Below are 41,374 nucleotides of genomic sequence, written 5' to 3' on the forward strand. Positions count from 1 at the left end.
TGCAGCCTAAGCAAATCTCAGGATTTTTCATCCACAACATTTGACAATTTCTCTTGACAACATAATAATCCACCTTGTCGTTTAATAATAACCCTCTTGAAAATGCCCATCCAGGAGGAACAATACCTGTACTATTCGCTCCACATCGAAAACCGAAAGCTTTGTTTTCCCAAAGCTTTTGGCTTTGTCCCAAGCCCCCTCCTTAAGTTTATATCAAAGAACGTTGATGTATCTAAATAGAAGATTTTCGTTTTTTTCTGAACCGCCTAAAGAAAGAAGTGGAACAAAAACGAAACATTCGTCATACATTAGAGAACCAATTTCAAGCAACAAATTCCGTGCGCGGGATTCAAATTGTTGAGTAAATTCACAACTTCGTTTATAGTTGTTTTTAACTTAAAGTTTGCGGCGCAAGCTTTGTTTATCTGGCTGTCTGTTCGCGTGGACGGATTACGCGGATTATTTGGAGGAAAATGTTATGAAAAAAATTTCAAAGGTTCTGGCGGTACTCTGCCTGGCAATTCTTGTGGCGGGTCTGTTCTGCTCTGCGGCAAAAAACAAGGTTCTGAAAATCGGCGTGGTTCAGCTTGTTGAGCATCCGGCTCTTGACGCTTCGTACAAGGGATTTGTTGACGGACTGAAAGAATTAGGCTACGAAGACAAAGCCAACATTAAAATTTACTACGAAAATGCACAGGGCGAGCAGGCAAACTGTCTTACAATCGCGGACAAGCTTGTTTCAAAACGCTGCGACTTGATTTTTGCGATTGCAACTCAAGCCGCACAGACTGTAGCAAGCAAGACAAGCACAATTCCTGTTCTTGTTACTGCCGTTACCGATCCAAAAACCGCCGGTCTTGTTGAATCAAACGAGCACCCCGGAACAAACATAAGCGGAACTTCTGATCTTACTCCGGTTGCGGCGCAGATCGACCTTCTGAAGAAAATTGTTCCAGACGCAAAAAAAGTCGGACTTCTGTACTGCTCAAGCGAGGAAAATTCAAAATTCCAGATTAACATCGCAAAGGAGGCATGCAAAAAATCCGGCCTTGCATTTGTGGATGCGACTGTTTCAAACACAAACGAAGTCCAGCAGGTTGTCCAGAGCCTTGTCGGAAAAGTTGATGCAATCTATGCTCCCACTGACAACATGATTGCAAGCTCCATGGCGGCTGTTTCACTTGTTGCAACAGAGGCGAAAATTCCTGTAATCTGCGGCGAAAGCGGAATGTGCCAGTCCGGCGGTCTTGCAACCTACGGCATAAACTACTACGAGCTTGGAAAGCAGACTGCTAAAATGGCAGATGAAATTTTCAAGAAAGGAAAAAAGCCTGCCGAAATGCCGATCCAGTATCTGGACACCTGCGACTTTATGTACAACAAGGAAGTTGCCGAGGCTATAGGAATTTCTATTCCTGCTGAACTGATAAAAGGCTCCCGTTAAAAATTCTTCTTGAATGATTTTTTTTAGCCTATGCGAGTTTTAAGCTGTTCCAGCAGCACAGCTTAGAACATCGCATTTTCAGAACTGGGGCTGTTCCCGAACATACGGCGGCTGAACCTTCCAAAGTGAGCCACCGCAGTTTGCGCACACAGCCCCATCCAAAGCAACCCCCTGTTATTCCACGTCCGCCTTATTTGCTGTCAGCCCAAAAATAAAATTCAAAAAATCCATTCTTTCCACAGAAAAAAAAATGACAGGCTGCAAAAAGTCTGATATAATTTTTACCTATGTTTGAAACTTTTTTAGATTTTTTAATGCCTTTTTCCGGCGCAATGCTGGGAGCTGTTTCTCAGGGTGTGCTCTGGGGAATAATGGCGCTCGGCGTTTACATCACATTTAAAATCCTTGATTTTGCTGATATGACTGTGGACGGAAGCTTTGCCCTCGGAGGCTGTATCTGCGCCCTTTTTGTAATGCGCGGCATGAATCCTCTTCTGGCGGTTCTTGCGGCTACTGCGGCAGGAAGCATCGCAGGTCTTATAACAGGTTTCCTTGCGACAAAATTCAAGATACCGGGAATTCTCGCTGGAATTCTTGTGCAGCTGGCATTGTATTCTATAAACCTTCATATTCTGGGCGGCCCGAACCAGTCCCTGGGAAGAGCACCCTGCACAATAATGGACTGGATAAGCAGAACCTTCAAGCTCGCAGAAGCCTTTCCGTTCAGCGCAAGTTCTGTTTCAAGCTTTATAACAGGAATTATTTTTACCGCAGCAGTGATAGCCATTTTGTACTGGTTTTTCGGCACGGAAATCGGAAGCGCAATCCGCTCAACCGGTGACAACGCCGCAATGAGCCGCGCGCAGGGAATAAACACCGATTCAATGCAGATTCTTGCGCTCATGATTGCAAATGCGCTTGTTGCAATGAGCGGCTCGCTGGTTATGCAGCAGCAGAGGTTCGGCGATGTGAGCATGGGAATCGGCGCTATCGTAATCGGGCTTGCTTCAATAATAATCGGCGAAGTTATCTTCGGAAAGCGATTCGGTTTCTGGTGGAGCCTGCTCGCAGTTATATTCGGCTCTGTTATTTACCGCCTTATCATCGCATTGGTTCTTCAGCTTGGAATGAAGAGCCAGGACTTGAAGCTGCTTTCTGCAGTGGTGCTTGCGGTTGCTCTTGCAGTTCCTGTTATCAAGCAGAAGGCTGTGCGCTACAGAAAAAATTTTGCGGAGGAAAACAATGCTTGAGGTGAGGCATGTTTCAAAGACATTCAATCCGGGAACAATAACAGAGCGCAAGGCGTTAAAGGACATCAGCCTTACTTTAAATGACGGGGACTTTGTTACAGTTATCGGCGGAAACGGAGCAGGAAAATCAACACTGCTGAATCTGATTGCCGGCGTGCATGAATGTGATTCCGGCTCTATAATACTTGACGGCAAGGACATTACAAATCTGAAGGAACATGTCCGCGCAAAGTACCTTGGCCGTGTGTTCCAAGACCCGATGATGGGTTCTGCCGCTTCAATGGAAATTCAGGAAAACCTTGCGCTCGCATTCCGCCGCGGAAAAAAAAGAGGTCTGAGATGGGGCATTACAGCTTCTGAGCAGGAGGAATTCAAAAAGCAGCTTTCGCTTCTGGAGCTGGGGCTTGAGGAGCGCATGAGCTCAAAGGTCGGGCTGCTTTCAGGCGGACAGAGGCAGGCTCTTACACTTTTGATGGCAACACTCTGCAAGCCGCGGCTTCTGCTGCTTGACGAACACACAGCTGCCCTTGACCCAAAAACAGCGCACAAGGTTCTTGAGCTTACCCAGCATTTTGTGGAGCGCGACCACCTTACAACTTTTATGGTGACACACAACATGAAGCACGCCATTCACTACGGGAACCGCCTGATTATGATGCTTGACGGACATATCGTGTATGATGTTTCCGGCGAAGAAAAAAAGAACCTTCAGGTTTCCGACCTGCTCTTGAAATTTCAGACTGCAAGCGGCGGCGACACAGATTCTATTTCAGACAGAATGATTTTAAGCCAGTAACGGAGGAAATATGACATACGAATTTAAACCAAAGGGAGTCTGCGCGTCCAATATAAAATTTGACTTTGACAATGGCATTGTGCGCAACATTGAATTCACAGGCGGCTGCAACGGAAATCTAAAGGCAATCTCAAAAATTCTTGACGGCGCAAACGCTTCGTTTATCCTGGAAAAATGCCGCGGAAACACCTGCGGCGCAAAGTCAACCTCATGCGCTGACCAGCTTGCCGCAGCCGTTCAAAAAGCCATTGATTCCGCCGCGGAAAAGTAAGGCTCCCCTTCTTTCTCATTTTTCCCTGCATTTTTTTGCAGGGCTTTTTTTTGCACATATTGACATTTATAATTAAACAGTGTTAAATAATCTCATAAGTAAACATTGTTTAATTATATTTTTTCAGAGCAAATCGCCATAGCCTGAGTTATTAATTGTTTGCTCCCGAAGCCTGAAGCGCGTTTTTCGCCTTTGAACAGGGAAGACAAAACAATTTTATTTCAGCATGGAATTTGCATTGGAGGTTATATGAAAAAATTTGCACTTGTTCTTGCTGTTCTTCTTTCTGCTTTTGGAGTGGCGGCTGAAAGCAAAAAATCACCGTCTGTTCTTGTGGTTTATTTTTCGCACCGGGGAAGCACAAAAACTGTCGGGAACTGGATTGCCGACTGCGCAGATGCTGACATTTTTGAAATTGAGCCGCAGAAAGCATATCCTTCAACCTACGAGGAAACGCTTCCCATAGCGCGCTCGGAGCAGGATGAAACTATGCGCCCCCTGATAAAAAAACGCCTTCAGAATCTTGAAAGCTATGATGTAGTTTTTATCGGATATCCCCTTTGGTTCGGAAAAATGCCGATGATTCTCTACACTTTCTTTGACGAATACGATTTTTCAGGAAAGAAGATTGTGCCTTTTGTAACTTACGGCGGAAGCCCTGTCGCCCGCGGCTGGGATGAAATTCCACAGCTTGAGCCGGAAGCACAGATAATAGGAAAACTCGCAGTAAAAAACGGCAAAGTAAAAAAATCAAAGTCCACTGTTGAAAAATTCGTAAAGTCGCTGAATTTAAAGGACTTCGCAAATCAAAACTAAAAAAAAGGGAAAGCAAAAAAACTGCGAATGTTTTTAGCTTCCCGAACAAGAGGAAAAAATGAGAATAAAAATTCTTGCACTTGTGATGGCATTATCCGCACTGGGAAAATTCTGCGCTTTTGCAGAAGCGGAAGAATCTCAAAATTCTCCGCTGAGTTTTTACACTGTAACCGATTTTGCATATTACCCCGAGACCGACTACAAAAGCGGCGGCACACATTTTTCCGGCGTAGATGGAATTTACGATAAAATTGAATGTCGGATCACAGGCTTTGCCGAATACAAAATTCCCACACCGCTTGGAGAGCATTGGCTTGTAAAAAATTCAAACATTGTGCTTTGCGGCGGACTTGAGCTTACTCCGGTTTCGCTTCGGCCGATGATGTCGCTCCGCTTTACACCAGTTCCATTTGCAGCGCTGAGCACAGGCTCTTCAGTTGGAATAGCATGGAACCAGGGTGATTTGAACGGAATGAAAAAGCTCGACGATTCTTCCATGGAATTAAAAAGCCTTTCGTTCACAGAGCATGTGTATTACGACTTCTGGGGAAAAGGAACGCTCATGTTCGACACCGGCGAAATCATAAAGGGAGACTGGACACACATAGTTCTTCTTGCAGAATTCCAGCTGATTTACAAAGGGCTTTCTGGAATTTCAGATGGAACAGTGTGGACATGGCAGACAGAAAACAATCTTGCAAACGGATGGCAGTATGAGCTTTCGTGCATTGTAGGCTACCAGATGCCGCTTGCTCTCAGAATGGCCGGAGTGATGGCGAACTGCCATGCGCACCTTGATTCTGATGACTACGGAAAATACAGCAGCCCTGGAAAGTATGACGGAGACTTTGTCTACTCAAATATAAGCGGCTTCTTCGAAATTGATTTCGGGAAAAAAGATTTTGCTTATTTCCTAGTGGGCTTTTCTTCTCGCCAGAGCTTCCGCGAAGACCATGATGATTCCGAGCTTGAACCGTATCTTACTTCCTGCGGAACTGAATGGTTTTTCAACAGAATCGCTGTAAGCTGGACTCATAGATTCTAACGAATTCCGGCAGAAATTTTGAGTGTGACACTCAAGACTTCTGCCGTTTTTTTTATCCAAATCCTTTATTTTACAGCACCAAGAATTCCAGAGACAAACCTCTTTTGCTGTGTAAAGAAAAGCACAACTGTTGGAATCGTCATAATGCAAAGGCTCAGCATTAAAAGTCCATAGTCAGTTGTATATCCTGCTGTAAGTCCTGAAACCAAAAGCGGCAGGGTCTGCATTTCCTGGCTCTGCATGACAATCAAAGGCCACATATAGTTGTTCCAGTTGTTCATGAAAGTTACAATCGCCGCGGCTGCAAAAGTGGGAGCCATTATCGGAAGATAAATTTTCAGATAAATTGAAAATTCCCCAAGCCCGTCAACTCTTGCTGCCTGAATTGTTTCAAGCGGAAATGTCACCGAATTTTGCCTGAAAAAGAAAATCAGGAATGCAGTTGAAACTGTCGGCAAAATAAATCCGAGCGTGGAATTCATAAGATGCATGACACTGAACATCTTGAACAACGGAACCATAATCGAGGCGAAAGGAATCATCATTGAAATCAGCAAAATATTCATGAGCATATCTTTTCCTTTGTCTCTGAAAATTTGAAATCCATATCCTGCAAGCGAGCAGACAAAAATGCTAAGAACAGTTCCGCAGACAGTCGTACGCAATGAATTCCAGAATGCGCGTCCGATTTTTACAGTTGAAAGCATTGTCTTTATGTTGGCAAAAAGATTTGTTCCCGGAACAACTCTTCCTGTTACTACATCTGCGCTTGTGTTTGTTGCGCCGCAAAGCATCCAGTAAAATGGAAATATTGAAAAGAAGCAAACTATTATTATAAAAATATATTTTAATACTTCTGTTATGTGTCTTGATTTTTTCATTTTTCCCTCCTGTCGGCAATAGTAATCTGAATAAATGAAAGCAGAGCGACAATTATAAGAATCGCATAAGAAACAGAAGCAGCATATCCAAACTGAGGATTGTATTTAAATGATAAATCGTAAATATACTGCGAGATTGTAATTGTAGCATTTCCAGGTCCGCCGCCTGTCAGATTTTTTACTTCATCAAAAAGCTGCAAGGTTCCATTCGTTGACATGATTGCCGTAAGAAGAACAACAGGCTTTAACTGCGGAAGTGTTATTTTAAAGAATGTCTGAACCGCAGAGGCTCCGTCAATTCTCGCAGCCTCATAAATGCTGTATTCAATTCCCTGAAGTCCAGCAAGAAAAAACACAGTATTGTATCCTGTCCATCTCCAAGTGATGGTAAAAATTACAATGACTTTTGCCCACACAGGATGAGTGAGCCAGTTGATTGGCTGTGAAATAAAATGATGTTTTAAAAGCAGAACGTTTACAAGTCCGTCTAATGAAAAAAGCGATTTAAATATAAGGGCTGAAGCCACAAGCGAAGTTGCGCATGGAAGAAAAATAATAGTCCGGAAAAGTCCCTTGTATTTTAGTTTTTTGTCATTGAGAATACAAGCCAGAATAATGGCAATAAAAAGCATTACTGGAACTTGAAAAGCAAAGTATATAATTACATTTTTCAGAGAAGCGATAAATTTCTCATCCTGAAAAAGCCTGATATAGTTTTTAATTCCGCAGAATCTTAAATTGTTTCCAACTCCAGACTGAAGCGAAAGCATAAAGGCTCTGACCATCGGAATAAAGCTAAAAAGAAAAATCAAAAGCGAAGCGGGTATTACAAAATACCAGCCGGCAATTTTGTATTTACGCTCAAGCGATTTAGTTTTCATATTGCACCTCTGAAAAAAAATAAAGCCGCAGGATATTTGCACTTCATTTTATCCTACGGCCTTTTTTTCGATTAAAGTCCCATAAGGAACTTGACCTGCTTTTCAGCCTCTTCTATTCCCTGATCAACAGTTTTCTTTCCTGTGATGATGTCGCTTACAACAACGCCAATAGCATCTCTTGCTTCATAGTTGTAAACTCCATATTTTACCTGCGGAATTTTTCCAGCATAGTCAACAATGTCCCTGTAGATTTTCTGTCCTGCAAAGAAATCGTTTGGCTGGTCATAAACAGAAGTCTTTGAAGCAGGAAGCCATGTTGCGATTGCGCCGGAAGTCGGAAGAATTGTTTCGTAAAGCTCTGTGCTTCCTGCGAAAGTCTTGTTCAGGAAGTCGCAGGCAATGTCCGCATTCTTTGAGCTTTTCATAACCATCCAGCTTGAGCCGCCCTGATTTGAATAATTTGTTGCTCCTGGAATTCCTTCAAGCCTTGGTGTATTTACAACTGCCCATTTTCCTTTCTGTGCCGGCTGGCTTGTGATTGAGCCTGCAATCCAGCATCCGTTGATTGTTGCCGCGACAGAGCTGTTCTGGATACTTGCGATGTATGCGTTCCAGTCAGAAACTGTAATGCAGACACCTTCCTTTATCATTTCTGCGTAAACAGAAACTGCCTCTTTAAGCGCTTCGTTTCCAATCATAGAAGGATTTCCGTTTTCATCAAAAACCCATTTTCCTGCGCTCTGGAGCATAAGAAAAATACAGTCAGGCTCTGTTCCAACATAGGAAAGAAGAGGAACACCGGCTTTTGCCTTGACAACTTTTCCAAGCTCAAGAAACTGTCTCCATGTTATATCGTTGAAGTCTGAAGGCTCGAGTCCGGCTTTTTCAAGAATGTCAGTTCTGATAAATGTAGCTGTGGCTCCGTTATCAAAAGGAACTGAATAATGCTTGCCTTTAAATTCACCGTAGCCAACCTTGAACTGCGCGAACTGGCTCAAGTCAACTTTTCCGTCCAGAGGATAAAATGCGTTCGGATAATTTGTTATGTTCTTCTGCATTGCTGTGTCCTGGCAAAGAATAATGTCAGGAAGCGATTTTGTATCATTTGCAGAAAGTGAAGTAATCAGCTTCTGCTGCAAGTCAGCCCAAGGTGTTTCAACAACATTGATTTTTACATCCGGATGCTCACGCTGATAAATTTGCGCCGCTGTGTTCATTGCGTAAATATTGAACTGCGGATCCCAGCACCAAACTGTAATCTGCTTTTCCTGCTCAGCCTTGCTGCATCCTCCCATGAAAAACAAGCCCATTGAAACCACTGCCGCGGTCATAACTTTTAAAAGCAATTTCATAAAAATTCCTCCTAGAAATAAAATAAAATTCACCGTGTTAACGTTAACGATTAATTATAAATTATAGTAACACAAAATTTTATCTGTCAAATTTTTTAATATCAAGATGAGCAACAGTTGCGCAAAGTCCGTTCTGACAAGTTGCATTTATAGAATTCTGATTTACAATCAATGCTGTTACCAAAAAAAACACTTTTAACTTGAGGTGGACAATGAAACGAGTTTGGGAAAATCCAGAAATACAGTCCATAAACAGGCTGCCGATGAGAAGCTCTCTTGTTCCTTATGAGTCAGCACAAAAATCACAGATTGATGCCGCCGCAGGTCCTGAATCCTGTGAAGTTCCGCAGAGCGCATTTTTTAAGAGCCTGGACGGAGAATGGGATTTCTGCTTTTTTGAGTCCCCTGAATATTCGCCGGACGAAAAGACACTGTGGAAAAAAATAAAAGTTCCGCTTTCATGGACAATGCAAGGTTTCTCTTCTCCGCATTATACAAACATTCAGATGCCGTTTGACTATGTTCCTCCGTTTGTGCCGGAAAAAAATCCTACTGGCTATTACAGGCTTAATGTGAGCCTGCCGGAAGAATGGAACGGCCGCCGCATAGTTCTGCATATCGGCTCTGCGGAAAGTGTTGCCATTGTATACATAAACGGAGAAGAAGCTGGCGTTTCAAAAGACACAAGGCTTCCCTGTGAATTCGACATCACTGATTTTATAAAAGGCTCGGCTGCTGAAATAATCATAAAAGTTGTAAGATGGTCGGATGCCTCCTATGTTGAAGACCAGGATCAGTGGTGGTTCGGCGGAATCCACAGAAGTGTCTATCTTTATTCAACTGAAAAAGTTTTTATTCAGGATGCGAAGGCTTTGACGTACATTGATTTTTCAAGCGAAATTCCCAAGGGCATAATTCCGCTTGAAATTTCCCTTGCGGCATCGGATTTAAAATGCAAGGCGCAAACCCAAGCAGACCAGATGCTCTTTGATGTGGAATACAAAGTCTGCCGGCTTGAAGGAACTCCGTCAAAAGGAATTCCCGGAAATGAAATTGCATCCGGGTTAATTCCTTGCAGCCTTGACTTGCGCAATACACTTTCACTTGCAAAGAAAGACATTGAAATTGAAAATCCAGCTCTTTGGTCCAGCGAAACACCATCACTCTATCTTGTAACCGTAAGCCTTCTTGAAAAGGACAAAAGGCATATTGAAAGCTCCTCGTTTATAGTTGGATTTAAGTCTGTGGAAATAAAGAACCGCGAACTGTTGTTCAATTCAAAGAAAGTCTACATTCATGGAGTAAACCGACATGAACACAGCGAGTTTAACGCAAAGACACTTTCCACTGCTGAGATGGTAAGGGACATAAAGACACTTAAAAAGTACAACTTCAATTCCGTGCGCACCTGCCATTATCCGGACGACGAGCGTTGGTATGAGCTTTGCGACCGCTATGGAATATATATTCTTGACGAAGCTAATATTGAAAACCATGCCTACTATGATGTCATGAGCCGCAGCGAGGAATGGCTCAATTCATACATTCAAAGAGTACAGCGAATGGCAATCCGAGACAAGAACCACGTCTGCATTTTCGGATGGTCTTTGGGAAACGAAAGCGGCAACGGACAAAATCACCATGCAACAGCGGCCTGGCTTCGCGGATATGACAGCACACGCATCGTGCACTACGAGGGCTTTGTGCGCCCAAAAATTCATCAGGGTGATTTTACCCTTGAGTCCCTCTCTTATGGAAAAGAGCTTACCGACCTGATAGCTCCGATGTACCCCAGCATCGATCTGATTGTAGAGTACGCCACAAAGTGTGACGACTGGCGCCCTTTAATAATGTGCGAATATTCACACGCAATGGGCAATGCAAACGGAAGCCTTGCGGACTATTGGAAAGCAATCGAATCAACACATGGACTTCAGGGAGGCTTTATTTGGGACTGGATTGATCAGGGAATCGCCGCACATATTCCAGAGGACAAGCTAGGAGATGAAGACGGCGGAAAATACTGGAAGTACGGAGGCGACTTTGGAGATTCCCCCTGCGACTATGATTTCTGCCTGAACGGACTGAACTTTCCAGATCAGACTCCCAAACCTGCAATGGAAGAATGTCGCCGCCTTTTTGCCCCGGTGCGCCTTGCCGCTATTCATGCCGCGCAGGGAATCTTTGAAGTTAAAAGCAGAGCTTGTTTTGTTCCGCTGGATTTTTTAAGTTTAAAGTGGTCATGCCTAGTAGATGGAACAGTAAAAGCATCAGGAGAATTTCCACTGGACAAGGTGCTGCCTGAAAATTCAATTCGCATTGAAATTCCACAAGTAACCGAGTGTGTCCAGAATGCAGATAGCCATGCTGAAATAATGTTCCATGCTGACTTTATTTATTCACGGCAGACACCCTGGGCTGAAAAAGGAGAGCTTTGCAGTGCGGACGAAGAACTGATTTCCGCCGGACAGACCTGCTTTATAGACAGCGCGGATTCAGTTTCTCCAGAAGCAGAGCAGCTTGCATTGACTCTTGTACCTACTGTGTTTCATGCCTATACTGAAAATGAAGGAATAAAAGCTCTTTACGATAAAGTTGATGACAAAGACATTCCCGGCTGCTTCATCGGAAAGCCTACAAAACTTTGGATGGACTGCGCGCTTGAATATTCCCATTGTAAAAAAGATCAGCATGGAGTGTTCCATATTGTTTCAGAAAAAAACGGAAAGATGTTTGACTTTGGAACTTGCTCTTGCGATGTAAAAAAAGCATGGCATGAAAAATCTTCGTTCATGGAAATATGCGCAGGGTTCAAACTGAACAACACAGTACCTGAATATCCTCGTGTCGGACTTGAATCTTCAGTGAGCAGCATATTTTCAAAAATAAAATGGTACGGCTGCGGACCTCATGAATGTTACAGCGACAGAAAATACACAGCGCTCAAAGGCTTGCACGAAATGGCTATAAAGGATCTTGGAGTGCCTTACATTGTTCCTCAGGAAAACGGACTTAGGTGCGGTGTAAAGTATCTGGAACTTTCAGGGGAAGGAAAGACACTTCATATACAGTCAGACAGTGAATTCAGTTTTAGTCTTTTGCCATACACAGCGCACGACTTGTACAAGTGCCGCCATACCAGCGAACTTGTTGACCTGTCTAAAGGCAATGAGGGCAAGTGGATTCTAATAATAGATGCCGCCCACCGTGGAGTAGGAACAGGAGCCTGCGGTCCAGACACTCTTGAGCAGTACCGGCTGAGACCTGGAGCCTACAAACTGAACTTAAGAATCTGGTGAATACCAAGTCCGTTTGAATCACAAATTTTCAGCAGGGAGGCAGTCAAAATGCCAAAACATTTTTTGTCTGTCTGCTCATTTCTGTGCAGAAATAAAAATCCATTGTCCTGCATTTTGGTAAAAAACAAAATTTGTTTTACGCAAGCTTTATGATTATATTGTTAAGGATGCCTTAAAAAGTTTCGGCTTCAAGGTATCCTTGACATCAGTTTTTCCTGCCGATGATACTTCAGCTTTTCGAGGTTTCCACACTGAACAAGCCACATTAGGATTATTCAGCGTTTTTCCAATTTTTTTTACAGGATGCAATAAGAATTTTGTCTGAAACAGCGACAGGGTTTTTATTCACAGGTTTGCGTTGCAAACTTCCTTAATTAATTTTTTATGGGAGCTTTCTTATGAAGAAATCAGTAATCTGCATGGCTGCTGTTTTTATGGCAGCAGGGGCATTTGCACAGGAATATCCGGATGCAAATGCGACAAATCCAGAGAAAATGCAGTGGCAGCAGGGCTTTCCGCCGCCAAAGGAAAAAACACTGCACGCGGCAGACGGTTCGTATTTTAATTTTCCGGGACTTCGATACAGCGTAAATCATATGCAGGAATTTTCCGTTACGCGCACAGTTCCTGCCGCAAAGGAAAAGCTGTACTCCGTAAAGACAAAATATGATGAAAACATCGATTCAATCACCTTTACGCCGTGGGATTCAGACAAGGAAATGACGTTTGCAGAGTCGCTTGATGCAAACTACACGGACGGCATAATCATTATGCACAAGGGAAAAATCATCTACGAAAAATATCCGGCAGGACTCAAGCCGGACGGCGTTCACGCGGCAATGTCTGTAAGCAAGTCGTTCACCGGAACAATCGCTTCCATTCTTGTGGCAGAAGGCGTGCTTGATCCGTCAAAGACTGTTGCAGAATACATACCGGAACTCAAGGACAGCGGATTTGCAGATGCAACCGTCCGTCAGGTAATGGATATGACGACTGCAATCCAGTACAGCGAAGACTACAACGATCCGAATGCCGAAGTGTGGAAATATTCCGCAGCAGGAAACGTTTTCCGTCCGGCAGACTACAAAGGACCTCAGAACTACTACGAGTACCTTGCAACCGTTAAAAAAATTGACGGACAGGAACACGGAGAAGAGTTCGGCTACCGCACGGTGAACACGGAACTTCTAGCCTGGATAAACTCGCGCGTAACAGGCAAAGGACTGACAGAGCTTATCTCCGAAAAAATCTGGAAGCCGCTCGGCGCGCACTATGACGGCTACTATCAGGTTGACCCGTCGGGAATTGCGTTTGCAGGAGGCGGATTCAGCCTGAACCTGCGTGATATGGCAATGTTCGGAGAAATGATGCGGAACGGAGGAAAGCTGAACGGAAAGCAGATAATTCCTGCGGAAGCCGTAAAAGACATTGCAACCGGCGGTTCAGACGCAGAATACAAGGCTGTATTTGCAAAAGGCGGCGAATATCCTAAACTTGACGGCTGGAGCTACCATAATATGTGGTGGATTACGAACAATCCGCACGGAGCGTATATGGCACGCGGCGTTCACGGACAGGCAATTTACATAGACCCGGCTGCCGAAATGGTAATAGCGCGGTTTGCATCAACGTATCTTGCTTCGAACAAGTACATCGATCCGCTTTCAATACCGGCGTATGAAGCAGTTGCAGACTATCTGATGAAAAAATAAAAGATAAAGGCTGTCTGTGAAATTCAAAAAACGTTTTTCACCGGCAGCCTTTTTTTTATCCGTTTATATTTTTTGACCAATATCCGTTATACGCATAGCCGTCATTTGTTCCAACCAATAAAAATTCAGATTTTGTAAAACCGAATTCACTTGCGGCGGCAATCCGTTCTATCGCATAAATAGGAATTTTTGTAATAATCTGGCTGCACTCAAAAAGCTCATAAGCCGGCGGAACTATTGCTGAAAAAACAGAAAAAAGAGCATCGCGGTTTTCGTAGCTGCTTTTTACATCAATGCGCAAAACTCCGGCATCATTAAATTTATCTGTTGAAGCACGGTGAAATAATTCAACAGTTCCAACTGCCTTGCCATTTTCTTTGTCAATAATCGAAAACCGCACAAACCATTTGTTTTTATATGATTCCAGCCAAAACGATATCGCCTGCTCCATTCTTTGTATTGTCGGATAGTAAAAATTATCTCCGTGGCAGTTATCGCTGTTAAAAAACGGAAGTGCATTTTTGTCGCTGTAAACTTCCAGCAAATCCGGCGCATCAGATTTTTTTACAAAACGAAATTCAAATTTTTCATTTTCAAAAAAAGGACAATTCTCATAAACACTGGTCATAATTTTTCTCCCAAATTAATTTTGTTTCAGTATGGAATGTCTATAAATCAGTGTCAATCACAGAAAAAAATTTTCCATGCGAAAAAAAAGACGGGCAGAAAATTGACTTATATTGTATAATGAAATATCTTTTTAAAAACGGAAATGAAAAAATGCAGGATATTATTGCGGAAACACAGCGGATGATTTTACGGCGTTACAGAAAAGATGACCTTGACGATTTGTTTGAATATCTTTCGGATAGTGAAGTCGTAAAATATGAACCATACAAGCCGATGTCAAAATCTGAAACAGAGCAAAATCTTGAGTGGCGCATTTCAACGGAAGAAATGATTGCGGTTGAATTAAAAGAAAATCACAAAATGATAGGCAATGTATATCTTGGAAAGCGTGATTTTAATTCGCTTGAAATCGGATATGTGTTCAATAAAAAATACTGGGGCAAAGGCTATGCAAAAGAAAGCTGCGCCAGACTGATTGAAAACGCCTTTGCAAATGGAACTCACAGAATCTTTGCAGAGTGCGACCCTCAAAACCAGAATTCCTGCAAGCTTCTTGAGTCGCTTAATTTTTTGCGTGAAGCACATCTAAAGCAGAACGTCTATTTCTGGAAAGACGAAAACAATAATCCGCTCTGGAAAGACACTTACATTTATTCCAGATTAAACTGAAAATCAAAATACAAAGGGGAAAAGAAAATGCAAAAATTGAATTCTGAAACAGAAAAAATAATTCTTGAAAGATTCGGCAAAGACAGCCTGATTGCGCTTGCAACTGTCAGCGATGGTATGCCGAACGTCCGCACAGTCAATTCGTATTACGACGGCAAAGCCTTTTATGTTTTGACATATTCACTTTCAAATAAAATGCAGCAGATTAAAAAAAATCCTGTCGTTGCAATTTCAGGCGAATGGTTCACTGCGCACGGAACAGGAAAAAATCTCGGCTGGTTCTGTAAAAAAGAAAATGCCGGCATTGCAGAAAAAATGAAAAAAGTTTTTTCCGAATGGATAGATAACGGTCACAACAATTTTGACGATGAGAACACTTGCATCCTCTGCATCGAACTGACAGACGGAATTTTGTTTTCAAACGGAAATCGATACGAAATTGATTTTACAAAATAAAAAAAATACAGGGGAAAAATATGAAAACACTTATTGTTTACGCTTCACATCATCACGGGAACACAAAAAAACTTGTTGATGCTATCAGCCAGAAATTTCAGATTGATGCAGTTGATGCAGAACAGACTTCTGCGGTCAATCTTGAAAATTACGATTTGATAGGTTTTGCTTCGGGCATCGACTTCGGCAAATTTTATGAGCCTGTCGTGAACATTGCAAAGACACTTCCAGCGGGAAAAAAAGTTTTTGCTATGTTCACCTGCGGAAAAATCAACAGCAACACTGCCAATGATATAAAAAAAATTGCCATCGAGCGCAAGTGCACTTTTGAAGGAAAATATGGCTGCAAAGGCTACGATACCTACGGGCCGTTCAAATTGCTTGGAGGATTAAATAAAAATCATCCCGACGATGACGAAATTAAAAATGCCGTTTTGTTTTGCGAAGGCTTGATTTCAAAATGAACGAAAACGAATTGATTGAATCGTTCAGAAAAATCGGACTCTGCGAAGGAATGATTCTCGAAGTCCACAGTTCGCTCAGCAGTTTTGGCTATGTCGAAGGCGGTGCAGAAACCGTAATCAGTTCACTGATGAAATGTGTCGGAAAATCAGGAAGCATTTTTATGCCGGCGCTCAGATTAAGCCCCGAACTTCCCCTCACACAGGACGACACGGAACTTGGCATAACTGTAAAAATAAAAGTGCTCGAAGAAAACGCGCCGAAAACTGCGATGGGAATTATTGCCGACACGTTCCGCAAAAGAGATGACGTTGTAACAGGCAAAGGAATTATCAGGACTTCCGGCTGGGGAGCGCACGCACAGGAAGCTGCAAAAGGCGGACTTGACTATGCAATTCACAACGGCGGAAAAGCGCTTCTTCTTGGCGTTGACATTTATAAGCTTACGGCAATGCACTATATGGAGGACATTCTGCCGGAAAAAATCAGCGCCATTTTTGCGCCCGGCGAAGAGGTCTGCAAAAAATATCCGCAAGACCAGTGGTTCATCGAAACCGGCGCACCGCCTGTAAAACCCTGGTACACGATTTATGATATGGCGCGTGAAAAAGGTCTGGTTCAGGAAGGCTTTATCGGAAAATGCCGCTATATGTTTTTTGACATCTGGGACGTTGTAAGCATTTACAGACGCGAGCTTGAAAACAATCCGTTCAAATTGTACGGATTGGAGTAATCGTGCGCGGGGAACTTTGAGGCATGGCAACACTCACCAGACTGTGCGAACTTAAAAGCAAGATGAGAAAAACTCATACCGCCGCAAAATTTCTTGAAAAATAAATTTCTTGAAAAATAAATTTCTAAAAAAATAATTCTAAAAAAAGATTGATAAATGTTTTAAAATTTTAAATATAAGTGCTAAAATAATCATAAAGAACTTTGAAAATTTTTTTCTTCAATCTTAAAAATAACGACTTAAAAATAACGGAGAATTTTATGAAGAAGGCAGTTGAATTTTTTTTCCTTTTATTTAACTTTTCTATTTTGGCGTGTCAAAATTCAAAAGATTTAAAACTTGTACAGATTCCTTCTGGAAAATGCACAATTCTTGAAACCGAAGTTACGCAGGAAGTTTATAAATCTGTTATGGGTGAAAATCCGAGTTTTTTTAAAGGCGAAAATCTCCCGGTTGAAAACGTAAGCTGGTATGATGCGATTTATTTCTGCAATGCGTTAAGCAAAATGCACGGCTTAAATGAGGTTTATTCTGTAAACGGCAAAAAAAATGTTTCTGAATGGAATTATGTTCCGCACAAAGGAGAAAAAATTGAAGGCGCAATTTGCGAAGATTTTTTTTCAGATGGGTTCAGGCTTCCGCATTATGAAGAATGGTTTTATGCCTGTTGTGGAAAAAACTGAAACATATAATTCAGATTATATTCAAGAAAATATTGAAAATTCCTGGTTAGAAGAAAACAGCGGAAAGACAACTCATTCGGTTGCAACAAAAAAGCCGAATCAGTTTGGGTTGTATGATATGACTGGAAATGTAGGCGAGTGGTGTTCAGATTACAATTATTCTCGCAGTTATAACATCGATGATGATAATTATGAAAATTTCAGATATTGCATTCCTTCGTCATGGAAAGATTCGTTCAGTTCTGTCAATTCGTTTTATCCGTGGGAAAAATATAACTCTGTTGGTTTCCGAATTTGCAGAACCGATGCAAAAGAATTAAACCGCCGAAAAAATAAATTTGAAGCCATTTTAAAAGACGGTTTTTCAAAAATTGAAAAGGACGGAAAACAATTCCTTGTTCTTAAAACTGAAGTTACTGAATTTTTTTACAATTCGGTTATGCAGGATGCAAAATGTACTGTTGAAAGAGAAGATTTCCCTGCTGTAAATGTCAGCTGGTATGATAGGATTTATTTCTGCAACGCTTTAAGCAAAAGTCAGGGATTTAAAGAAGTCTATTCTGTGAACGGCAAAAAAAATGTTTCAGAGTGGAATTATGTTCCTTTGAAACGAAATAAAATTGCCGGTAAAATTTCAAAAGATGATTCTGCAGACGGTTTCAGGCTTTTAATTTGCGAGGAGTGGATTTATTTTGCAAAGGCAAACGAAAATTATAAGTATCCCGGAAGTGATGATTTAAAAGAAGTTGCCTGGTTCTGTGAAAATTCAAATTCCCTTAAACCTGTTTCCCAGAAAAAGCCGAATTCTTTTAATCTTTTTGACATGAGCGGAAACTGTGCCGAATGGTGTTTTGACGAATACATCGTTTTGCGCGAAAATGGATATAATGACGATGAGGAATATGTACCTTCAAGGTTTGTCAAGGGCGGTTGTTTTTTAGATGTTTCTGAAAGCTGTTCACCTGATTTTTCATACGTGTTTATTCCGTCACAGGAGTTTTCTTCTGTCGGTTTTAGAATCATAAGGAACTGCGAAGAAAAAAAATGATATTGGAAACAGAGCGTTTATTTTTGAGGGAACTTGAACAAGGCGATTTGTCCGCCTTAAAAAGAATTCTTCAGGACGAAGAAACGATGTACGCTTACAACGGAGCGTTTTCTGACGAGGAAGTTCAGCAGTGGCTTGACAGGCAGTTTGAACGATACGAAAAATACGGCTTTGGTTTGTGGGCGGTCGTCTTGAAAGAAAACGGCAGAATGATAGGTCAGTGCGGTCTTACGATGCAGACTTGGAATGGCGATGAAGTTCTCGAAGTCGGATATTTATTTGAACGGAACTTCTGGCACAAAGGATACGCAACGGAAGCCGCGATTGCCTGCAAAGAATACGCGTTTAATAAACTCGGTGCCAGTGAAGTATGTTCGATAATCCGCGATACAAATCAGGCATCGCAAAATGTAGCACTCCGCAACGGAATGAAAATCAAGGATGCCGGAATAAAACATTACCGTGGCGAAGATATGAAACATTTTAGATATGTGGCAGGGAAGTGATTTACCACCACGCATATCCGGCATCGTTTTCACCTGCAGGATACGCTTTTAGTTTTACAAGCATCAGTAAGAATGTTTTGTCCGGCTGCCATACAACCCCATTATTTTTTACAGTGAAATTAATGTCGTTAATTTTATATGAGTTTCCTTCTATAAGTTTGTTGCTTTCAAAAATAGAAAGTGCTGCACGAAGTTCAACTCCCATTCGGCTGGACGGATTCATAAAATTAAAATCGGATATTTTAAAACTTCCATCGCCTGCCATTTTTTTAGGGTCAACAAAACCTATTACATCTTTCCACGAAGTATTGCGCCAAATCCATTCAAAAGTGTAAGGGTCGCTGTCATCTTCAACAGGAATAAGAATAAGCTGATACCATACATCTTTGTCATGTTCTATTTTTTCCTGCGCAAAAACATTAATACTGATAATAAAAAGCAAAGAAAGTGCTATACGCAACTTCAATCTCATTTTGTGTTTCTCCTTCAATGAAATTGTCTTGAAAAATTCAGGACAATATAAGCAGAAATTTTGCGCGGAGTTTTCCGTTTTAAATTTCTGCTTGTTGATTTATTTTGATAACACTTTGTAAGAAAGTTCTACGGCAGCGCGTTCAGAGCCTTCTTTGGCAAGAATAAATGCTCGTGTTCCGATTATTTTGCCCGGTTTTGGAAGATCACTTTTTTCTGTGCAGGCAAACACTTTAATCTGTTCGCTTCCAAAAATTCCCTCCTGTACTCTTAGAACTGCTCCAGGGATGTCAGGGAAAATTCTTGTTTCGCCGGAACGAATGTAATTTTCTTCTAACGGCAGCCATTCTTCGTTGTTTTTTGCATCGACACATAAAATTGCAAGATACGCATTTTTATTAGAAAAAACTTTAAATCGAATTAAGTCGCCCGGATGCACAACCGAAATACTTTCGCCATCTTCATTTATCATGCTTACTTCTATAGATAATTCAGACTTCTTTGCTGTCTGTTTTGAAGATGAATTTGAAATTTGTATTTTCGGTCGCGAAGATTTTTTTGATTTTTCAATCTGAAACCGGACTTCTTTATCGTTTTTGTCAATTTTCCCTTTCCACGAAGAAATCTGTTTTTTTGTTTCAACATGGATTGCCTTTACAAAAAGATTCCAGCCTGACGAAACTTCTACGAATTCACAGATAATAATACCGTCAACTCCAAGTTCCCGTCCAATCTGCTGAATTGTGTCATCACTGACCGCCCCTGACTGCTGATATTCAAATTCATTTTCAATCAGGGTTCGGGTAAATTCATCATGCGCGATAATGTTCCCTGAGCCGAACCGACGGGTAAAGTAATGCACGAGTTCATCAACGATGTAATCAGAAATTGCCCAGTATTCTGTTTTTACATCGAGAATTGCCAGCGATTCTACTTTTCCGTCAATGTCAGCTGAAATTTCTGTTGCCGCATTGTTCAGTAAATCTTCGAACATCAAAGTTTTTGCAAAAGTAGAAAATACTACGAACAGGGCGAGTATTACTGTTAAGGTTGTTTTTTTCATTTATGGTCTCCTAAATTATTTTTTTATCAAAGGGAAATTTGCAGTCTTCAGGTCTGACTGAGGATTCTGCATATAGCCCCACTTTTCAAAACTGTATTCAGGAACTTTGTCTTCTACATAAGTACTCAGTTCCAGAAGCGAGATATAGCCGTCCCTGTTTGAATCGGCTTTTCCTGAAAGTCCTTCGAGGATTACATAGGTAAAGATTCCGTGACCTTCAAAGCCTTCCATTGCGCTCTGGTCATTTGACGATGCAGAAATTATTGCCTGCCCCGTCGCACGGCTGAGCCTGTCTATTGCCATTTTCTCTTCGATTCCCCTTGTCGCCGCAGAAACGAATGCTCCTGAATTGCATGTGTCAAGCATAATGAGCGTTTTCTGTGCCCTGATTTTTGAAAGGTTTTCAGTGATGAAAGTTTTTGAAAGTCCGTTCAGGCGGATGGATTCCTCATTTTTCCACCTGAAGTCAACAGGAAGGAAATAGTAATCTCCGTCGTTTTTATGTGTCGTTCCGTGTCCTGAAATGTAGAATACAAAAACATCGTCGGCAGAAATTTTGTTTTTTAAAGAGTCAAAGGCGCGCGAAATTCCTTCTGCGGTTGCTTCTCCGTCTATGACCGTAGAAACGTTTACGCTCCGGTAAAGGCTTCCGCCTGATTTTTCAAAGAACGAGGCAATCGAAGTTGCATCGGGGACTGCGTAATTAAGCCTGAAGGCGATGTCGTTGTACTTGTTTACGCCGACTGCAAGTACATAGAGGCTAGGCTTTTCGGCAGTTCCCTGCCAGCTGATTTTTGCAGAAGCGTGCCGGCTCTCTATTTTCCCTGCGGAATTTGTAGCGTATGCCTCGATTGTGTTTTCGCCGTTCTGGAGGGTTACGAGATGAGAGAATGTCTTTGTATTTTTGCCTGTTTCTTTTTTCTTTTTTGAAGTGCCGCCGACGAGTTCAAGCTTTCTTTCGCTTCCTGCAAGGCGGATTACCTTGCCGTTGAGCTTGAGGAAAACCGAACCGATGCCGCCGCCTTTGTCCTCAACGGAAATGTTTATGGTAACGTCGCGCGTTTTTGCTGACGAAGGGATGTCATCGAATTTTACGGCAGGTGCGTTTCCTGTTGCAAGAACGTCAGAGAATGAAGAAAGGTTGAGTTTTTCGATGTTTTCTCCGCGGATTTTTGCTGCGACGATGTCCGGGCGGAAAAATGTTTCTGCAAGCTGTCCGAGTTCCGTAGCTTCCATGCCGTCAACTACATGCACGAATTTATTTATGCCGCCTTCCGTTCCCGTAAAATATCCGTCCGGAGTACAGACAAGGTAATCGCCGGTTTCATCGACATACAGTTCTGCAAGCAGTTCTCCAGTCTTGACTGAATAGCACTGGAGTTTTCCGTTGCCCGTTACATAAAGCTGCGTATCATCGGCACTGAAACAAAAATTATAGTCAAAACCATTTGTTTTGAATGTCCTGATTTTGTTTCCTGTGGATATTTCAAACATATTGAGGTTGACATTATCATCTAGTACGATATATTTGTTGTCATTTGAAAAACAGGCATCTCCAAGACAGTGCTCAAAAGTCCTTACGGCTTTCCATGACTTTGAATCAGATGTGTCGTATATAATCTTATCACCACCTTTTTCTGCACTTACGGCGACATAATGCTCATCAGGGGAAAAATTGACATTTGCAAAATCACCGAAAGAAAATACTGTATAAGAGTAATCATTCTTTTTGTCGGGTTTTGTATAGACTTTTGTTTTGCAACCCCAGTTCCTGCTGATAATATAGTTACCTGAAGGACTGATTTTTCTCTTTAAATATTTTTCATCTATTTCTATATAACAGTAATACTCCCTGTCATTCAAATCATAAAGATGAAGGCGTGTCTTGCCATCTGCGATTTCTTCTGCTATGACAAACAAAGATAGAGAAGGGTTTTCCACGATACGATAATTATTTTCAATCTTTTTCTGTAACGGAAATTCTGCATATTTATTGTCAGGTGACCTGTATTTTATTAAGTTGTTTTTTTCATCAATTTCAAAATAACCTGAATCAGAAATGTCAGTATATTGCTGATAAAAATCGTCAGTACTTAAACATCTGTATTTTTTCGTACCTGCAAAGTTTAGGTCATCCGTAAAAAGGAAATATTCATTAGAATTTTGACAAGCAGCCAGTTTGGATTTAGGAAAAAAATGAAAATAACCTGCAGAGTCAGGTATCATGTTTCTTTTCAGTTTCAAAGTATATGAATCATAAATTTTTGCACTTTGAAAGTCGCCCAAAACCAGTTCTCCTGTTTTAGGTGAAAAAGCAAATGAAGCATGATAGCGATCAAGTTTTTTTATGTTTTTGGCATTTGTCTTTATATCGTATTGAATAATACTATATGGAACTGTAATAGCATATATTTTTTTGCCGTCTGGAGAAAATTTTATCAGTTCAATATGCTTATCATCATATTTTAAATTTAAATCAATACTCTGCATTCTACCAGTGCTGTTATTGATTAAAACGGCATTACCATTCGAATCAGAACAGGCAATATATTCTCCGTTTTTTGAAACATCAAGAGATTGCACAAATTTAAATTTTGTATTATAAATGCTGGAAATTGATTTTTTCTGAATGTCAATGACAAGAATAGTACGTTCTTCTGATTTTTTATTCTCTGCTGAAACTGCAAGTAAATTGGAATTCGGAAAAAAAACATAAGTTAATAAATAAAAATTTTCAAATGTATCAATCAATAATGTTTTTTTTAAATTTTGCGTATCATACATTGAAATGTTACTTAAATCGTCTATAACAGTAAAAAACTTTCCGTTCGGTGCAAATTTTATATCATACGAAATGCCATAATCTTCTTTACAAGTTTCCAGCAAAACTCTTTTGTCTGTTTTTAAGTCATGAAACATAAGATTATTGTTTTCATCTATATAGACACATGACATTCCGTCTGGAGAAAAATCTGCACGAGCAGAGTCTTGCTTTATGATGGTTTTAAGCAGCATCCCGGATTTGTATTCCCAGATTTTTATCTGCGTATAATCCGCACTTAAAAGGTATTTTCCGTCAGCGCTGAACTTTAAATAATTTACCATGCTAGGATGTTGATCCTGTACGACAATCCCAGGTTTTGCAAAAGTAGAAAATACTGCGAGCAGGGCAAGTATTACTGTTAAGGCTGTTTTTTTCATTTATGGTCTCCTGATTTTGGTGTGTTTAAGGAATTAATTACAAGGGATTTCCCACTTTTGTATCTATCAAGGATTTTTTATTTCTAGTACTTGACTTTGGATCCCGCTCCATAATACCTAATTTTCGTGTTTCTAAATTGTTTTTTTCCCCTTCTGTTTTTGATACAGTTCCTGCCAAAGGATAATTTTTTATTTCTCCATCAACTACAGTTGCGATGATTTGACCATTAAAACGAATTTCTCCATTGATTAAACCTGTAATATCAACAGAAACTTCATTATTATTTTTCTTTTTTTTATTAAGCTTTACACTATTTTTCATGATTAAACTCCTGATAAAATTTCAAAAAATACAATGCTTACAAAGATGAAAGCAATAATTTGACAAATTAATCCTATTGAAACAACAATATATCCTATCCTCATAGAATTTATTACTTTTTTATTTTTATATATTATTGCTTCATTTATACTTAATAATTTATCATCTATTTCTTCTTTATCGATATACGATAAATATAAACTTGTTGAATCAAAGGCACTGAATAATTTAGGCATCAAAGTTATTATGCAAACCAATAAATTAAATAAGCCAATAAAGACTACTATTCCATCCAAAAATAAAAAATTCTTTAAACATTTTGCTTCTTTTAAAATTGCAATATAAGAAACTGCTGTTGCCAAAATTAACGCTTCAGTAGTTAAATAAGATGCAATTTTACTTTCAAGCCTGTCTTTTGAACCCAGCATGTCATCATACTGTTTCAATAAAAACTCTTTAAAATTAATCTTCTCTTCCAATTTCTTCTCTTCCTCCCCTCTACTCCGATAAAAAATTTTCTTCCAAATCATTTTTAATATTGTTTATTGCAAGGATGTATGCCTGTTCCAGTGTTTTTCCGCCGGTGCGACCGAAGGCTTTTGAGTATGTATAAACGCCGTTTCCTGAATCGTTTAAAATAAGAACGTCAATAGAGAGGCGGACAAATTCTCCGGCTTTATAAGATTCTTCTGTGCCTGAAATATTTATAAGAATTTTGTATTTAGAATTTTCCAGGGAATAAGAATATCCGTTTTTTTCGAGAACAGAAGCAACAGTCGTAAAAACCGGTGAATATTTTTTTTCTGAAGTGTTCATATTTATTGAAAAAGTAAGGGATTTTTTTAATTCAGTTCTCTCGCGTGCAATTTCTGAAATCATCTTTAATTCGGGTTTATATTTTATCAGGTTATCTGGAATAATCGTCGTTTCGCATTTTATGTAATTTTCTGCGATTTTTCCGAGTTCCTCTGCTTTACGGAGCGTTTCTGCGGCAAAAAAAGGTTCGCTTTCTGTTTTTGCCGAGGACTTTAATTCTCTGATAGAATTTAAAAGCCCTTCTATTCGCATGGAATAAATTTGAGCTGCTTCCGTTCTGTTTATGTACGCAAGAATTGAAAATGTATCTGTCTTTTTGTCATAATAAGATTCCGTAAACTTTACAAGAAAAAAATCTGCAGAAGACGAAATATTATTGATTTGAAAATAAGATTCAGAATCAACTGAATGTATTTCTCTGTCAGATTGAAAGTCGCCAAGTTCTTTTACAGAACGCATGACGATATCTGTTTTTACATCAAAATAAAGCGAAATATTTGCAAGGGCAGAATTTTGTGCAGATTTTTCGGAATTGCCTTTGCCAGTTGCATAAATGAATTTTTCTTCAGGGAATTCTTTTTCAGGATTTTTTAGCCAGTCTGGAATATTTTTTGCAGAAACGGAAAAAAGAAAAAAAATTGAAATATGTAAAAATAAAAGAAATTGTTTCATTATTTCTCCCATAAAAAAGTTTGCAATAAGAACTTTGAAATAAATGAAAGCCACGCCGTTTTAGCGGTCTTTATCGTTCTCTCACTCAGAAAAGCGAACCGCTAAAAATTAAAGGAAGTGCTGACTAACATTTTAATCATTTCCAGCACTTCCATGCGTTAAGTTTTCAGCAACAACTTTTATCAACTGAGAGAATAAGTCGTTATTTTAATTTGAGCTGATACGTCCCGGCTTTATAGATGCAGCAATATCATCTGCCATTGCTGCGGCTTTTTTCATGTCGTCACTGTCAGGATTTTTATTTGCAAATTCTCTGATGTAGTTTGCAGCCTGTTCCTGCCACAATGCCTGATCGCATGCGTAAATCTGAACTATAGTATATGTGTCTGTAACCTGGTTTGTTTTAGAATCAGTAACTCTTTGCAAAACCCATGTATCTGCAATTCGGCTGAATCCAGAAAATCTTGCATTTGCAGCAGTTGCAACAAGCGTTTTTTGAGTATCTTCATTTGCAGAAAGAACTCCGCTAAAGCGTGCATCAACTGCAGCATTTAAAGAGCGTGCAATAGTTACCATATAATTTGCAGCGGCAGCTTCCTGTGCCATTTTTAAATCTTTAGTAGAATCTGTATTTTTTCTTACGCGTTCTGTACTTATAAAGATGTAAAATTTTCCGTCTAATCTTTTTCTTAAATCTGCAGACAGTCCTTCAAAATCGTCTTCTGTTGCAGCGACAGCCCAGCCGGGAATTTCAGCCCCAAGACCTGCTCCTTTCCAGTCAATTGTTTCTCTTGAAACAGTTTTTTGAACAGGCACTTTTGACTGTTGCGGTGCAGCTTCTGTTTTAGAAGTCGAAGCACAGCCTGCCACAAACATAGCTAAAGATAAACCAACGATACAGTTTAATAAAACAGTTTTTTTCATAAAAATCTCCATAAAATAAAAAGTTTAAAAGTCTGGATAATATTTTATCCTTTTTTAAAATTGTAAGATAATATTTTACTAAACGCAAGCAAAAAAAAATAAAATATTACTATTATGACTATATGAGTTTTAAGGATAATGTCCGTTATCTTATGGAATGTAAAAATATTCAGATAAAAGAACTTTCAGCAAAAACAGGAATCAGCGAAAATACAATAAAATCCTATCTAAAAGAAAATTCAGCAGAACCAACCTTGACAAAAGCAGTCAAAATTGCAAAAGCACTCGATGTAAATCTTTCATTTCTGACGGATGAAAAAAAAGACAATCAGAACAGAGCACATATTACGCTTCTTTCACTAATAAAAAATTTTTCTGATACTGAAATAAATATTCTGATTGGAACTGCACAGGCAATCAAAAAAAATCGATTGAACAAACAATAAAACAAATCCGAAAGCGTTTTTCTGACGATGTAATTTCAAGGCTCCGTTCACTTGAATGGTGGAACTGGAGCGAAGAAAAAATCAGGCAGAACATTGGCGCAATTCAAAGCGGTGATATTGACGCACTGAATTAATTTTTATCCGCGCAGCTGTGTGTTCCGCAGGAATGACCCGGTTCGTGCGAATGTCCATGGTGGCTGCATTTTACATCAGGATTAAATGCAAGCTCGCCTTTTAAATAAGCCTGGACAGCGGCATCTGCATTCCCTGCGGCTCCTCCGTACAATTTTATTCCTGCATTTGTCAGCGCAGTTTTTGCACCTTCGCCGATTCCACCGCAAATTAAAATATCCGCCCCGGCTTCTTTTAAAAAACCCGCCAGTGCGCCGTGCCCCTGTCCGTTTGTTCCGACAACTTCCGCATTTGTAATTTTTCCATCTTCAACATCATAAAGCTTGAACTGTTCTGTGTGTCCAAAATGCTGAAAAATATTTTCTTTATCATAAGTCACTGCAATTCTCATAAAGCTTCCTTTTTTATTTTGATTTTTACAGCGGAAGTATAGCATTTATAAATTTATAAAACAATCGCAAAAAAGCCGGAATGTTTCCAAAGCCGTCACCAAAGTCATTTACGGTTTTTGAAAAAACATTCCGGTTTTTTTTTGTTCACTTTACTGGCGGACTACGGAAATGCGCTCGCGGATATGATTTCCGCTGGTGATTTCGTCTACCATTGCGATGGCGTAATCTGCGTAGCTTATGATGCTTTCGCCTTTTGAGTTTGGCGTAAGTTCTTCGCCTGCAAGAATATATTTTCCCGTGCGTTCAGCGTCTGCCTGAAAATCTGCCGCAGGACTGATGTATGTCCAGTTTACGTCGTTCCTCTGGCGCAGTTGTGAAAGTGCCTGTCCCTGTGTCGAAGCAAGGAGCTTGAACATTTCCGGGAAGGCAGGCGTGTCCACAAGCTGAACAGTATGCTCCGGGTTTACGTAGAGGCTTCCTGCTCCGCCGACAACAAGAAGTCGAACTTTTGTTCCTGCAAGTATATCGCACAGATGTTTAAGCGATGTCGAATGCTGCGAAATTGTGTCAGGTGTCCAGGCACCGAACGCATCTACAACTACGTCAAAGCCTGCCAAATCTTCCGAAGTCAGGTCGAAGAGATTTTTTGAAACGAACTTTGGCGCAAGAGATTTGTTTTCTCCGCGAACAAAAGCCGTAACGTCAAGACCGCGTTCTACAGCCTCTTTTACAATAAGCCTTCCGGCTTTTCCGTTTGCACATACAACAGCAATTTTCATATATACCTCCAAAATGGTATCTTGTTTTTTTTGTTGTAACTACCGGTATTACATCACTAATAAAAGAATATGTCAGTTTCGTTGTAATGTCAATAGTTACAATGAAAAAATTTATTATTTTTTTTCAGGCAGCAAAGCATAAAAACCGGAAGATAAATTATTCCGTTTTTATTTTCAATTCGCCTTCATAAAAAACGGTTCGCTTTCCTAGCATGAATTTTTTGATGGAACTTGCAGTGTAATTTTTCCAATTTTATTTGTTTGCGAAATTCAAATTTTACAGGCAGGAAGATTCAATTTATAGAAATTCCCGCATATTTTGTTTAGAATAGAAGCATGAGAAAATTTCATGTAGTTTCTACATTCGAGCCGTCAGGAGATCAGCCTCAGGCTATACAAAAACTGGCGCAGGGATTTTTCCGCGGCGACAAATACCAGACATTAAAAGGTGTCACAGGAAGCGGCAAGACATTTACCATGGCAAAAATTATAGAGGCGGTTCAGCGGCCAACTCTGATTATAAGCCACAACAAAACGCTTTCTGCCCAGCTCTACAGAGAATTCAAGACATTTTTTCCAGACAACGCCGTGGAATATTTTGTAAGCTACTACGACTATTATCAGCCGGAAGCCTATGTTCCAGCGCGCGACCTTTATATAGAAAAAGATGCTTCTATAAATAAGGAAATTGACAAGCTCAGACTGGCAGCAACCTATGCGCTTATGGAGCGGCGCGATGTAATAATCGTTGCTACAGTCAGCTGCATCTACGGTCTTGGCATGCCTGACCTGTACAAGGAAATGCGGATTCACGTTGAAAAGGGAAACGACCTTGACACTCACAAAATCGCCGGGCAGCTCATTTCAATTCAGTACGAAAGAAACGACATGATTCTTGAGCGCGGAAAATTCCGCATAAAGGGCGACACAATAGAAATTTTTCCGCCCTACATGGAAACAGACGAAGCCTACAGAATCGAGCTTGACTTCGACCAGATTTCACGCATAAAAAGATTCAATGCAGTTTCAGGCGAAACAATAGAAGACCTGGACGAGCTTCAGCTTTATCCTGCAAAGCATTTCGTTGTTCCAAAAGAGCAGATGGCAAACGTCACAGAAAAAATACAGTCGGAGCTTGAGGCGCGCCTTGAAGAACTGAGAGCCTCGGGAAAAATTCTTGAGGCAGAGCGGCTAAAAACCAGGACAACATACGACCTTGAGATGATGAAGGAAATGGGCTACTGCTCTGGAATTGAAAATTACTCCGGGCCGATTTCAGGAAGAAACCCGGGCGATCCTCCTGCAACCCTGCTTCACTATTTTCCGGACGATTTTCTGTGCATAATCGACGAAGCCCATGTTTCCGTTCCGCAGATTGGAGCAATGTACGAAGGCGACCGCGCGCGCAAACAGAACCTCATAGACTTTGGATTCAGACTCCCAAGCGCGCTGGACAACCGTCCGCTTAAAATCGACGAGTTCACAAAAAAAATGAACCAGGTGATTTTTGTCACGGCGACACCGCGCCCCGAGGAAATCAAAAAATCATCGCAGGTTGTAGAGCAGATTATCCGCCCCACAGGTCTTCTGGATCCCAAAATCGAAGTGCGCCCGAGCGAAGGACAGATGCAGGACATTTTCAGGGAAGTCAGCGCGCGCATAAAAAAAGGAGAGCGTTCCCTGATTCTTACCCTCACAAAAAAAATGGCGGAAGATTTAACCGACTATCTTTCCGAGCTGAATTTAAAAGTGAAATATATTCATTCTGAAATCGACACTTTTGAGCGCGTGGAAATTTTAAAGAGCCTGCGCACCGGCGAAACAGAAGTCCTGATTGGAATAAATCTTCTGCGCGAAGGAATCGACCTGCCTGAAGTTTCACTGATTGCAATTCTTGATGCAGACAAAATCGGATTTTTACGAAGCACCACTTCGCTGATTCAGATTATAGGACGAGCCGCCAGAAATTCCGATGGAACCGTCATCATGTATGCAGACCGAATGAGCGATGCCATGAAGGAAGCCATTAACGAAACAAACCGCAGGCGCACAATTCAGGAAGCCTACAACCAGGAGCACGGCATCGTTCCAAAGACAATCAAAAAGGCAGTGGAAGACATCCTTGAGCGGCAGAAGGCTGAAGCGGAACAGGAAGCAAACATACAGCTTGAAGCCCTTAAAAAAAGCACAAATCTTTTCTCAGCCCAGCAGCGTAAAAAACTGCTTGAGCTTATGAAAAAAGAAATGTCTGAAGCAGCTGACCGTCTGGAATATGAACAGGCGGCGGTTCTGCGAGACCAGATTATTGAAATAGAAAAAACATACGGCAAATAGCCAGCGCAGTAAAACAGCTGATTTTTTTCTGTGCATTGACACAAGTACGCTTTTTCTATATTATGTTTGAACTATTATAGGAAATTTCTAAAAATGCGAGTTTCAAGTCGATAGCTTGAAGCTTGCAGGAACCTATAGTAACGAAAATGCTTTTCCGAAAAGAGCCTTGTTTCTGAAGAACTTGCTTTCTATATTATTTTTCGGGAGCGTTTATTTAATTTCAAGGTAGGTAAGATATATGTCAAGATCATGTGATGTCTGCGGAAAACATTCTATGCACGGTAACAGAGTAAGCAAATCATACAACCATACACGCCGTCAGTGGAAGCCAAATCTTTTGAAGATTAAAACAGAAATTGATGGAACAACTAGAACAATCAAGATTTGCACACAGTGTCTCCGCTCAGGTTTTATTGTAAAAAAGATTAATGTAACTCCTGCTAATGCAGGCGCAAGCAAGTCTGAATAGTTTCAGCTTATAGAGCAGCCCCGGAAAGCTTCAGTTTTCCGGGGCTGTCCTAATAATATTTTTCCAGTCTTTCTGAAAATTCTAAATTGCCAGTATAATTCAAATTTAGAAAATTGAATTTTTAAACTTAAACTTTCCCTAAAATATTTGCTCTTTTATTGAAGAAAATCCCAAAAATTTTTATTTTCAACTTGCAACGCGGCAAACCCCGTCAAGAATTTTTTGCGCAAACCTAACATTCAAGCACAAGACCGTCGTAAGCAGGCCCGACATAAAATCCGTTTTCAGCACTTTTTTTCAAGCCGGGGAATTTCCACAGAATATCTTTCACAAATTTCTGAATCTGAACATGGCTCATATTATGCGTTATGTGCGTCAAATAAACATTGCGCGGATTCATCTTTTCAGCGGCCTCAAGAGCCTGCTCAAACGAAAAGTGCGTTGAATGTGGCTTTTCCCTCAGCCCGTCAATCACAAGGTGATCAAGAATTCCGGCATTCCGCCTGACAAGCTCAATAGAATTTTCAGGAACAAAGCTACAGTCTGTCAGATAGGCAATGCTGTGCTTTTCGCCGGACTCCTGCCGCTCACTGAACAGAAAGCCCATGTCATCAAGATGTCCGTGCTTTAGCATCACGGGAACAACTTCAACTCCGTTTATGCAGAGCGGCTGGTCAGCGGTAATTCCTTCTGCGCTCATAATGCGGATTTTAGGTTTTCCGCCGCCTTCTGTAACGGGTGTAAAAATGTAGTCAAACCTGTGGCGTATATCCTGCTCGGATTTTGTATTGGTGTATATCGCAAGGCCGCTCCCTTCAGTTTCCGTGTTGCCCGGATTGGCAGGGTCAAGCGCCTTTGTGTGGCTGAAAACCCGCAGATCGTCTATGCCGTGCAAATGATCGGCGTGGCTGTGGGTTATAAAAACTGCGCTGACATTGCGGATTTTGTATTTCAGTGCCTGAATTCTGAATTCCGGCCCCACATCCACAAGAATTCCAGCCGGCATTTCAATGTACGCGCTGCATCTCAAGCGCATATCCCTGGAATCTTCCGAGCGGCACACACGGCAGTCGCATCCGATAACAGGAATTCCGTGGCTGGTTCCTGTGCCTGTAAGAATCATTTTCATGCCGATATATTACTTCTTTGCAGGAATTTTTGAAATACCACAGAGAAAATCCCGAGGCTTTCAGACGGCGCAGACGGACTCCATTGCTGACCTCAGGTGCTTTTTTGCGCGGATTTCAGTCTGGCGCACAGCCTCAGGACTAAGCCCGATAATTCTGCTTATATCGCGCAGAGTTTTTTCATGCAGTTCATTGTCAAAATTGTACCGGTGCCACAAAACAGCCCTTTCATTCACCGCAAGCTTTTTCATAAAGGAATTCACGTAGCTTCTGGATTCTTCCCTTACAGCACTCTCTTCCGGAGATAAAGAAGTGTCGGAAATAAGCTCAGCAAGCATAGCTGAATTCTTGCAGTCTGAAACTTCGGCATCAAGCGAAATCATCGTGCACGGACACTCAAGCGCGCTGGCAATCTTTTCCTCCGAAATCCCGGAAAGAAGCGAAAGTTCCTGCACAGAAGCCTCCCTTCCCTTCCAGTGAAAAAAATCATCCTGGATTTTCCGTATGCGGCGCAAAAGCTGCTCCTTGTGCACAGGAATCGTAATAAGGGAAACTCCGCTGTTGAGAAATTTCATGATATACTGCGAAATCCATTTGTAGGCGTAGGTGGAAAATCTTGTTCCAAAAGACGGGTTGTACTTATGCGCGGCGGCCATAAGCCCCATGTTTCCTTCCTGAATCAAATCCATAACAGTAAATGAATCCGGCTTGAATTTTGCCGCAATGCTCACAACAAGCCTGAGGTTGGAATTAACAAGAAGCTGAAAAGCATCCTTATCACCCTGCCTGATACGCGCCGCAAGGGCAACTTCATCATCTGCGGAAAGAAGCGGATATTTTCTAATAGAATTCAAGTACTGCTGGGCAATGTCCAAATCCATAATAACTCCAATTAATAATAAACATTAGCAATTACTGTGCCAAAACCTGAAATTTCCCGCATAAAAAAATTATTTTTGTATAGAAGAGCGCTGAAATTCTTAATTTTCTGAATACAAATGCTCTAAATCACGGCAATACAACAAATTAAAAGAAAAAGCGGCTCAGAGAAAACAATACTTCAGTATAAAAAAACAAAAAAATTAAAAACAAAACCACAGCAACTGTATAAAAAAATGCACAGTTCTAAAAAATTCACCTGTCTAAATTTTTATACAGCAGTCCCAAACAACTGGTGAAAATGGCGACGGCAAAGTCCAAAGGAAAAGGTAAATACTATTGAAGAATATCGCGCAAATAATTAAAATGACACATCATTATTCTATTATCAGATGGAGAAAATGTATGGTTCCTACACTTATCAAAGACATCCTTGTTTCAGAGCCGGACGGAAAGAACATTACAGTATGCGGCTGGGTACGCACAGTCCGGGATTCTAAAAACCTTGTTTTCATACAGGTTAATGACGGAAGCTGCTTTGCAAATATCCAGCTTACTTTTGACCGCAATAATCCATCTGATAATGCAAATGCAGACTCTATCGAAGCCGAACTTAAAAAGCTGAACACAGGCGCTTCCGTACGCGCGGAGGGACTTCTCGTACCGTCACCGGCTTCTGGCCAGGCAGTTGAAGTAACTCTTGAAAAATTAACCTGCCTCGGAGTATGCCCGCCGGAAGAATATCCGCTGCAGAAAAATAAAATGTCAATGGAATACTTACGCGAAAACGCGCATCTTCGCGCCCGCACAAATACGTTCGGCGCAGTATACCGTATGCGAAACCAGATGGCATTTGCAGTCCATTCGTTCTTTCAGGAGCGCGGCTTTCAGTATATAAATGCGCCGGAAATCACCTGCTCTGACTGCGAGGGCGCGGGCGAAATGTTCCAGGTTACGACGCTTTCTATGGAAAAAATCGCTGAAATGGGCGTAAAAGCCGGACTCGGCGGAATGAAAATTGAGGACGCTCACAAAATCGTAGACTATTCAAAAGATTTCTTCGGAAAAAAAGCAAACCTCACAGTATCAGGTCAGCTTGAGGCGGAAACTCTTGCAACTGCGCTAAGCCGCGTCTATACGTTCGGACCTACGTTCCGCGCAGAAAATTCAAACACGCCGCGCCATCTTGCCGAATTCTGGATGATTGAGCCGGAAATGGCGTTCTTCACCCTTGAAGACGATATGGACATTCAGGAAGAATTCATTAAGTATCTTCTGAACTGGGCGCTCACAAAATGCCGCGAAGACCTTGAATTCTTCAACAAGAGAATTCAGCCAGGACTTATTGAAATGCTGGAACACGTAGTAAATTCAAAGTTCAAGCGGATTTCCTACACGGATGCAATCGCCGAACTTGAAAAACACGCAGATAAATTTGAATTCAAGCCGTACTGGGGCTGCGACATTGCAACGGAACACGAACGATACCTTACGGAACAGATTTTCAAGTGTCCGGTAATGGTCTACAACTACCCTAAGGAAATCAAGTCGTTCTATATGAAACTGAACGAAGACGGAAAAACCGTAAGGGCAGTAGACGTGCTTGTTCCTGGAATAGGCGAAATCATCGGCGGTTCAGAGCGCGAAGAAAACTACGACAAGCTGCTTGCGGCATGCAAGGAACGGAATATGGACATGTCAAACTACGAATGGTATCTTGACCTGAGACGTTTCGGTACTGTTCCGCACGCAGGATTCGGTCTGGGATTTGAGCGCCTTATCCGCTACGTAACAGGAATGGAAAATATCCGCGATGTAATTCCGTACCCGCGTGCACCAAAACTCGCAGATTTCTAGAAGGACAATCCCCGGAACTCTGAAGTTTTCTTATATGCCGGCATTTTCCGGGATTTCAGGCTCTCTGTTTTTTAAAGTGCCTCTGGGAACATGAGTTTTCAGCACTTCCTAAAAAAACGGGAGCCACTGCGAAAAACACGGGTATCCCGGCATTTGCGCGGCGAATTCAGCTTTTCAGGGCAGCGCAAGTATCATATTTCAAGTTGAAAAATTCGCAAAACCGTCTTATACTATGCAGCAGGGGGATTTAAATATGGCAGATCAAATAGACTTCAATTTGTACGGCAGAAAAATCTTCTTTTTAAATCCTGCCTATTCAATAAAAAAGGACATAATCTCCAGCCTTCGGAAAAAAGAATACGAAGTTTATATAATTGAAAATTACCGCGATGCAAAAAATTTCCTGCGGCAAAATCCCGGCTCTATTCTATTTATAAACATAGATGCCCAGCTTTCAATACCGGCATGGTTCAACTTTCTCAGAAGCTTTGACAAAGAGGAATGTCTAAAGTCAATCCAGTCATTTGTTATTTCCGAAAGAATAAAGCCCACCGAAGAGGAAGTGTTTTCTAAATTTTCAACTTTGGAAAACAGCATAATTAATTTTTCAGACGGAACAGAAAGAATTTTAAAGCGAATCACTACAATTCTTGAAGAGGCAAACGCAAAAGGCAGACGGCAGTACATCCGCGCGAACCTGATTCACGACAAGGATGCCGCCCTGTTCTGGAACCACGGAAGCAAAATGCACCTTTTGAAGCTTTTTGACCTCAGCTCAGTGGGAATGGCTGTAAAAATTCCTGCCGCGCTCGAAAATCTTATCATCGCAAAAAACTACATACTGCAAGACGTTACGCTCCGCCTGGGAACAAAGCAGATGGTGGCGGAAGCTGTTGTGTTTGCGGTGAAAAAAACGGAGCACGGAACAATGTGGGTTCTGCTTCTTACGCCAAAAACTTCAATGCCTGTAAAAGAGGAAATCAGGCAGTATGTCTTTAAAACAATCGAAAACAAAATGCTGTTTTCTATAAATGACTCTCGCAAGGACGACACAGACTACGCGCAGATGGATTACTTCAATTTTGCGGCAAAAAACAAGTCAAAGTCTAAGCCGTCTACGTTTGCAAACCAGACACCGGGACACAATTTTTCATAGGCCATTTTGCAGGCTTAAAAGCGCGGCGCAGAGAATAGAAAATTTCTGTGCTTTTTTCAACTTGGCTAAACTGAATATATAAGATATAATTGCGCCCCATGGAACGTTTAAAGATTGTTGTTTTAGACTTTGGAAGCCAGTATGCCCATCTGATTGCAAAAAGATTCCGCATGATGGGTTATTATTCAGAAATCGCCCTGCCTTCCGCGCCTCTTGAAACATTCAAAAATGCAAAAGGCATTGTGCTCAGCGGCGGGCCTTCCAGCATTTATGACGAAAATGCCCCGGAATTCAATTCTGAAATTCTCAAGCTTGACATTCCGATTCTTGGGCTATGCTACGGCCACTATGTAGTCCAGAGCGCATACAACGGAAAGGCGGAAAAAGCCGCTGTGGGCGAATTCGGGTTTGCCGAGTTCAATATAAAACCGGATGCGGTCTGTCCGCTTTTTGACGGAATCCAAAGTCCGCAGCAGGTCTGGATGAGCCATCAGGATGCCGTTGTTCAGCCCGGAGATGGTTTTGAAACAGTTGGCTCCACAAAGGACTGCGAATTCGCCGCGCTCCAGAATCTAAGCAAAAAACGTTTCAGCCTTCAGTTTCACTGCGAAGTAAAGGACACTCCATGCGGAAATAAAATTCTTGAAAACTTTGCGCTGTTCTGCGGCATGGAAAAAAACTGGGATCAGGACACAGTTTTAAGCCATATAACCGACTCCATAAAAGCCCAGGCGCAGGACAAAAACATCCTTCTCTTTTTGAGCGGAGGGGTCGACTCGACAGTGGCGTTTGCGCTCTTGAACAAGGCTGTCGGGCAGGAAAGAGTTCTCGGGCTTCACATCGACAACGGCTTTATGCGCATGAATGAAAGCAAGAAAGTTGAGCAGGCATACAAAAAGCACGGATTTTCAAATTTCATTGTCGAAGATGCCTCCGTCAGTTTTCTGAAGGCCGTGGAAAACCTGACCGATCCGCAAAAAAAGCGCATGGCAATAGGCGAAAATTTCATTTCAGTCAGAAACGAAGTTGTTTCAAAATTGAATTTGGACGAAAGCAAGTGGCTTCTGGCGCAGGGAACTTTGTACCCCGACATCATAGAAAGCGGCGGAACAAAAAATTCGAATGTCATAAAGACACACCACAACCGCGTTGACGGAATACAAAAGCTCATTGAAAAGGGGCTGATTATAGAGCCGCTCAGGGATCTTTACAAGGACGAAGTCCGCTCGATTGGAAAAAAACTGGGGCTTGAGGACGAGCTTGTAATGCGCCATCCATTTCCGGGGCCGGGACTGAGCATAAACGTGCTGTGCTCCGATGGAACAATGCAGGAAAAGGACAGCGCGGAATACCAGAAAGCGCAGAAAGAAATTTCAGAAATAACGCTTGATATGTTCTGCCCAAAATGCAGCGAAGGGCTTGTAAAATATGTTCTCCCGGTGAAATCAGTCGGTGTGCAGGGCGACTTCAGGACGTACCGTTTTCCGGCTGTAATCAGCTTTGAAAAAAATGACGGCGGATTTTACCATCTTCCAAAGAAATGGGAAAAACTGGAAGAGGCTTCAAGCAAAATCACAAACAGCGCATCCTTTATAAACAGGGCGATAATCCGGCTGTGGCAGAATCCGGCTGCGGCGGACAATGATTTGACACTACAGAAAGGCTACTGTGTAAAACAAAGGCTTGACCAGACAAGGGCGGCGGACGACATTGTTCTTACGGCCCTGCACAAAAGCGGATGGTACAGCAGGATTTTCCAGCATCTTACAATCAACCTTCCCTATGCCTCAAGCGCAGAAAGATGCAGCCTTGTACTGCGGCCACTGTGCTCCGAAGACGTGATGACCGCCAGATTCGCGCAGCTTCCGCAGGAGCTTCTGATGAAAATAACCGCCGAAATTTCGCGGCTTTCGTTCGTGGATGCAATTTTCTTTGATATCACAAACAAGCCGCCTGCAACATTCGGCTGGGAATAAGACACTTTCTGCCGCTTTTAAAAAGCAAACCGGTGACTCACAGATAAAATTTCCTGCGGCCAGGCAGTTTTTTTACGGCTCAAGGAATTCGGGCCGCCGGAAAGCGCACCAATGAGAAACAGCAAAGGAATTTTATGCTTGAACTTTCTGACTATAAAATTATTTTAGACACAATGCCGGCTTCGATTGTGATAGCGGCTCCCGAAAAGAAAAACGGAAAAACAGAAGATTTTTCGATTATCTATGCAAACGAAAGCTTCAGAAAACTTTCAAAAGACCAGACACAGGACACCCTGGCATTTTCAAGCCTTGCTGAAAAAATCAGCCAGAACATAAACTGGTTCAGAATAGCAAGCGAAGCCCTGAGCTCAAAAAAGACTGTAGAGGAAACATTTTACTCAAACCGCCTTTCAATCTGGATTCAGCTTGTGGCAAAACTCATTCCTGAAAATTTCGTTGCCTTTTCATTTACAAATGTCTCCGAGGCAAAGGAATATGAATCCGCTCTCAGCGACCAGAACAAAAAGCTTCAGGAGCTTACGGGGCAGCTGAAATCCAGCCGCATGAATTTGGACTCGCAGCTGAAAAACATACAGGAGCTGAATGAAAAACTCCTGTTCGCGGCGTACCACGATTCCCTCACCGACCTGTACAACAGAACATGGCTTTCTTCCACAATAAAAGAGCAGATAAAAATTTCAACCGAGCAGAACGAAAAATTCGGAATTCTTCTCTTTGACATAGACAACATGAAGGACATAAACGATTCCCGGGGGCACAATGCCGGAGATGAGCTTTTAAAGCAGGTCGCCACAATCCTCAAACTCATAGAGTCCAAGGCGGTTACCGCAACAAGGTTCGGCGGAGATGAATTCGTGCTGCTTTTCAGAAACATAAAGGCAAGGGAAGACGCCGTTGAAATATCAAAGAAAGCCCTGCGCTTTTTAAATGCGGAGGGAATAGGAGTTTCCGGGGGAATAGCGATTTTTCCCGACGACACAAAGAAGTCCGAGGATCTGCTGAAATTCGCCGACATGGCAAAAATCGAAGCGAAGAAAAACGGCAAGAACAATGTGGCGTGCTTCCATTCAATAATGCAGGAAAAATTCCTGAGCAAGCTGAACATTGAAACAAAAATGTCAAAGGCAATGGCAAGCAGAAATTTCCAGCTTTACTATCAGCCGCAGTTCGACTCAACAACAAAGGAGCTGCGCGGATTCGAGGCCCTTTTGCGCTGGTATGACAACGATTTGGGCTGGATAAGCCCGGAGCAGTTTATTCCGCTCGCAGAGGAAACGCACCTTGTTGTTCCGCTCGGCGACTGGGCAATGACAACCGCGCTTGCGACAATAAAAGAATGGGAAATGAAATTCGACTTCAGCGGCATAATGTCCGTGAATGTTTCGCCGGTGCAGTTCATGCAGGAAGATTTTCTTGAAAAGCTCATCAGGAAAATTGAAAAGTCAGGAATCAACAAAAGCCACCTTGAGATTGAAATCACGGAGGGCGTTCTCATAGACAACGTGGACGACATTGTGGGCAAGCTGAAGAAAATACGCGACTACGGAATAGGCATTTCGCTTGACGACTTCGGAACAGGATATTCGTCCCTGCGCTATCTGCAAATTCTGCCGCTTACAACTCTTAAAATCGACAAGTCCTTTGTTTCAAATATCGCGGCGAAAAACGGCTTTGAGGCGAACCTCACAGAAAGCATTATCTCGCTTGTTTCCAAGATGGGGCTGAACACCATCGCGGAAGGCGTTGAAAGCGAAGAGCAGCTCCGCATAGTCCAGAAATTCAACTGCCGCACGATACAGGGGTTCCTGCTCGGAAAGCCAATGCCAAAGGAGCAGTGCGAAAGGCTGCTTATTGAAAACCTGCGCGCCTGAAGCGGCCTGCACAGTTCAGCGGGGCAAAGATTATGCGCATAGAGCATGCCGCAATGTATGTAAACGACCTGGAAAAGGCAAAGGAATTTTTTGTCAAATACTTTGAGGCGAAACCGGATGAAGGCTACCACAACAGGAAAACGGATTTCCGCTCTTATTTTCTGAGCTTTGACGGCGGCGCACGGCTTGAACTCATGAACAAGCCGCAGATGCAGGATGACAAAAAAAATGCAAGCCGCACGGGGTATATTCACATTGCATTCAGCCTTGGAAGCAAAAGGGCTGTTGATGAGCTGACGGAAAAAATGAGGAAAGATGGATATAATGTTGCCAGCGGCCCGAGGACAACAGGCGACGGCTACTATGAAAGCTGCATTGTTGGAATTGAAGGAAACCTGATTGAAATAACAGAATAGCACCACTGTATACAGGACATAGATTCCGAAACAAGTTCGGAATGACATTCCCCTCCGTCATGCCGTGCACAATACCCACATCATGCCATGCAAGTACCCACGTCATGCTGAACTCGTTTCAGCATCTGTGCTGGGACAGGGTATAGATTCCGAAACAAGTTCGGAATGACGGTATAGGGTAAGTTCGGGATGACATTGTAGGGTAAATTTGGCATGACAGTGTAAAACCTAGAATGACAGTCCCCTAAACCACCGCCATACCGTACAAGTGCCCCGTCATGCCGCATACAGTGCCCACGTCATGCTGAACTCGTTTCAGCATCCGTGCTGGGACAGGGCATAGATTCCGAAACAAGTTCGGAATGACGGTATAAGGTAAATTCGGAATGACATTGTAGTGTAAATTTGGCATGACAGTGTAAATTCAGGATGACGGTGTAGGGCAAATTTGGAATGGTGCTGGTTTTTAGGAAATGCTGTCAGGAATATTTATATTTGCAAAACCAAAAAGCTATGGTAAAATCGGAGTATGTTTATGGAAAAAGAGATATTGTTTTGTTCTGATATTCTGAATGTCGGAATTCTGACGGGGGGGGGAATGGCTCTCCTGTAAATTCAAAAGAAAGCACATTTTTTATTCACATACATAAAAAGGGCGCACTCCTGCGGTTTTAGGAACTGCAAGGGTGCGTCCTTTTTGCGTTTAAACGAATTTTTGAAGTGCTCGGCAACGTGCCGAAGGTCGCCCAACGCAAAAGGAGTGTTCGGCGGTCTGCCGAAGGCTCCCCAGTGGAAAAGGAAGGCTCGGCGGCGTGCCGAAGGCTCCCCAGCGAAAAAGGAAGGCTCGGCGGCGTGCCGAAGGCTCCCCAGCGAAAAAGGAAGGTTCGGCGGTCTGCCGAAAGCTCCCCAACGAAAAAGGAGCGTTCGGCGGCGTGCCGAGGGGTGGATGTGCGGTATAGCATAGATGCTGAAACGAGTTCAGCATGACGTGGGCACAGTGTGCGGCATGACTTATGGGGCTGTCATGCTGGGTTTTACACTGTCATTCCGATTTGCACTATACTGTCATTCCGAACTCCTATGATATTTGTCAATACCATGAAGTTCCTGATTCCA

The 41,374-nt window shown here is 41.9% G+C and carries 40 protein-coding genes; 23 read left to right on the plus strand and 17 right to left on the minus strand.

What is annotated here, in order from left to right; all coding sequences use genetic code 11:
- Together ACI4L0_RS10155 and ACI4L0_RS10160 are read right to left on the minus strand one after the other, a co-directional pair.
- Positions 1-193 (minus strand): hypothetical protein (locus tag ACI4L0_RS10155; protein WP_439800056.1); only part of this gene is annotated, 193 nt, incomplete at its 3' end.
- A 20-nt stretch (positions 194-213) separates the two neighbouring features.
- Positions 214-333 (minus strand): T6SS immunity protein Tdi1 domain-containing protein, encoded by a 120-nt coding sequence (locus ACI4L0_RS10160; protein WP_439800057.1) that lies wholly within the window; start codon positions 331-333, stop codon positions 214-216.
- A 145-nt stretch (positions 334-478) separates the two neighbouring features.
- On the opposite strand from ACI4L0_RS10160, the gene ACI4L0_RS10165 reads away from it, so the two are divergent.
- From ACI4L0_RS10165 to ACI4L0_RS10190, 6 genes are all read left to right on the plus strand, one after another.
- Positions 479-1,444: an ABC transporter substrate-binding protein gene (locus tag ACI4L0_RS10165; protein WP_439800058.1), complete on the plus strand. Its 966-nt coding sequence runs from the start codon at positions 479-481 to the stop codon at positions 1,442-1,444.
- A 287-nt stretch (positions 1,445-1,731) separates the two neighbouring features.
- Positions 1,732-2,694, plus strand: coding sequence for an ABC transporter permease (locus ACI4L0_RS10170; protein ID WP_439800059.1), 963 nt, complete (start codon positions 1,732-1,734; stop codon positions 2,692-2,694).
- Positions 2,687-3,490 (plus strand): ABC transporter ATP-binding protein, encoded by an 804-nt coding sequence (locus tag ACI4L0_RS10175; protein ID WP_439800060.1) that lies wholly within the window; start codon positions 2,687-2,689, stop codon positions 3,488-3,490. Before ACI4L0_RS10170 ends, ACI4L0_RS10175 begins: the two co-directional genes overlap by 8 nt.
- 10 nt (positions 3,491-3,500) lie before the next feature.
- The gene (locus ACI4L0_RS10180; RefSeq protein WP_439800061.1) at positions 3,501-3,761 is read left to right on the plus strand and encodes a TIGR03905 family TSCPD domain-containing protein; all 261 of its coding nucleotides are present in this window, start codon (positions 3,501-3,503) and stop codon (positions 3,759-3,761) included.
- A gap of 249 nt (positions 3,762-4,010) precedes the next feature.
- Positions 4,011-4,577: a flavodoxin gene (locus ACI4L0_RS10185; protein WP_439800062.1), complete on the plus strand. Its 567-nt coding sequence runs from the start codon at positions 4,011-4,013 to the stop codon at positions 4,575-4,577.
- Positions 4,578-4,635: 58 nt separating this feature from the next.
- Complete coding sequence (locus ACI4L0_RS10190; protein ID WP_439800063.1) at positions 4,636-5,622, plus strand: hypothetical protein; 987 nt, start codon at positions 4,636-4,638, stop codon at positions 5,620-5,622.
- A gap of 65 nt (positions 5,623-5,687) precedes the next feature.
- On the opposite strand, the gene ACI4L0_RS10195 is transcribed toward ACI4L0_RS10190, so the two are convergent.
- From ACI4L0_RS10195 to ACI4L0_RS10205, 3 genes are all read right to left on the minus strand, one after another.
- Positions 5,688-6,503, minus strand: coding sequence for a carbohydrate ABC transporter permease (locus ACI4L0_RS10195; protein WP_439800064.1), 816 nt, complete (start codon positions 6,501-6,503; stop codon positions 5,688-5,690).
- Positions 6,500-7,384, minus strand: a complete 885-nt coding sequence (locus ACI4L0_RS10200; RefSeq protein ID WP_439800065.1) for a carbohydrate ABC transporter permease — start codon at positions 7,382-7,384, stop codon at positions 6,500-6,502. The genes ACI4L0_RS10195 and ACI4L0_RS10200 overlap by 4 nt, the downstream gene beginning before the upstream one ends.
- Positions 7,385-7,455: 71 nt before the next feature.
- Entirely contained in the window at positions 7,456-8,736 is a 1,281-nt protein-coding gene (locus ACI4L0_RS10205) for an ABC transporter substrate-binding protein (RefSeq protein ID WP_439800066.1), read from the minus strand.
- Between the two features lie 212 nt (positions 8,737-8,948).
- Here ACI4L0_RS10205 and ACI4L0_RS10210 point away from each other — a divergent pair, with 212 nt between their 5' ends.
- Complete coding sequence (locus ACI4L0_RS10210; RefSeq protein WP_439800067.1) at positions 8,949-12,035, plus strand: glycoside hydrolase family 2 TIM barrel-domain containing protein; 3,087 nt, start codon at positions 8,949-8,951, stop codon at positions 12,033-12,035.
- 398 nt (positions 12,036-12,433) lie between these two features.
- On the plus strand, positions 12,434-13,747 hold the full coding sequence (locus tag ACI4L0_RS10215; protein WP_439800068.1) for a serine hydrolase domain-containing protein: 1,314 nt from the start codon (positions 12,434-12,436) through the stop codon (positions 13,745-13,747).
- Positions 13,748-13,802: 55 nt separating this feature from the next.
- On the opposite strand, the gene ACI4L0_RS10220 is transcribed toward ACI4L0_RS10215, so the two are convergent.
- A complete protein-coding gene (locus ACI4L0_RS10220; protein WP_439800069.1) occupies positions 13,803-14,375 on the minus strand; it encodes an N-acetyltransferase in 573 nt (190 codons plus the stop codon).
- A 119-nt stretch (positions 14,376-14,494) separates the two neighbouring features.
- Here ACI4L0_RS10220 and ACI4L0_RS10225 point away from each other — a divergent pair, with 119 nt between their 5' ends.
- The 7 genes from ACI4L0_RS10225 (at position 14,495) to ACI4L0_RS10255 (ending at position 18,934) form a co-directional block, all read left to right on the plus strand.
- Positions 14,495-15,046, plus strand: coding sequence for a GNAT family N-acetyltransferase (locus tag ACI4L0_RS10225; RefSeq protein ID WP_439800070.1), 552 nt, complete (start codon positions 14,495-14,497; stop codon positions 15,044-15,046).
- Between the two features lie 27 nt (positions 15,047-15,073).
- Positions 15,074-15,502 carry a pyridoxamine 5'-phosphate oxidase family protein gene (locus tag ACI4L0_RS10230; RefSeq protein ID WP_439800071.1) on the plus strand — a complete coding sequence of 143 codons (429 nt, stop codon included), beginning with the start codon at positions 15,074-15,076 and terminating at the stop codon, positions 15,500-15,502.
- 20 nt (positions 15,503-15,522) lie between these two features.
- Positions 15,523-15,966, plus strand: coding sequence for a flavodoxin domain-containing protein (locus tag ACI4L0_RS10235; RefSeq protein WP_439800072.1), 444 nt, complete (start codon positions 15,523-15,525; stop codon positions 15,964-15,966).
- The gene (locus tag ACI4L0_RS10240; protein WP_439800073.1) at positions 15,963-16,697 is read left to right on the plus strand and encodes an AAC(3) family N-acetyltransferase; all 735 of its coding nucleotides are present in this window, start codon (positions 15,963-15,965) and stop codon (positions 16,695-16,697) included. Before ACI4L0_RS10235 ends, ACI4L0_RS10240 begins: the two co-directional genes overlap by 4 nt.
- Before the next feature lie 260 nt (positions 16,698-16,957).
- Positions 16,958-17,380: a formylglycine-generating enzyme family protein gene (locus ACI4L0_RS10245; protein ID WP_439800074.1), complete on the plus strand. Its 423-nt coding sequence runs from the start codon at positions 16,958-16,960 to the stop codon at positions 17,378-17,380.
- A complete protein-coding gene (locus ACI4L0_RS10250; RefSeq protein ID WP_439800075.1) occupies positions 17,343-18,428 on the plus strand; it encodes a formylglycine-generating enzyme family protein in 1,086 nt (361 codons plus the stop codon). Before ACI4L0_RS10245 ends, ACI4L0_RS10250 begins: the two co-directional genes overlap by 38 nt.
- Positions 18,425-18,934 (plus strand): GNAT family N-acetyltransferase, encoded by a 510-nt coding sequence (locus tag ACI4L0_RS10255; RefSeq protein ID WP_439800076.1) that lies wholly within the window; start codon positions 18,425-18,427, stop codon positions 18,932-18,934. The genes ACI4L0_RS10250 and ACI4L0_RS10255 overlap by 4 nt, the downstream gene beginning before the upstream one ends.
- Position 18,935: 1 nt before the next feature.
- Here the strand turns inward: ACI4L0_RS10255 and ACI4L0_RS10260 are convergent, their stop codons facing one another.
- The 7 genes from ACI4L0_RS10260 to ACI4L0_RS10290 form a co-directional block, all read right to left on the minus strand.
- On the minus strand, positions 18,936-19,406 hold the full coding sequence (locus ACI4L0_RS10260; protein WP_439800077.1) for a hypothetical protein: 471 nt from the start codon (positions 19,404-19,406) through the stop codon (positions 18,936-18,938).
- 99 nt (positions 19,407-19,505) lie between these two features.
- On the minus strand, positions 19,506-20,468 hold the full coding sequence (locus ACI4L0_RS10265; protein ID WP_439800078.1) for a DUF4384 domain-containing protein: 963 nt from the start codon (positions 20,466-20,468) through the stop codon (positions 19,506-19,508).
- 15 nt (positions 20,469-20,483) lie between these two features.
- The gene (locus ACI4L0_RS10270; protein WP_439800079.1) at positions 20,484-23,669 is read right to left on the minus strand and encodes a caspase family protein; all 3,186 of its coding nucleotides are present in this window, start codon (positions 23,667-23,669) and stop codon (positions 20,484-20,486) included.
- Positions 23,670-23,706: 37 nt separating this feature from the next.
- Complete coding sequence (locus ACI4L0_RS10275) at positions 23,707-23,991, minus strand: hypothetical protein (RefSeq protein ID WP_439800080.1); 285 nt, start codon at positions 23,989-23,991, stop codon at positions 23,707-23,709.
- Between the two features lie 2 nt (positions 23,992-23,993).
- The gene (locus tag ACI4L0_RS10280) at positions 23,994-24,470 is read right to left on the minus strand and encodes a hypothetical protein (protein ID WP_439800081.1); all 477 of its coding nucleotides are present in this window, start codon (positions 24,468-24,470) and stop codon (positions 23,994-23,996) included.
- Between the two features lie 19 nt (positions 24,471-24,489).
- Complete coding sequence (locus ACI4L0_RS10285; RefSeq protein WP_439800082.1) at positions 24,490-25,479, minus strand: hypothetical protein; 990 nt, start codon at positions 25,477-25,479, stop codon at positions 24,490-24,492.
- 207 nt (positions 25,480-25,686) lie between these two features.
- Complete coding sequence (locus ACI4L0_RS10290; RefSeq protein WP_439800083.1) at positions 25,687-26,403, minus strand: hypothetical protein; 717 nt, start codon at positions 26,401-26,403, stop codon at positions 25,687-25,689.
- A 122-nt stretch (positions 26,404-26,525) separates the two neighbouring features.
- Here ACI4L0_RS10290 and ACI4L0_RS10295 point away from each other — a divergent pair, with 122 nt between their 5' ends.
- The gene (locus ACI4L0_RS10295; protein ID WP_439800084.1) at positions 26,526-26,849 is read left to right on the plus strand and encodes a helix-turn-helix domain-containing protein; all 324 of its coding nucleotides are present in this window, start codon (positions 26,526-26,528) and stop codon (positions 26,847-26,849) included.
- Positions 26,850-26,979: 130 nt separating this feature from the next.
- On the opposite strand, the gene ACI4L0_RS10300 is transcribed toward ACI4L0_RS10295, so the two are convergent.
- Together ACI4L0_RS10300 and ACI4L0_RS10305 are read right to left on the minus strand one after the other, a co-directional pair.
- Positions 26,980-27,372 (minus strand): NifB/NifX family molybdenum-iron cluster-binding protein, encoded by a 393-nt coding sequence (locus ACI4L0_RS10300; protein ID WP_439800085.1) that lies wholly within the window; start codon positions 27,370-27,372, stop codon positions 26,980-26,982.
- A gap of 150 nt (positions 27,373-27,522) precedes the next feature.
- Positions 27,523-28,152, minus strand: coding sequence for an NAD(P)-dependent oxidoreductase (locus ACI4L0_RS10305; protein ID WP_439800086.1), 630 nt, complete (start codon positions 28,150-28,152; stop codon positions 27,523-27,525).
- 336 nt (positions 28,153-28,488) lie between these two features.
- Between ACI4L0_RS10305 and uvrB the strand changes: the two genes are divergently transcribed.
- Together uvrB and rpmB are read left to right on the plus strand one after the other, a co-directional pair.
- Positions 28,489-30,486: an excinuclease ABC subunit UvrB gene (gene uvrB / locus ACI4L0_RS10310; protein ID WP_439800087.1), complete on the plus strand. Its 1,998-nt coding sequence runs from the start codon at positions 28,489-28,491 to the stop codon at positions 30,484-30,486.
- A 238-nt stretch (positions 30,487-30,724) separates the two neighbouring features.
- Positions 30,725-30,955, plus strand: coding sequence for a 50S ribosomal protein L28 (rpmB, locus tag ACI4L0_RS10315; RefSeq protein ID WP_439800088.1), 231 nt, complete (start codon positions 30,725-30,727; stop codon positions 30,953-30,955).
- 232 nt (positions 30,956-31,187) lie between these two features.
- On the opposite strand, the gene ACI4L0_RS10320 is transcribed toward rpmB, so the two are convergent.
- Together ACI4L0_RS10320 and ACI4L0_RS10325 are read right to left on the minus strand one after the other, a co-directional pair.
- Positions 31,188-32,084, minus strand: coding sequence for an MBL fold metallo-hydrolase (locus tag ACI4L0_RS10320; protein ID WP_439800089.1), 897 nt, complete (start codon positions 32,082-32,084; stop codon positions 31,188-31,190).
- Positions 32,085-32,144: 60 nt separating this feature from the next.
- Positions 32,145-32,963, minus strand: coding sequence for a sigma-70 family RNA polymerase sigma factor (locus tag ACI4L0_RS10325; protein ID WP_439800090.1), 819 nt, complete (start codon positions 32,961-32,963; stop codon positions 32,145-32,147).
- A gap of 403 nt (positions 32,964-33,366) precedes the next feature.
- Between ACI4L0_RS10325 and asnS the strand changes: the two genes are divergently transcribed.
- The 5 genes from asnS to ACI4L0_RS10350 all read left to right on the plus strand — a co-directional run bounded on the left by asnS (position 33,367) and on the right by ACI4L0_RS10350 (position 40,258).
- Positions 33,367-34,818: an asparagine--tRNA ligase gene (gene asnS, locus ACI4L0_RS10330; RefSeq protein ID WP_439800091.1), complete on the plus strand. Its 1,452-nt coding sequence runs from the start codon at positions 33,367-33,369 to the stop codon at positions 34,816-34,818.
- A 253-nt stretch (positions 34,819-35,071) separates the two neighbouring features.
- Entirely contained in the window at positions 35,072-35,974 is a 903-nt protein-coding gene (locus ACI4L0_RS10335; protein WP_439800092.1) for a hypothetical protein, read from the plus strand.
- Between the two features lie 98 nt (positions 35,975-36,072).
- A complete protein-coding gene (gene guaA / locus ACI4L0_RS10340; protein ID WP_439800093.1) occupies positions 36,073-37,950 on the plus strand; it encodes a glutamine-hydrolyzing GMP synthase in 1,878 nt (625 codons plus the stop codon).
- Positions 37,951-38,084: 134 nt separating this feature from the next.
- On the plus strand, positions 38,085-39,842 hold the full coding sequence (locus tag ACI4L0_RS10345) for a putative bifunctional diguanylate cyclase/phosphodiesterase (protein WP_439800094.1): 1,758 nt from the start codon (positions 38,085-38,087) through the stop codon (positions 39,840-39,842).
- 32 nt (positions 39,843-39,874) lie between these two features.
- Positions 39,875-40,258 (plus strand): VOC family protein, encoded by a 384-nt coding sequence (locus ACI4L0_RS10350; protein ID WP_439800095.1) that lies wholly within the window; start codon positions 39,875-39,877, stop codon positions 40,256-40,258.
- Positions 40,259-41,374: the final 1,116 nt, after the last annotated feature.

Origin of the sequence: Treponema sp. (assembly GCF_051883275.1) — a bacterium.
In the GTDB taxonomy this organism is placed as follows: Bacteria; Spirochaetota; Spirochaetia; order Treponematales; family Treponemataceae; genus Treponema_D.

Excerpts from the sequence above, each read along its gene's own strand:
- ACI4L0_RS10165 (WP_439800058.1), top strand. The coding sequence starts at position 479 with ATGAAAAAAATTTCAAAGGTTCTGGCGGTACTCTGCCTGGCAATTCTT.
- ACI4L0_RS10170 (WP_439800059.1), top strand. The coding sequence starts at position 1,732 with ATGTTTGAAACTTTTTTAGATTTTTTAATGCCTTTTTCCGGCGCAATG.
- ACI4L0_RS10175 (WP_439800060.1), top strand. The coding sequence starts at position 2,687 with ATGCTTGAGGTGAGGCATGTTTCAAAGACATTCAATCCGGGAACAATA.
- ACI4L0_RS10180 (WP_439800061.1), top strand. The coding sequence starts at position 3,501 with ATGACATACGAATTTAAACCAAAGGGAGTCTGCGCGTCCAATATAAAA.
- ACI4L0_RS10185 (WP_439800062.1), top strand. The coding sequence starts at position 4,011 with ATGAAAAAATTTGCACTTGTTCTTGCTGTTCTTCTTTCTGCTTTTGGA.
- ACI4L0_RS10190 (WP_439800063.1), top strand. The coding sequence starts at position 4,636 with ATGAGAATAAAAATTCTTGCACTTGTGATGGCATTATCCGCACTGGGA.
- ACI4L0_RS10195 (WP_439800064.1), bottom strand. The coding sequence starts at position 6,503 with ATGAAAAAATCAAGACACATAACAGAAGTATTAAAATATATTTTTATA.
- ACI4L0_RS10200 (WP_439800065.1), bottom strand. The coding sequence starts at position 7,384 with ATGAAAACTAAATCGCTTGAGCGTAAATACAAAATTGCCGGCTGGTAT.
- ACI4L0_RS10205 (WP_439800066.1), bottom strand. The coding sequence starts at position 8,736 with ATGAAATTGCTTTTAAAAGTTATGACCGCGGCAGTGGTTTCAATGGGC.
- ACI4L0_RS10210 (WP_439800067.1), top strand. The coding sequence starts at position 8,949 with ATGAAACGAGTTTGGGAAAATCCAGAAATACAGTCCATAAACAGGCTG.
- ACI4L0_RS10215 (WP_439800068.1), top strand. The coding sequence starts at position 12,434 with ATGAAGAAATCAGTAATCTGCATGGCTGCTGTTTTTATGGCAGCAGGG.
- ACI4L0_RS10220 (WP_439800069.1), bottom strand. The coding sequence starts at position 14,375 with ATGACCAGTGTTTATGAGAATTGTCCTTTTTTTGAAAATGAAAAATTT.
- ACI4L0_RS10225 (WP_439800070.1), top strand. The coding sequence starts at position 14,495 with ATGAAATATCTTTTTAAAAACGGAAATGAAAAAATGCAGGATATTATT.
- ACI4L0_RS10230 (WP_439800071.1), top strand. The coding sequence starts at position 15,074 with ATGCAAAAATTGAATTCTGAAACAGAAAAAATAATTCTTGAAAGATTC.
- ACI4L0_RS10235 (WP_439800072.1), top strand. The coding sequence starts at position 15,523 with ATGAAAACACTTATTGTTTACGCTTCACATCATCACGGGAACACAAAA.
- ACI4L0_RS10240 (WP_439800073.1), top strand. The coding sequence starts at position 15,963 with ATGAACGAAAACGAATTGATTGAATCGTTCAGAAAAATCGGACTCTGC.
- ACI4L0_RS10245 (WP_439800074.1), top strand. The coding sequence starts at position 16,958 with ATGAAGAAGGCAGTTGAATTTTTTTTCCTTTTATTTAACTTTTCTATT.
- ACI4L0_RS10250 (WP_439800075.1), top strand. The coding sequence starts at position 17,343 with ATGAAGAATGGTTTTATGCCTGTTGTGGAAAAAACTGAAACATATAAT.
- ACI4L0_RS10255 (WP_439800076.1), top strand. The coding sequence starts at position 18,425 with ATGATATTGGAAACAGAGCGTTTATTTTTGAGGGAACTTGAACAAGGC.
- ACI4L0_RS10260 (WP_439800077.1), bottom strand. The coding sequence starts at position 19,406 with ATGAGATTGAAGTTGCGTATAGCACTTTCTTTGCTTTTTATTATCAGT.
- ACI4L0_RS10265 (WP_439800078.1), bottom strand. The coding sequence starts at position 20,468 with ATGAAAAAAACAACCTTAACAGTAATACTCGCCCTGTTCGTAGTATTT.
- ACI4L0_RS10270 (WP_439800079.1), bottom strand. The coding sequence starts at position 23,669 with ATGAAAAAAACAGCCTTAACAGTAATACTTGCCCTGCTCGCAGTATTT.
- ACI4L0_RS10275 (WP_439800080.1), bottom strand. The coding sequence starts at position 23,991 with ATGAAAAATAGTGTAAAGCTTAATAAAAAAAAGAAAAATAATAATGAA.
- ACI4L0_RS10285 (WP_439800082.1), bottom strand. The coding sequence starts at position 25,479 with ATGAAACAATTTCTTTTATTTTTACATATTTCAATTTTTTTTCTTTTT.
- ACI4L0_RS10290 (WP_439800083.1), bottom strand. The coding sequence starts at position 26,403 with ATGAAAAAAACTGTTTTATTAAACTGTATCGTTGGTTTATCTTTAGCT.
- ACI4L0_RS10295 (WP_439800084.1), top strand. The coding sequence starts at position 26,526 with ATGAGTTTTAAGGATAATGTCCGTTATCTTATGGAATGTAAAAATATT.
- ACI4L0_RS10300 (WP_439800085.1), bottom strand. The coding sequence starts at position 27,372 with ATGAGAATTGCAGTGACTTATGATAAAGAAAATATTTTTCAGCATTTT.
- ACI4L0_RS10305 (WP_439800086.1), bottom strand. The coding sequence starts at position 28,152 with ATGAAAATTGCTGTTGTATGTGCAAACGGAAAAGCCGGAAGGCTTATT.
- uvrB (WP_439800087.1), top strand. The coding sequence starts at position 28,489 with ATGAGAAAATTTCATGTAGTTTCTACATTCGAGCCGTCAGGAGATCAG.
- rpmB (WP_439800088.1), top strand. The coding sequence starts at position 30,725 with ATGTCAAGATCATGTGATGTCTGCGGAAAACATTCTATGCACGGTAAC.
- ACI4L0_RS10320 (WP_439800089.1), bottom strand. The coding sequence starts at position 32,084 with ATGAAAATGATTCTTACAGGCACAGGAACCAGCCACGGAATTCCTGTT.
- ACI4L0_RS10325 (WP_439800090.1), bottom strand. The coding sequence starts at position 32,963 with ATGGATTTGGACATTGCCCAGCAGTACTTGAATTCTATTAGAAAATAT.
- asnS (WP_439800091.1), top strand. The coding sequence starts at position 33,367 with ATGGTTCCTACACTTATCAAAGACATCCTTGTTTCAGAGCCGGACGGA.
- ACI4L0_RS10335 (WP_439800092.1), top strand. The coding sequence starts at position 35,072 with ATGGCAGATCAAATAGACTTCAATTTGTACGGCAGAAAAATCTTCTTT.
- guaA (WP_439800093.1), top strand. The coding sequence starts at position 36,073 with ATGGAACGTTTAAAGATTGTTGTTTTAGACTTTGGAAGCCAGTATGCC.
- ACI4L0_RS10345 (WP_439800094.1), top strand. The coding sequence starts at position 38,085 with ATGCTTGAACTTTCTGACTATAAAATTATTTTAGACACAATGCCGGCT.
- ACI4L0_RS10350 (WP_439800095.1), top strand. The coding sequence starts at position 39,875 with ATGCGCATAGAGCATGCCGCAATGTATGTAAACGACCTGGAAAAGGCA.